54 protein-coding genes (2 of these 54 cut by a window edge) are annotated in these 57,671 nt (G+C 42.2%); 34 read left to right on the top strand and 20 right to left on the bottom strand.

Annotated features, from left to right (window positions below; genetic code table 11):
• Nucleotides 1–276: the start of an FAD-dependent oxidoreductase gene (locus tag MHH40_RS05295; protein WP_050945380.1), read on the bottom strand. It extends 1,257 nt beyond the left edge of the window; only the first 276 of its 1,533 coding nucleotides appear in the window; the start codon lies at nt 274–276; its stop codon lies off the left edge, out of view.
• Nucleotides 277–421: 145 nt separating this feature from the next.
• Between MHH40_RS05295 and MHH40_RS05290 the strand changes: the two genes are divergently transcribed.
• The gene (locus tag MHH40_RS05290; RefSeq protein WP_050945379.1) at nt 422–1,282 is read left to right on the top strand and encodes an SDR family oxidoreductase; all 861 of its coding nucleotides are present in this window, start codon (nt 422–424) and stop codon (nt 1,280–1,282) included.
• A gap of 63 nt (nt 1,283–1,345) precedes the next feature.
• Here the strand turns inward: MHH40_RS05290 and MHH40_RS05285 are convergent, their stop codons facing one another.
• Entirely contained in the window at nt 1,346–1,576 is a 231-nt protein-coding gene (locus tag MHH40_RS05285; protein ID WP_003210924.1) for an IDEAL domain-containing protein, read from the bottom strand.
• A gap of 288 nt (nt 1,577–1,864) precedes the next feature.
• Here MHH40_RS05285 and MHH40_RS05280 point away from each other — a divergent pair, with 288 nt between their 5' ends.
• From MHH40_RS05280 to MHH40_RS05270, 3 genes are all read left to right on the top strand, one after another.
• The gene (locus MHH40_RS05280) at nt 1,865–2,443 is read left to right on the top strand and encodes a competence protein ComK (RefSeq protein ID WP_003212419.1); all 579 of its coding nucleotides are present in this window, start codon (nt 1,865–1,867) and stop codon (nt 2,441–2,443) included.
• 158 nt (nt 2,444–2,601) lie between these two features.
• Nucleotides 2,602–3,708: a D-TA family PLP-dependent enzyme gene (locus MHH40_RS05275; RefSeq protein WP_050945377.1), complete on the top strand. Its 1,107-nt coding sequence runs from the start codon at nt 2,602–2,604 to the stop codon at nt 3,706–3,708.
• Between the two features lie 317 nt (nt 3,709–4,025).
• A complete protein-coding gene (locus tag MHH40_RS05270; protein ID WP_050945375.1) occupies nt 4,026–4,508 on the top strand; it encodes a hypothetical protein in 483 nt (160 codons plus the stop codon).
• 31 nt (nt 4,509–4,539) lie between these two features.
• Here the strand turns inward: MHH40_RS05270 and pdxR are convergent, their stop codons facing one another.
• On the bottom strand, nt 4,540–5,979 hold the full coding sequence (gene pdxR / locus MHH40_RS05265; protein WP_340900736.1) for a MocR-like pyridoxine biosynthesis transcription factor PdxR: 1,440 nt from the start codon (nt 5,977–5,979) through the stop codon (nt 4,540–4,542).
• A gap of 144 nt (nt 5,980–6,123) precedes the next feature.
• Here pdxR and MHH40_RS05260 point away from each other — a divergent pair, with 144 nt between their 5' ends.
• The 3 genes from MHH40_RS05260 to MHH40_RS05250 all read left to right on the top strand — a co-directional run bounded on the left by MHH40_RS05260 (nt 6,124) and on the right by MHH40_RS05250 (nt 8,847).
• Nucleotides 6,124–7,293: an MFS transporter gene (locus tag MHH40_RS05260; protein WP_340900734.1), complete on the top strand. Its 1,170-nt coding sequence runs from the start codon at nt 6,124–6,126 to the stop codon at nt 7,291–7,293.
• Between the two features lie 64 nt (nt 7,294–7,357).
• The gene (locus MHH40_RS05255; RefSeq protein WP_340900733.1) at nt 7,358–7,633 is read left to right on the top strand and encodes a barstar family protein; all 276 of its coding nucleotides are present in this window, start codon (nt 7,358–7,360) and stop codon (nt 7,631–7,633) included.
• A gap of 257 nt (nt 7,634–7,890) precedes the next feature.
• Nucleotides 7,891–8,847 carry an LCP family protein gene (locus MHH40_RS05250; RefSeq protein WP_003212446.1) on the top strand — a complete coding sequence of 319 codons (957 nt, stop codon included), beginning with the start codon at nt 7,891–7,893 and terminating at the stop codon, nt 8,845–8,847.
• A gap of 68 nt (nt 8,848–8,915) precedes the next feature.
• Here MHH40_RS05250 and MHH40_RS05245 read toward each other — a convergent pair whose 3' ends face one another.
• Complete coding sequence (locus MHH40_RS05245) at nt 8,916–9,278, bottom strand: hypothetical protein (RefSeq protein WP_003210969.1); 363 nt, start codon at nt 9,276–9,278, stop codon at nt 8,916–8,918.
• Nucleotides 9,279–9,428: 150 nt separating this feature from the next.
• On the opposite strand from MHH40_RS05245, the gene MHH40_RS05240 reads away from it, so the two are divergent.
• Together MHH40_RS05240 and lepB are read left to right on the top strand one after the other, a co-directional pair.
• On the top strand, nt 9,429–10,046 hold the full coding sequence (locus MHH40_RS05240; RefSeq protein WP_080772985.1) for a TVP38/TMEM64 family protein: 618 nt from the start codon (nt 9,429–9,431) through the stop codon (nt 10,044–10,046).
• Nucleotides 10,046–10,558, top strand: coding sequence for a signal peptidase I (lepB, locus tag MHH40_RS05235; protein WP_041815362.1), 513 nt, complete (start codon nt 10,046–10,048; stop codon nt 10,556–10,558). The genes MHH40_RS05240 and lepB overlap by 1 nt, the downstream gene beginning before the upstream one ends.
• Before the next feature lie 34 nt (nt 10,559–10,592).
• On the opposite strand, the gene MHH40_RS05230 is transcribed toward lepB, so the two are convergent.
• Nucleotides 10,593–11,738: an AbrB family transcriptional regulator gene (locus MHH40_RS05230; RefSeq protein WP_003211629.1), complete on the bottom strand. Its 1,146-nt coding sequence runs from the start codon at nt 11,736–11,738 to the stop codon at nt 10,593–10,595.
• Nucleotides 11,739–12,004: 266 nt separating this feature from the next.
• Here MHH40_RS05230 and MHH40_RS05225 point away from each other — a divergent pair, with 266 nt between their 5' ends.
• The 3 genes from MHH40_RS05225 to MHH40_RS05215 are packed head-to-tail and all read left to right on the top strand — an operon-like array spanning nt 12,005 to nt 13,726.
• Nucleotides 12,005–12,427 carry a BlaI/MecI/CopY family transcriptional regulator gene (locus MHH40_RS05225; protein ID WP_003210872.1) on the top strand — a complete coding sequence of 141 codons (423 nt, stop codon included), beginning with the start codon at nt 12,005–12,007 and terminating at the stop codon, nt 12,425–12,427.
• The gene (locus tag MHH40_RS05220; RefSeq protein WP_050945367.1) at nt 12,420–13,259 is read left to right on the top strand and encodes a M56 family metallopeptidase; all 840 of its coding nucleotides are present in this window, start codon (nt 12,420–12,422) and stop codon (nt 13,257–13,259) included. Before MHH40_RS05225 ends, MHH40_RS05220 begins: the two co-directional genes overlap by 8 nt.
• 56 nt (nt 13,260–13,315) lie before the next feature.
• Nucleotides 13,316–13,726: a DoxX family protein gene (locus MHH40_RS05215; RefSeq protein ID WP_003211332.1), complete on the top strand. Its 411-nt coding sequence runs from the start codon at nt 13,316–13,318 to the stop codon at nt 13,724–13,726.
• Between the two features lie 197 nt (nt 13,727–13,923).
• Here MHH40_RS05215 and MHH40_RS05210 read toward each other — a convergent pair whose 3' ends face one another.
• Nucleotides 13,924–14,370: a ferritin-like domain-containing protein gene (locus MHH40_RS05210; protein WP_003211961.1), complete on the bottom strand. Its 447-nt coding sequence runs from the start codon at nt 14,368–14,370 to the stop codon at nt 13,924–13,926.
• 165 nt (nt 14,371–14,535) lie between these two features.
• Here MHH40_RS05210 and addB point away from each other — a divergent pair, with 165 nt between their 5' ends.
• From addB to MHH40_RS05185, 5 genes are read left to right on the top strand one after another with little or no spacing between them, the layout of a single operon-like run.
• Nucleotides 14,536–18,045, top strand: a complete 3,510-nt coding sequence (addB, locus tag MHH40_RS05205) for a helicase-exonuclease AddAB subunit AddB (protein WP_050945366.1) — start codon at nt 14,536–14,538, stop codon at nt 18,043–18,045.
• Nucleotides 18,023–21,721: a helicase-exonuclease AddAB subunit AddA gene (gene addA / locus MHH40_RS05200; protein ID WP_340900731.1), complete on the top strand. Its 3,699-nt coding sequence runs from the start codon at nt 18,023–18,025 to the stop codon at nt 21,719–21,721. Before addB ends, addA begins: the two co-directional genes overlap by 23 nt.
• 26 nt (nt 21,722–21,747) lie before the next feature.
• A complete protein-coding gene (gene sbcD, locus MHH40_RS05195) occupies nt 21,748–22,923 on the top strand; it encodes an exonuclease subunit SbcD (RefSeq protein WP_044139868.1) in 1,176 nt (391 codons plus the stop codon).
• Nucleotides 22,920–26,315 (top strand): SMC family ATPase, encoded by a 3,396-nt coding sequence (locus tag MHH40_RS05190; protein WP_340900728.1) that lies wholly within the window; start codon nt 22,920–22,922, stop codon nt 26,313–26,315. Before sbcD ends, MHH40_RS05190 begins: the two co-directional genes overlap by 4 nt.
• Nucleotides 26,316–26,334: 19 nt before the next feature.
• Nucleotides 26,335–26,634 (top strand): hypothetical protein, encoded by a 300-nt coding sequence (locus tag MHH40_RS05185; RefSeq protein WP_050945361.1) that lies wholly within the window; start codon nt 26,335–26,337, stop codon nt 26,632–26,634.
• Nucleotides 26,635–26,679: 45 nt separating this feature from the next.
• Here MHH40_RS05185 and MHH40_RS05180 read toward each other — a convergent pair whose 3' ends face one another.
• From MHH40_RS05180 to MHH40_RS05145, 8 genes are all read right to left on the bottom strand, one after another.
• Nucleotides 26,680–26,898, bottom strand: coding sequence for a spore germination protein (locus tag MHH40_RS05180; protein ID WP_003211468.1), 219 nt, complete (start codon nt 26,896–26,898; stop codon nt 26,680–26,682).
• A 22-nt stretch (nt 26,899–26,920) separates the two neighbouring features.
• Nucleotides 26,921–27,352, bottom strand: a complete 432-nt coding sequence (locus MHH40_RS05175; RefSeq protein ID WP_050945359.1) for a spore germination protein GerPE — start codon at nt 27,350–27,352, stop codon at nt 26,921–26,923.
• The gene (locus MHH40_RS05170; RefSeq protein WP_003210893.1) at nt 27,352–27,528 is read right to left on the bottom strand and encodes a germination protein GerPD; all 177 of its coding nucleotides are present in this window, start codon (nt 27,526–27,528) and stop codon (nt 27,352–27,354) included. Before MHH40_RS05170 ends, MHH40_RS05175 begins: the two co-directional genes overlap by 1 nt.
• Nucleotides 27,525–28,139: a spore germination protein GerPC gene (locus MHH40_RS05165; protein WP_050945357.1), complete on the bottom strand. Its 615-nt coding sequence runs from the start codon at nt 28,137–28,139 to the stop codon at nt 27,525–27,527. Before MHH40_RS05165 ends, MHH40_RS05170 begins: the two co-directional genes overlap by 4 nt.
• Nucleotides 28,140–28,170: 31 nt before the next feature.
• Nucleotides 28,171–28,404: a spore germination protein GerPB gene (locus MHH40_RS05160; RefSeq protein WP_003210877.1), complete on the bottom strand. Its 234-nt coding sequence runs from the start codon at nt 28,402–28,404 to the stop codon at nt 28,171–28,173.
• Nucleotides 28,405–28,418: 14 nt separating this feature from the next.
• Nucleotides 28,419–28,640, bottom strand: coding sequence for a spore germination protein (locus MHH40_RS05155; RefSeq protein WP_003211745.1), 222 nt, complete (start codon nt 28,638–28,640; stop codon nt 28,419–28,421).
• A 127-nt stretch (nt 28,641–28,767) separates the two neighbouring features.
• A complete protein-coding gene (locus MHH40_RS05150; RefSeq protein ID WP_012009503.1) occupies nt 28,768–28,929 on the bottom strand; it encodes an aspartyl-phosphate phosphatase Spo0E family protein in 162 nt (53 codons plus the stop codon).
• A 122-nt stretch (nt 28,930–29,051) separates the two neighbouring features.
• Nucleotides 29,052–30,146 carry a CotH kinase family protein gene (locus MHH40_RS05145; RefSeq protein ID WP_050945355.1) on the bottom strand — a complete coding sequence of 365 codons (1,095 nt, stop codon included), beginning with the start codon at nt 30,144–30,146 and terminating at the stop codon, nt 29,052–29,054.
• Nucleotides 30,147–30,351: 205 nt separating this feature from the next.
• Between MHH40_RS05145 and cotG the strand changes: the two genes are divergently transcribed.
• The 3 genes from cotG (at nt 30,352) to MHH40_RS05135 (ending at nt 32,444) form a co-directional block, all read left to right on the top strand.
• On the top strand, nt 30,352–30,951 hold the full coding sequence (gene cotG, locus MHH40_RS18835) for a spore coat protein CotG (protein WP_080984795.1): 600 nt from the start codon (nt 30,352–30,354) through the stop codon (nt 30,949–30,951).
• 126 nt (nt 30,952–31,077) lie between these two features.
• On the top strand, nt 31,078–31,983 hold the full coding sequence (locus MHH40_RS05140) for a fumarylacetoacetate hydrolase family protein (protein WP_050945352.1): 906 nt from the start codon (nt 31,078–31,080) through the stop codon (nt 31,981–31,983).
• Nucleotides 31,984–32,075: 92 nt separating this feature from the next.
• Nucleotides 32,076–32,444: a YisL family protein gene (locus MHH40_RS05135; protein WP_003212021.1), complete on the top strand. Its 369-nt coding sequence runs from the start codon at nt 32,076–32,078 to the stop codon at nt 32,442–32,444.
• Between the two features lie 38 nt (nt 32,445–32,482).
• Here MHH40_RS05135 and MHH40_RS05130 read toward each other — a convergent pair whose 3' ends face one another.
• Nucleotides 32,483–33,010: a DUF2777 family protein gene (locus MHH40_RS05130; protein ID WP_050945350.1), complete on the bottom strand. Its 528-nt coding sequence runs from the start codon at nt 33,008–33,010 to the stop codon at nt 32,483–32,485.
• A 155-nt stretch (nt 33,011–33,165) separates the two neighbouring features.
• On the opposite strand from MHH40_RS05130, the gene asnB reads away from it, so the two are divergent.
• The 4 genes from asnB (at nt 33,166) to MHH40_RS05110 (ending at nt 38,977) form a co-directional block, all read left to right on the top strand.
• Nucleotides 33,166–35,007 carry an asparagine synthase (glutamine-hydrolyzing) gene (gene asnB / locus MHH40_RS05125; protein ID WP_050945348.1) on the top strand — a complete coding sequence of 614 codons (1,842 nt, stop codon included), beginning with the start codon at nt 33,166–33,168 and terminating at the stop codon, nt 35,005–35,007.
• Between the two features lie 148 nt (nt 35,008–35,155).
• Nucleotides 35,156–36,673 carry a phytoene desaturase family protein gene (locus MHH40_RS05120; RefSeq protein WP_050945346.1) on the top strand — a complete coding sequence of 506 codons (1,518 nt, stop codon included), beginning with the start codon at nt 35,156–35,158 and terminating at the stop codon, nt 36,671–36,673.
• Entirely contained in the window at nt 36,670–38,145 is a 1,476-nt protein-coding gene (locus tag MHH40_RS05115) for a phytoene desaturase family protein (protein WP_050945344.1), read from the top strand. Before MHH40_RS05120 ends, MHH40_RS05115 begins: the two co-directional genes overlap by 4 nt.
• Complete coding sequence (locus MHH40_RS05110; RefSeq protein WP_050945342.1) at nt 38,138–38,977, top strand: phytoene/squalene synthase family protein; 840 nt, start codon at nt 38,138–38,140, stop codon at nt 38,975–38,977. Before MHH40_RS05115 ends, MHH40_RS05110 begins: the two co-directional genes overlap by 8 nt.
• Nucleotides 38,978–39,002: 25 nt before the next feature.
• Here MHH40_RS05110 and MHH40_RS05105 read toward each other — a convergent pair whose 3' ends face one another.
• Nucleotides 39,003–40,379, bottom strand: coding sequence for an MATE family efflux transporter (locus MHH40_RS05105; RefSeq protein ID WP_050945341.1), 1,377 nt, complete (start codon nt 40,377–40,379; stop codon nt 39,003–39,005).
• A 113-nt stretch (nt 40,380–40,492) separates the two neighbouring features.
• Here MHH40_RS05105 and MHH40_RS05100 point away from each other — a divergent pair, with 113 nt between their 5' ends.
• From MHH40_RS05100 to MHH40_RS05085, 4 genes are all read left to right on the top strand, one after another.
• Entirely contained in the window at nt 40,493–41,359 is an 867-nt protein-coding gene (locus tag MHH40_RS05100; protein ID WP_003210875.1) for an AraC family transcriptional regulator, read from the top strand.
• 14 nt (nt 41,360–41,373) lie between these two features.
• Nucleotides 41,374–41,919: a GNAT family N-acetyltransferase gene (locus MHH40_RS05095; protein WP_137054809.1), complete on the top strand. Its 546-nt coding sequence runs from the start codon at nt 41,374–41,376 to the stop codon at nt 41,917–41,919.
• An 83-nt stretch (nt 41,920–42,002) separates the two neighbouring features.
• Nucleotides 42,003–42,269: a hypothetical protein gene (locus tag MHH40_RS05090; RefSeq protein ID WP_003212235.1), complete on the top strand. Its 267-nt coding sequence runs from the start codon at nt 42,003–42,005 to the stop codon at nt 42,267–42,269.
• Between the two features lie 36 nt (nt 42,270–42,305).
• Entirely contained in the window at nt 42,306–42,566 is a 261-nt protein-coding gene (locus MHH40_RS05085; RefSeq protein ID WP_080984794.1) for a hypothetical protein, read from the top strand.
• Here MHH40_RS05085 and MHH40_RS05080 read toward each other — a convergent pair.
• The gene (locus MHH40_RS05080; protein ID WP_034620007.1) at nt 42,561–43,097 is read right to left on the bottom strand and encodes a serine O-acetyltransferase; all 537 of its coding nucleotides are present in this window, start codon (nt 43,095–43,097) and stop codon (nt 42,561–42,563) included. The two genes, MHH40_RS05085 and MHH40_RS05080, sit on opposite strands and share 6 nt — an antisense overlap.
• Nucleotides 43,098–43,482: 385 nt before the next feature.
• On the opposite strand from MHH40_RS05080, the gene MHH40_RS05075 reads away from it, so the two are divergent.
• The 6 genes from MHH40_RS05075 to MHH40_RS05050 are packed head-to-tail and all read left to right on the top strand — an operon-like array spanning nt 43,483 to nt 51,793.
• Complete coding sequence (locus tag MHH40_RS05075) at nt 43,483–44,829, top strand: aspartate aminotransferase family protein (RefSeq protein ID WP_050945337.1); 1,347 nt, start codon at nt 43,483–43,485, stop codon at nt 44,827–44,829.
• Nucleotides 44,816–46,312: a pyridoxal phosphate-dependent decarboxylase family protein gene (locus MHH40_RS05070; RefSeq protein WP_327840147.1), complete on the top strand. Its 1,497-nt coding sequence runs from the start codon at nt 44,816–44,818 to the stop codon at nt 46,310–46,312. The genes MHH40_RS05075 and MHH40_RS05070 overlap by 14 nt, the downstream gene beginning before the upstream one ends.
• A complete protein-coding gene (locus tag MHH40_RS05065) occupies nt 46,309–48,090 on the top strand; it encodes an IucA/IucC family protein (RefSeq protein ID WP_321999167.1) in 1,782 nt (593 codons plus the stop codon). The genes MHH40_RS05070 and MHH40_RS05065 overlap by 4 nt, the downstream gene beginning before the upstream one ends.
• A complete protein-coding gene (locus MHH40_RS05060) occupies nt 48,087–48,641 on the top strand; it encodes a GNAT family N-acetyltransferase (protein ID WP_050945332.1) in 555 nt (184 codons plus the stop codon). The genes MHH40_RS05065 and MHH40_RS05060 overlap by 4 nt, the downstream gene beginning before the upstream one ends.
• Entirely contained in the window at nt 48,616–49,965 is a 1,350-nt protein-coding gene (locus MHH40_RS05055; protein ID WP_340900720.1) for a lysine N(6)-hydroxylase/L-ornithine N(5)-oxygenase family protein, read from the top strand. Before MHH40_RS05060 ends, MHH40_RS05055 begins: the two co-directional genes overlap by 26 nt.
• A gap of 13 nt (nt 49,966–49,978) precedes the next feature.
• On the top strand, nt 49,979–51,793 hold the full coding sequence (locus MHH40_RS05050) for an IucA/IucC family protein (protein ID WP_340900718.1): 1,815 nt from the start codon (nt 49,979–49,981) through the stop codon (nt 51,791–51,793).
• 42 nt (nt 51,794–51,835) lie between these two features.
• Here MHH40_RS05050 and MHH40_RS05045 read toward each other — a convergent pair whose 3' ends face one another.
• The 3 genes from MHH40_RS05045 to MHH40_RS05035 all read right to left on the bottom strand — a co-directional run.
• Nucleotides 51,836–52,693 carry a GNAT family N-acetyltransferase gene (locus MHH40_RS05045; RefSeq protein ID WP_340900716.1) on the bottom strand — a complete coding sequence of 286 codons (858 nt, stop codon included), beginning with the start codon at nt 52,691–52,693 and terminating at the stop codon, nt 51,836–51,838.
• A 125-nt stretch (nt 52,694–52,818) separates the two neighbouring features.
• Nucleotides 52,819–56,247 carry a methionine synthase gene (gene metH / locus MHH40_RS05040; protein ID WP_340900715.1) on the bottom strand — a complete coding sequence of 1,143 codons (3,429 nt, stop codon included), beginning with the start codon at nt 56,245–56,247 and terminating at the stop codon, nt 52,819–52,821.
• Nucleotides 56,231–57,671: the 3' portion of a bifunctional homocysteine S-methyltransferase/methylenetetrahydrofolate reductase gene (locus MHH40_RS05035; protein WP_137054802.1), read on the bottom strand. The gene runs 401 nt beyond the window's last position; only the last 1,441 of its 1,842 coding nucleotides appear in the window; its start codon lies off the right edge, out of view; its stop codon occupies nt 56,231–56,233. Before MHH40_RS05035 ends, metH begins: the two co-directional genes overlap by 17 nt.

Below are 57,671 nucleotides of genomic sequence, written 5' to 3'. Positions count from 1 at the left end.
TTGCTGGATCAGCTCATGGTAATAAACATCGTGCTGTGAGGTAATCTTAGCTGTCGTATGTCCGGTCGTACCTTGCAGCAGTTGATCAGCATCAATGATGATGACATCCAGCCCGCGTTCTGTCATTTCAAACGCGGTAGCGATACCGGTAATACCACCGCCTACAATGATGACATCTGCTGTGAGATCCTCATCTACTGTAGGAAAAGAATGCTTTTGACTATCCGCTATCCATAACGATTTTGCCTGTTCCAATCCTTTATGTTCTTGCTCCATACTGTCGCCTCCAGTTAGTGACTTGTTGTGTATAATTTTTCCACAATGAAGAAAATCATACATTTGAAAGGAAACTAGTCTGGCATACATAAAAAAATAGCCAACACATAAAAATAAACAAGATAAAAGGAAGGAGTGGTCAGACGTGTCAACAAAGCAGCCGAAGAAAACATTGCCGCCTCAGCATCAAAGTGAGCGTCCAGGTCTTGAATATAAAATGAATCCAAGGCCTGTTTTTGATCGAGAGGTGCCGAATAAAAAATTAGCAGGGAAAACAGCCATTGTAACAGGTGGAGACAGCGGGATCGGAAGAGCAGTCTCGGTCTTATTTGCGAAGGAAGGCGCCAATGTCGCCATTGTTTACTTGAGTGAGCACCGCGATGCAGAGGAAACGAAGGACTATATTGAAAAGGCGGGAGGTCGCGTCATTTTAATTGCAGGTGATTTAGGAGATGAGGCGTTTTCAAATGAGGTCGTCAAAAAAACGAAGGATGCTTTCGGTTCCATAGATATTTTGGTGAACAATGCCGGGGAACAGCATCCGCAAAAAAGCATTGAACAGATTACCTCACATCAGCTTCTTCGAACATTTCAAACGAATATTTTTGCCATGTTTTATTTAACAAAAGCGGTACTTCCTCATTTAAAGAAAGGGAGCAGTATCATTAATACCGCATCTGTCACAGCCTATAAAGGGCATGAAACCTTGATCGACTATTCATCTACAAAAGGGGCAGTCGTGACATTTACGAGATCATTATCTTTATCGCTCATTAAGCAAGGGATTAGAGTAAACGGGGTAGCTCCGGGACCCATTTGGACACCCCTCATTCCATCGACCTTTACGGAAAAGGAAGTCTCTGAATTTGGCGGAGATGTTCCAATGGAGCGTCCTGGTGAGCCAGTAGAGCTTGCGCCGAGCTATTTATTTTTAGCGAGCGAAGACTCCTCTTATATAAATGGACAAATCCTGCATGTCAATGGCGGAACCATTTTAAATGGATAAACAAAAAACTTGCGGTAAAGAGACGAGTTGCTGCCCTCTTTGCCGCAAGTAAAATCATCATGATTAATGTAAGCAGTGTTCTGCATATTGAGCTGACAGGTCGTTGAATCGTTTTTCATCACGCTGATCCAGTGCCTTATCAATCTCTTCTCTAAGGAAGGTTAAGCGCTGTTTATAAAGCGCCTCATCTAAAACCATTTGAATATAGATGTCTAAAATCGTCACGCCGTTTTCTTCGGTTTTTTGGGTGTTGCGGGACTTCATGAGCTCAGCATACGTTTTTTTCTCTTTCATAAAGAATCCCCCCGATGCCTTTTTTATAGTATATGGATTGGCGAAGAAAAAATCAACAAGAATTTATAATTTTTAGACAATTTATTTTTGAGCGAAATCGACACCTCTTGTCCAATCGACACGATGTGATATATCTTAAAAAAGGCTTTTCGATAGATCGAATGGACTAAATAATACGATAAAAAAATGATTTTTAATAAATTTTGAAAAAATCCTGTCGTTTCTTATATGTTGGTGATAGATTAATAGTATCTAAAATAACCAAAAATTAACACAGGAGGAAATGAAGTGTCAGGAATTAGTGAAACACCTTTAGATTCATACGTCATTAATCAAACAACAATGGCGATCCTTCCGGTTGAAGAAGGAAAAAGAGTATATTCAAAAGTCATAGAAAGAGAGACAAGCTTTTACGTTGAATTAAAACCTCTGCAAATTATTGAACGCAGCTGCCGATTCTTCGGCTCAAGCTATGCAGGCAGAAAAGCGGGAACATATGAAGTAACAGGAATATCCCACAAGCCTCCAATTGTGATTGACTCATCCAATCATCTGTATTTCTTCCCAACCTATTCATCCAACCGTCCTCAGTGCGGCTGGATCTCCCACAAATACATTCATACCTTCCAGGAATCATCCCTCGGAGACACGGTGGTCATCTTTACAAATGAGCAAACCGTCAAACTCGATGTCTCATATAAGTCATTTGAGAGTCAGGTGCACAGAACAGCGTATCTCCGAACGAAATTTCAAGATCGCCTTGATGGTGGTCTTCCTAAAAAACAAGAATTTATGCTGTATCCAAAGGAACAACAGCTCAACCTTGTATACGATTTTATATTAAGGGAGCTTCGGAACAGATATTAACTAAAACCAGCGGCAGCCCAGCCGCTGGACTCCTTATGTTTAGCATATCGTCTTACTTTCTCGAAGAAAAAAACATTGAAAATTATATAACAAATTATATAATTTAAGTACAACGTATAAAATTTTATATAATGAGCGACAGAAAAGGGGATATGATGATGACTTATGATGAACTAGATACACCGGCGCTATTAATTGATAAACAGGTGATGATGGAGAATCTAGCTGCTATGCAGCAATATGCGGACCGTCAGCAAGTCAAACTGCGTCCTCATACGAAAACACATAAAACACCTGGTCTTGCGAAGGTGCAGGAGGAGATGGGCGCATCTGGCTTTACTGTAGCGAAAGTAGGGGAAGCAGAAGTGATGGCGGCGCATGGGCTAACAGATATCTTTATCGCCAATCAAATTGTAGGTGAGACAAAGCTGAAGCGAATTCGAAAGCTGGCAGAGTCGATACACATTTCATTTGGAATAGATTGTGTAGAGCATGTGCATCAAATTGAAGATGTCTTTCGTGGAGCAGAGAAAAAAGCGGAGGTTTTAATTGAGATAGAGGTTGGAGAAGAGAGGTCTGGTGTCATTGAAGAGAGTGATTTCCGTCAAATCTTGCAGGCGATAAAAACATGTGAGTTCGTTCATTTAAAAGGGATTTTTTCTCATGATGGTCATACATACAAGGCGGAAAGTAAAGCGCATTGTCAGACATTATATGAAGACGCTGTGAATCGAACGCTTCGATTTGCACAGATTGCAAAAGAATCAGGCATGCTGCTAGAGGTAGTGAGCATAGGATCAACACCACCGTTCTTATTTCAATTTGATATTCCAAAGGGAGTGACCGAAATCCGCCCAGGCACATACATCTTCATGGATGCCTCTCAGTCCAATGTGATCGGCACTTTTTCACATTGTGCAGCAGCCGTCCTGACGACGGTGATTAGTAAGCCAACAAATACTCGTGTCATTACAGATGTTGGAGCCAAAGGGCTCACGGCTCAAACCCGTACAAAAGGGCTGACGAAAACAAAGGGACTAGGCAAGGTAAAAGACTTTGATGATGTATTTGTTTCCAGTGTATTTGATGAGCATGCCATCATTTATCACGAAGGCTTCCGTCAGACTGTCCAGATCGGTGAGAAGGTGCAAATCATTCCAAATCATATTTGTCCCGCTGTCAATCTTCATGAAAAAGCCTATCTCATCCAAGATGGTGAAGTAGTCGAAGAGCTTGACATTGCTTGTAAAGGTAAACTTCAATAAATCAACAGGACAAGGCGACTTCGTTGGGGCATCATTATGATGACACGAGAACATCCACCATGCACATGAATTTGTTGAAACCAAATCCATATATCCAGTCGTCTAAAGAGTGTATCGGTAGACTGTCCACCAAATAAATGACAGGGAAATGTGGATCCTTAGACGTATTTTCAAGCAATTACTTATAAATCACAGAAGTGACACGAGCCGTCTGTTACAATATAAGAAATCATTTCTTGTAAAGTGTTCGTATGTGGTAAAGGATCCTCCTATTTTGACCGATATGAACGAATGGGAATAGGAAATGGAGGCTCTGTATGAAAAAACAATCGCAATTGATTCTGCTGTTCACTTTGACAGTGACCTTACTAGCAGCCTGCCAGCAAGCAGGTCAATCGCCTTCAAAACAAGACACAAAAGAAGCTGCGTATGAACAATGGGTTCAGCGTTATATGGATGAGTTAAATGAAGCTTATGAGAACATGACCGACCAATTTATTTCAGATGGACAGGGAAAGATTCAAGCAAATAAAAAATTGAAAAAGGCGACGAAAGCCTTTGATCATGTGATTCAAAAAGGGCTTGCTCATCAAGAAGTTCCAGCCGCTTATCAAAAGGCAGATGAACAATTAAAGACAGGTCTTCATTCATTTGAAAAAGGAATTGGTCAGGTGGAGCAGCTATTAAAGCGCCCAGATCAAGAAAAGCTGTTTATTTCCGCTACTCATCATCTCCAAGATGGATTGCAGAGGGCTGCTGCATTTATTGAAGAAGTCGGCCGTATTCAGCAATCAACGTAAAAAGGCTTGGAAGTCCGCCTTCCAAGCTTTTTTACATATAAAGTATTTGCTTTAAGCGGCGCACACCTTCTTGGATCATGTTTTCGTCCGTACAGGCGAAGCCTAGCAGTAATCCCTTTCGATTGCTCTCAAAACAATAAGGACTTAATGGATAAATGCCAATACCTGCTACTTTTGCTGCCTCAATACTGCCTTTTTCGTCAAAGTTTGGCGCTCCTTCCAAAAAGACATGAAGACCCGTATCTGTTCCATAAATATGAAAGTGCTTGTGAAATTGTTGTGTTAAAAGGGCATCCATCATGGCAGCCTGTCTTTTTTTATATAGCTGTCTCATCCGCCTGACATATCGCGTAAATTCTCCTTCTCTGAAAAAAGAGGCGAGTGTGATCTGTTCCATAATGGGCAGCTGTCTTTGAATGAGTGATTGCAAGGAAGCGATTTCTTTTATGACCGCTTTGGAGCCGATAATGGCAGCAAGGCGGATGCCTGGTGCCAGCACTTTGGAGAAGCTTAAGATATAAATCACATAGTCGGGTGCTTCTGAAAATAAGGAAGGAAGCGGTCCGCCATGATAACGATAATCTCCATCAAAATCATCCTCTAGTATATAAGACTGATGACTGACAGCAAATTTTAGCAGCTGCTGCCTTCTGCTCACACTCATACATACACCGGTTGGACGCTGATGGGAGGGCGTCACCGCAATCAACTTTGTTTTTCGTGGTAATGTATTCACCATGATCCCTTCTTCATCGACGGGCGCGGGATAAATGTTCATTTCACGATGCATAAAGGAAAGCCTTGCTCCAGGAAAGCCTGGATCTTCAACAGCTACTGTATCGCCTTTTTTAAGCAATACCTGTGAAATCAAATCAATGGCTTGCTGCGTGCCTCCTGTTAACACGATTTGATCCTCTTCTACATCGATGCCGCGTTCTACTGATAAGTATTGGCGTATTTCTGAACGTACTTCCCATAAACCATGCGGGGAGGAATAGCCCCAATCTTTCATCTCTAATCGCTGTAATGCTTTTGTGAGCGAGCGTTTCCATATGTTTTGGAAATGTTCATCGATGGCTGGTTCCTGATGACGAAAATCAATATCAAGCTTCTCATGAAATTGATTGGCCGACAGCCAGTGGTTCATTTGTTTCTCCGCCTCTTGAAAGTGTGGTCTTACCGGAAGAGGAAAAGGCGGCTCACCTTGATGGGGAGTGGAGGCCGCATAGTGATCACTCGAAATGACCTTCGTACCGCCTCTTCTAGATGTGCTGACATATCCTCTTGCCAGCAGTTCATCATAAGCAAGCTGTATAGTTGATCTTGATACATTGAGCTCCTGTGCTAATACGCGTGTCGGTGTTAACTGATCATCGGGGTTCAGTTTTTGGGAATGAATTTGTTGAATGATCCCAGTCACGATTTGCTGCCAGAGCGGGGTAGTACTTGAGCGGTTTAAATAAATATACATCGGACACCTTCTCTCATTGTCACATATAACATGATGATGACACGGGAATATGGAGTGGTCAATAGCATCGTTTTTGGATATAGGAAGTAAGCCAAAAGGTGTGTACACTGTTCTCATATGCTTATGACTAGAGGAGAGAGTGAAATGATCCCTGCAGCTAAAGAAGAAACCGCACACCTATCCATCATTCCATTTATATTCGTTTTATTGGGTCTTTTTATGATTACAACCGCAGTGAATCTGCAGGTGCCCCTTTATACGTTGTATGCCGAACAAGCAGGGTACGGAAAGGCGGCGACAGCCCTTGTATTTGCTGCATATGTCTTCGGACTGATTCCAGTTTTACTTTTTCTTGGCGGGATATCTGACCGGGCTGGACGCAAACCGATTTTATTGGTCGCACTTAGTTTTTCGTTATGTGCTACCTTATTGATGATCGTACATCCTACCATTCAGATGCTCTTTTTGGCGCGGCTGCTGCAAGGGGTGGGGCTTGGCCTAAGTGTTGGCACATGCACTGCTTATTTGATTGCTTTATATCCAGAAAAATCAAGCTGGATTCCAACTTTTATTGCGTTATGCAGTTCGGTTGGCTTTGGGGGCGGTGCTCTTTTTACGGCACTTCTTTCTTTTCAGTATGTGACGCTTGCGCCGCTTAGTTATTGGATTGTGATGGGCTTTTTAATCCTAACGATCGTGGGTGTCTTCTTTTTCGTTCCGCCTGTACAAGGAGATGCAGATAAACCGATGATGAACATGCCAACATTTCCAAAAGGAACAATGCCAGCGAATGCAGCGATTGCTGTCGCGTGGTCAGTGTGTGGCCTTGTGATTTCGGTTTTGCCAGCACAGCTTAAATTGAATGGATATGAATTATGGGTAGGGCCGGCACTGTTTTTGATTAATATGGCAGGTGTCCTGATGCAGCCTTTTGTTCGCAAAATGAATAGCGCAGCAGCGCTCCTTGCCGGATTTATCTGTCTTCCATGTGGATACGGTCTCTTGCTATTTGGAGCAAATGGTGGGTCAATCATTCTTGTGCTTGCCGGAACGATGCTTGCGGGTACTGCCTGCTATGGATTTACTTATTTAGGCGGTCTTCAGCTTATTGTCGAGCGGGGAAAAAAGGAGGCAGCTAGAGCCGTTGCCGGGTTTTATTTGTTTGCCTATTTAGGTCTGGGTCTTCCAAGTGTTTTTGTCGGGCTCTTCGCTGATCTGTTCGGAACTCAGGTGGTGTTAACCGTCTTTTTCTTGGTCGTTTTGGCAGCTTGTCTCATCCTTTTGATGTCAAGTGTCAGACAGAAACAAAAGTGAGGAGTCTTGCTTTCTCTTTTGCCTTCCATTCGTTTAAAATAAAGGCATGAGAGGGGAAGATGACATGAAACAAGTGCAGCTGGACGGCGCGTCGTGCAGGTCGCAAGAAGAGCTTCATGACCAACTAAAAACAGTTTTACACCTTCCTGACTACTACGGGAAAAATCTCGATGCCCTATGGGACTGTTTGACAGGAGAAGTAAATCTGCCAGTAGAGCTGACGTGGGTGAATTTTGACACGAGCAAGGATGCTCTTGGCGAGTATGCAGAAAGCGTAAAGCAGTTATTTCAAGAAGCAGAAGAGGAATTGAAGGGACAATTTCAAGTGAGTTTTCAATAATGGTGAAAAAGCAGCCGACATTAGAGGCTGCTTTTTTCTGAATTTTCTCCTGCGATGATATGGATGTAGACAATGCTAATTATACGGAATCATTTAAAAAGAACACTACCGGCAGATTAAAAGATTGAGTTATCTGAGTTTTAAAAGTTTTTCATTGTGGGTTCATAAAAATATGTTGCGTGCAGGAAACTTTCGTTAAAATATGTTATAGTGGAACCTACATTGATAGACTAAGATAGAGTGAGGGTTCGGAAAGGATGAAGGAGAAAACAAGATCAAAAAGAAGGCTGAGACCTTGGGTGAAAGTCGTGCTGTTTATCATGGCATTTGTCATGGTGATGGCAATATCTGTGACAGGATATGCTTACTATAAAATTTCAAAAGCGTCGAATAAGGCGCAAGTGTCATTAGAAAGAGGAGACACCTCGCAAAAGCGTGTGAAAGCTTTTGATCCAGGAAAGGACAGCTTCTCGGTCCTGCTGCTTGGAATTGACAGCCGTCCAGGTGAAACGGTAGACGAAGCAAGAAGTGATGCGGTCTTACTGGCGGCTGTGAACCGAACAGAGAAAACCATCAAGCTCCTCAGTATTCCTCGTGATTCTTATGTAGATATTCCGGGAAGAGGATATGATAAAATCGCCCACGCCCATGCGTTTGGGAGTGCAGATTTGTCAGTCAAAACGGTCGAAAACCTGCTGAACATTCCTGTAGACTATGTGATTTCAGGGAACTTTAAGGCGTTTCAAGACATTGTAGATGAGCTAAACGGAATTGACGTAACGATTGAAGATGAAGGTATCGCAAAACAAATGGAAAAGGATTCAAAAGGAAAAGTTCATGTGCAAACAGGAACACATACGTTAAATGGTGAAGAAGCATTAGCCTTTGTGAGAACAAGAAAGGCAGACAGTGACCTTATGCGCGGGAAGCGCCAAATGGAAGCACTTCAAGCCATCTTTGAAAAATCTAAATCCATTTCTTCGATCCCATCCTATGACAACATCATTGATACACTTGGTGACAATGTTTCAACCAATCTGTCCATGAAGCAGTTTATCGGTCTTTTCCCGTTATTGAGCTCATTGACATCAGTAGATACCATTCAGCTAAAGGGCCATGATTATCAGCCTGGGAATGTGTATTACTTTGAGTTAGATGGCGCTGGATTAGAAGAAGTGAGAACAGAGCTGAGAGAACAGCTTGAATTATCATAAAGAAGCATTAGCCTGCCGCTGTGGCAGGCTTTTTGCTTTGAATGGGGAAGCGCGACAATGAAGCAAATTCAATTCGCTTGATGAAGAAAATATCGTGTCAGCAGTTCCTCTACCCGGTGACGTATACGTGGATTAAAGTATTTATGTTTTTCTTCATAGCCATCCATGATAAATAGATACGTTGTAAATCCTTCATCGTGTTCAATTTGCTGTACCTTCATTTTTTCTTTACGTAAATGCTGCTTTAGTTCATAAAGTGCTTTCTGTGCTTCCTTTAAGGCGGAGGTCACAAGCTGAATGTATGGTTCATTTAGTTTAAATGTTTGATGTTGTTTTAAGTGAGTCAAATCACGATTGAGGATGGAGACGACCATTGGAAGAAAGATGGCCTGTTCCATCATCTGAAGCTGTATTCTTGATAGTCTCGTCATGTCCAAGCCTGCTTTCTTTCTTGATGGAACACATGTTCTTATTTATTATACCGAATGAGTCAAATAATCTCAAGGGGGGGATTCATTTGTATATTTTTATGTTTTCCATGTAAAATGAAAAGTAGACAAACCTTGAAGGAGTCAAACAAGTTGACATCATTTCTTTCCCTATTTACTCACGAAAATATCACATCATTTTTTGAGAGCTACAAGGCCTTTGGACCGATTGTGGCCATATTGCTCCCTTTAATAGAAGCATTTCTTCCGTTTTTACCACTCGTTGCGTTTGCTGTAGCGAATGCAAATGCATTCGGCCTTTGGGAAGGATTTTTATTGACCTGGATTGGCGCAAGTGCAGGGTCTATTCTTGTCTTTTTACTGATCAGAAAGTTTGGACAGATGAGAATGCTCAACTTTATCAGCAGGCATCCTTCCATTAAAAAATTGATGCTTTGGGTGGAGAAGCGGGGATTTGGTCCATTATTTATTTTACTTTGCTTTCCTTTCACGCCCTCTGCTGCCGTCAATGTTGTAGCGGGTTTATCAAGAATTAGTTTTTGGCAATTCTCATTAGCTACTTTATCTGGCAAGTGTGTCATGCTCTTTATCATTAGTTTTATTGGTTATGATCTTTCTGCTTTAGTTAAGAATCCGTTAAGAAGTGTTTTTGCGGTTCTAGTTATTGCGTTATTATGGTATGTTGGAAAGAGAGTAGAAAATAGGTTAAACATTCGAATGAGCAAACGTGAGGACAAAGGAGGCTCTTAATGAAAAAGAAGCCATTGCTATGGTTGATGATTATTACAGGCATCGTCTTATTGTTCCAAGTAAAGAATTTCATGTTTGTCACGTACAAAGTAGAAGGGGTTAGTATGGACCCAACTTTTACAGATGGAACAGAATTATTAATCAATAAGTTCTCGCCAAAACTCACGAAAATTAGCCGGTTTGATTATGTGTTATTTCACGGACCTAAAAATCAAATCTTGATCAAGCGAGTCATTGGACTCCCAGGAGAAACGATCAAGTATGAAGATGATCAGTTATTTGTCGATGGTGAAAAAAAGAAGGAACCTTATTTAAAAGAGCAGAAACAACATAAAATGGGGAACGTTCTGACAGGGGATTTTCAGCTGAAAGCCATCACAGGAGACGATAAAATCAAAAACAATCATTACTTTGTGGTCGGAGATAACCGAATACATAGCTTCGACAGCCGGCATTTTGGCACCATTTCAAAGGATCAAGTTGTCGGTGTTAAAAGAAATACCAGCGAATAAAAAAAGGCGCTCTGCACATGCAAAGCGTCTCTTTTTATTTTGCGGCTTTATAATCAGGCTGCCTTTTTGCCCATACGTGATGTAAGAAGCGGAAAAACGGTGGCAGCATTGCAATGACGAGAATAATTCTGACGACTTGTACAGCCACAACAAAGGTAGAATCCTCATGCAGTGTGACCGCAGTTGTTGCCATCTCTGCAATACCGCCAGGCGAAAAAGCAAGAATGGCTGTAATGACAGAGATACCTGTGATCTCAGCGATGGCAATAGAGCTGAGGACAGTCGCAGCAATTAGCCCAGCTGAGCTGACGACAGCCACAATGAGAGTGTTTTTTAGCCCGACAAACATTTCTTTATTCATTTTTGAACCGATGGTTGCACCTAGAAATACTTGAGACGCAATGTTCGCTTGTGCCGGCCAATAAGGAATCAAATCATAACCTATGAGTGCGCCCGCACCAACTTGAAGAGCTGCGACGCCTAGCATGCTGCCGATCAGCCAAGGAGCTGGGAAATGAAGACGAACTGCTAGGCGTGACATGAGCCAGGCACCTAAAATAAGCGCAGCGGTCCAAGAGATGTTTGAAAGGGTGAAAACACCCGAAGAAAAAGCGCTCCCTTGCGTAACTACAGCCACATCCGCTTGGTTTTTTGTATTTAAATAAAACACTGTAAATGGGATAGTGAGTACAACCATTAATACACGTATCGTTTGCACAAGACTCACAACAGCTGTATTGGCTCCCACCTCTTGGGCAATGCCCGGCATAGCGGATAAACCGCCGGGGGCAGTTCCGACAAAGCTTGTCAGCATATCTGTTTTGCTTAGCTTCCATAAGACAAAGCCTGAGAGCATCGCCAGTAGAATAGAAAAGACGAGCATGAAACTCACAGGGAGCCAATTTTCAGCGAAAATGTGAAGGACCTTCATATTCATTTTCTGTCCGAGTTCTATTCCGAGAATGAATTGACCAAGGAGCAACCATCTGCTGTGAATACGTAAGGTGCTAGTTCCTTTACGCTGAAACAGGGTGGGGCGGCGCATCGCAATAAAAGCTGCGGTGATTAATGTACCTACCATCCAGCCAATGGACATACCTGTTAAAGACAAAAGAAATCCACCTAAACCGCTTATCGCAATGAGAATGAGATCGGTTCGAAGGCTGTTTCCTTGTTTCATCACATGTAAACCTTCTTCCTATATGTTTGTTCAGTAAGTGAAATGTTGTTAACTTCACTATAATACAAAAGTCTCTATAAATAAAATACGAATTTTTTCACTATTTTCATAAGATTATCTTATCACTAAATGATTAGTACATTTTTATAAAGAAAGATATCATTTTTACCAAAAACAAAGTCGATATACAACGATTTTCCCCTATTTATGTTATCAGTTGACTATCATTTTCAATTACACTACAATGCTTAGTGTGGGGTGATAACATGAAAATTCCTTCTTTTAAATATAATGAAAAGGGATTGAATCGTTTTTTTGGTCCTTTAGAGGGAAGAATTATGGAGATCCTTTATGAAGGTGAGGATATGCCGATTAAAGAGGTGCAGCAAAAGCTGTCAGATGAGAAGCCGATTAATTTCAACACCGTGATGACTGTGCTGAACCGCTTAACTGAAAAAGGAATTGTGGAGAAAAAAACAAAAGGGCGCTCATCTATTTATAATCCTATTTTAACAAAAGAAGAATTTCTAAATGAGCAAACAAAATGGATTACACAAGGATTGATGGATGATTTCGGTCCACTGGCAGTGAATCATATGGTGGATGCGATTGAAAGTGCTGATCCTGAATTACTCAAAGTACTAGAAGCACGGCTAGCATCTAAAAAAGAGGAGCAGCAAAATGAATAAAATGAAGTCGAGTCTGCTGTTTTCAGGCGGTATATTGATTGGTTTAGCCATTTTTTATCAGATGGGGTATTACGTGCTTTCAAGCTTTTTTGGCTGGAATCAAGCATATAACCTGATCCATGTATGCCAGTCTGTGCTCGAATTCTATGGATTCACTCCTTTAAAATACTTTCTGGATGCCTTAGTCCTCTACACATTGGGTTTTGCGATTTTTTATATGACGAAACAAATCAAAAAGTACATTCAATTCAAGCAAAATCTGATGCTTGCAGTCGATCACCAGTCGACCGAATCTTTATCTGAGAAATATGCTAATGACATCATCGTGTTTCATTGTCATGAACCGCTTGCTTTTGCAATGGGGATGCTTCACCCAAAGGTTTATTTATCAACAGCTCTCATGGACATGCTGGATGAAGAAGAGATTGACGCTGTAGTTCATCACGAATTGCATCACAAATACAGCTATGATCCTTTAAAGGCTTTCATGTTCTCAATGCTCACAAAAGTCATTTGGTACATTCCAGTGTTAAAGCATATGAGACAAAGCTACTCTGTTTTTCGTGAAGTGATTGCAGATGACTATGCCATTCAGAAGACAGGTACTGAGCTTGGAGTAGGGCAGGCCCTTTTGAAGCTGATTAAAAAGAGAACCCAGTTTCAAAAACAAACAAAGTTTGCGGTGTCCTTTGGGGATCGGGCATTGAATTTAAGAATACAAAAAATCTTAAATCCAACTTACAATATTCCTTTTAATGTACCAATGATTCCAATCGTCACATCAGCCATTCTGATGGTGGTCTTAATGATTATGCTCAACCTTAATTACTAATTTTTTTACTTATTAACATTACATTGTGTAGTGTAAAAACAGGAGGAAATCACTATATGAAAACAAATCAAGAAATAGGAACACTTTTTGTACGCGTTATTTTAGGTATTATTTTCTTTTTACATGGGCTTCAGGCATATCAAGGAGGGCTGGGAGGCACAGCAGCATTCTTTGGACAAATCGGTGTACCTGAATTTATGGCCTATATTGTGAAGACAATTGAGCTAGTCGGTGGTATTGCCTTGATTTTAGGTCTAGGAACACGTATTTTCGCAGCATTATTTGTACCAATTATGGCTGTAGCGATTATCACTGTTGGTTTTTCTAAAGGATTTGTTGGTGGCTATGAATTTGAACTTTCGTTGCTCGTCATGGCGCTTTATTTGACTCTTAGCGGCAGTAAGCTGTTGTCAATTGATGGGATACTCAAGCATCAGCAGCAAAGCAATGAAGCAAAATTTCATTAAAAGGTCATGAAAAAACTCCTTCTGCTATTTTGGGCAGAGGAGTTTTTTTAATGGTCAAATTCTCATTTTCTCGTTTGAAAATAAGGAAGGGATGTGAGGTTTTGCTACATTTAGCGCTTTCTTTAATAGATTGAATGAACGAAAAATCGATTTCATTTTTTGACGGAACATACGATCTCCTATTAAAATAGGACTATCTATGATACATGGTGCGTTAAAAGATATAAAAACCATACAGCATGCTGCTGCTCATCTTGAGCGATACGTTTCATTAGCTCTTTTGTTCCTTGATCCCGGACATAGTCTGATACGCTTAAGTAAAAATCGACCGTTTTTTGTTCATCTTTAAAGGCAAACATAAGTCCTTCTCTGAATTGGTCTGGACAAGGTTCTGTTACGCTTGGTTTGTGGTTTTTCCCTGTTAAAGAATAATATAGCTTTGAAAATAGTTGATAGTGTCTGACTTCATCCTGGCGTATTTCTTGAATGATCTTCTTTGCTTCAGGATTTTTTGCCTTTTGGGCAAGTTTTTCGTAGCATTGGATCGCAGAATACTCACCATTGATCGCCTTCTCAAGGTCTGAAATGATTCTTGTGTTTTGGCGCATGTCATAAGGCGAGTAGTCGTAGTAACCGTAATACATGATATTGCCAGCCTCCTTTTAGTTCATGATGGTTTATGATATGAAAAGAGTGAGGAAAGGTGCCTATGTCTTTTTTCAGAAAGGATAATGGGAACGTGATCGGAAAATAGCTATTTACCTTTATTTTCGCTAGAATATGAGTACATAAGAAAGGTGTTGTGGAACGTGGAGATTCAGTTTTTAGCAGGCAGATCGGGGAGTGGAAAAACGACTGCAATCTTAGAGGAAATCAAAGAACAGCTTCGGCTTGATCCGTTGGGTCCGCCAATCATTTTTTTAGTCCCGGATCAAATGACATTTTTAATGGAATATGAGCTTGCGAAAACGTCTGAAGCTGGTGGAATGATCAGAGCTAAAGTATTTAGTTTCACTCGTCTTGCTTGGGCGATTTTACAGCAGACTGGTGGAGCGAATCGGCAATTTGTGACAAGCACAGGAATTCAAATGCTTTTAAGAAAAGTGATTGAAGAGCAGAAAGACAAGTTTAAAGTATTCAAAAAAGCGAGTGATAAGCCGGGGTTTGTGGAGCAAATCGAAAAAACGATGGCTGAATTCAAAAGATACTGTATGCTGCCAGAGGATATTGAGAAGATTTCAGCGTCTAGCATGCATTCAGAGTATACAGAAGAAAGACGGGCAGCCGAAAAATTGCATGATCTCCATGTTCTTTATCAGCAGATGGAGCAGCATTTACAAGATGAATACGTGCACTCAGAAGACTATTTGACTCTTCTTTCCCAGCAAATTCCTTCAGCTGAAGAAATAAAAGGAGCACACATCTATATAGATGGTTTTTATCAATTTACACCGCAGCAGCTTCTTGTCATTGAACAGCTCTTGCTGCATGCAGCAAAAATAACTGCGGCTTTCACAGTAGATCGATCCTATCATGATAGGCAGCCAAATGAACTTGATTTATTTCGTATGACAGGTAAAACGTATTTCCAGCTCTATCAGCTTGCTAAAGAGTGCGGAGCTGACATTTCTGAAAATATTTTTGAAAGAAATCATCGGCACCTTTATACACCAGATCTTGCTTATTTAGAACACCAATATGAGCAGCGGCCCGTTCAGCCATATCAGGAAAACACCCCTCATCTCACAGTGTCTAAAAGTGCAAATAAACGAGCTGAAATTGAGGGAGTAGCGAGAGATATCCTTGATTTAGTGAGAGAAAAAGGACTCAGACTGCGAGATATCTCGATTGTAGCGCGGCATGTAGATGACTATAAAGATACGTTAAAAGAGGTTTTTCGAGATTACGATATTCCTTTTTTTATTGATGGAAATGAATCGATGCAGTATCATCCGCTCATTGAATTAATTCGTTCGAGCTTGGATGTCATAAAAGGAAATTGGCGGTATGAAGCGGTATTTCGCTGCGTGAAAACAGAGTTCTTATTTCCGCTTGAAATCACTAAGAACAAAGCGAGAGAGCAGGCAGATCAGCTTGAAAACTATTGCATTGCTTATGGTGTAAAAGGAGAGCGCTGGACAAACGGTTCCCGGTTTCATTACAGGCGTTTCCAATCATTAGATGAGGATTTCGGACAAACAGATCAAGAAATTGAAATGGAACAAATGCTAAATGACGTCAAAGAATGGATCGCGCCCCCGCTTTACCAGTTGCAGAAAAGGCTCAAAAAAGCGCAAAAGGTAAGGGACATGGTAGAGGCTGTCTATGTCTTTTTAGAAGAGATACAAGTACCAGATAAGCTTGAAAAGGCGAGGCTTGAGGCTGAAGAAGCAGGTCGATTAGCTGAAGCAATGCAGCACGGGCAAGTATGGGATGCGGTGATTCAATTAATGGATGAATTTGTTGACATGCTAGGTGACGAAGAGCTCTCATTTCCCTTATTCCAACAGATGATAGATACAGGGTTAGCTTCTCTAAAATTCGCTTTGATTCCGCCTTCACTCGACCAAGTATTTATTGGAAGTATGGATTTATCCAGAATGTATCAAGTGAAGTGTACGTTTATCATTGGTGTAAATGATGGCGTTATTCCCGCACGTCCCTCTGATGAGAGTGTATTGTCTGAGGATGACCGAGAATGGTTAAAACGAGCAGGAGCAGAGCTGGCAGAGACAGGAAAAGAACGGCTGCTAGATGAGCAATTTTTAATTTACCAAGCGTTATCAAGTCCATCCCATCATTTGTATCTATCCTATGCGGCTTCTGATGCAGAAGGACGTTCACTATTGCCTTCAACACTCATCAAGTATTGCCAAGAGCTTATGCCAAATCATCAGCAGGCTCTTTATGTGTTAGATCCAGAACAGCTGGAAGACGATGAGCAATTAAAATTTGTAGCGAATGAGCATGTTTCGTTGTCTTATACCGTCTCACAGCTGCAGCAATGGCTCAATCAATATCCCATCAGCGGTGTATGGTGGAGTGTCTATAACTACTTAATGACATCTCCTCATCGGGATGTATCAAAAAACATCATGTCAAGCTTGTTCTTTACAAATCGAGCGAAGCCATTAAAGCCTAATGTCACAAAAGAGCTTTACGGTGACCATATTCAGGGCAGTGTTTCAAGAATGGAGAAGTTCAATGCGTGTGCATTCTCTCACTTTGCTTCCCACGGTTTAAAACTAAAGGATCGACAATTTTACAAATTGGAAGCACCCGATATCGGCCAATTGTTTCACTCGGCTTTGAAGCATATTTCAGATACGCTAGTTGAACAAAAAAAGGATTGGAAAAACCTAACGAAGGAAGATTGTGTCACCTATTCAAGACATGCAATCGAACAGCTTGCTCCGCGTCTTCAAAAGGAAATTCTATTAAGCTCTAATCGGCATGCTTATATTAAAGAAAAGCTTCAGAAAATCTTGATTCGAGTCTCTTCTATATTAAGTGAACATGCCAAATTGAGTGGATTTTCTCCGGTAGGGCTTGAGTTAGGTTTTGGAGGTCAAGGGCCTTTGCCGCCGTTTACTTTTCAATTAAAGAATGGCTGCACGATGGAGCTTGTCGGAAGGATTGACAGGGTAGATAAGGCAGAAGGTTCAAAAGGGCTGCTTTTAAGAATCGTCGATTACAAATCCAGTGAGAAAGGTCTTGACCTAGCAGAAGTATACTATGGTCTTGCCTTGCAAATGCTCACATACTTAGACCTAACCATTACGTATTCGAAAGAGTGGCTCGGCGTAGAAGCAACGCCTGCTGGCATTTTATATTTCCATATTCATGATCCGCTCATTCAAGCACCGATTCCACTTGCAGAGGATGAAATTGAGCAGGAAATCTTCAAGAAATTTAAAATGAAGGGTTTATTGCTTGAAGATGTGGAAGCAGTAAAGCTAATGGATCAAACGCTTGATTCAGGTAGATCGCAAGTCATTCAAGCCGGTTTGAAAAAGGATGGGTCTTTCCGATCTGATTCGGCAGTTTTAAGTGAGGATCATTTCCATATACTCACACAACACGTTCGGCGCACATTTGAAGAAGCAGGCGAAAGAATTACAAATGGAGAGGTCGCAATTAATCCATACAAATTAAAGGATCAAACACCTTGCCGCTTTTGTTCATTCAAGTCTATTTGCCAATTCGATGAATCAATAGAAGATAATGATTTTAGGGTGCTCACCTCTGAAAAGGATGATGTTGTGATAGAACGGATCAAAAAAGAAGGGGATCAGTATGCAAATACCAAAACCGAATAACAGTACGTGGACGGATGACCAGTGGGAAGCCATCGTTTCAGAAGGACAAGATATCTTGGTTGCGGCGGCGGCAGGGTCAGGTAAAACAGCTGTTTTGGTTGAACGCCTGATTCGAAAAATGACCCGGCCTGAACATCCAGTTGATGTGGATCGTCTGCTCGTTGTGACTTTCACAAATGCTTCTGCGGCAGAGATGAAGCATCGGATCACAGAAGCACTTGAAAAAGAATTAGCCAAAAACCCTGGGTCTCTTCATATGAGAAGGCAGCTGTCCCTCATGAATCGAGCTAATATTTCAACCTTGCACTCCTTTTGCTTGCAGGTTTTGCGCACCTTTTACTATGAAATTGATCTTGATCCAGGCTTTCGTTTGGCTGACCAAACAGAAGGAGAACTATTAGGAGATGAAGTGTTAGACGAACTGTTTGAGGATGAATATAAGGCTGGAAAGCCATCATTCTTTGAATTGGTTGATCGTTACACATCTGACCGTCACGACTTAGATTTGCAATGGCTCGTGAAGAGAATTTATGAGTTTTCGAGATCTCATCCTTCTCCGGAGCAATGGATGTGGGCATTTCTTTCACTTTATGATGTAGATGCTCAAACAAAAGTAGAAGAATTACCGTTTTATCCATATATCAAAGAAGATCTTTCTCTCGTTCTCCGGAGCTGCCAGGAGCTGCTTGAACGAGCTCTTTCGCTATCAAAAGAGCCGGGCGGCCCAGCACCGAGAGCAGAGAATTTTATAGATGATTTAGAGCAAGTCAATGAATTAATCCGTCATCAAGATGATTTTGAGAAGCTTTATGAGCTTTTGCCGAACGTCAATTTTAAAAGGCTCAAAACGTGCAAAGGGGACGAATATGACCCTGCTCTCTTAGAAAAATCAACAGATGCACGTAATCAAGCAAAAAAACAATTAGAAAAACTAAAAGATGAATACTTCATGCGCAGTCCTGCCCAACATTTAAAAAGCTTAGCTGAAATGAAGCCAGTTGTGGAGACGCTTGTAGAGCTTGTGATCCAATTTGGTGAGCGTTTCGAAAGAGCGAAGCAGGAAAAGTCAATTGTCGACTTTTCGGATTTAGAGCACTATTGCTTACGCATTTTAGCGGAGCAGGATGCAGAAGGACATTTGATCGAAACAGAAGCTGCCAAATACTATCAACAGCAGTTTGAAGAAGTGCTCGTTGATGAATACCAGGATACAAACCTTGTACAAGAAACGATTTTAAAGCTTGTATCTAAGGGGAAACATTCTGCTGAGGGCAATCTGTTTATGGTTGGTGATGTAAAGCAGTCAATTTATCGTTTTAGGCTGGCAGAGCCTATGCTCTTTTTAAACAAATATAAACACTTTCAACCAGACGGCAAAGAAACAGGGAAGAGAATCGATTTAAATAAAAACTTCCGTAGCCGTTCAGATGTTTTAGATAGTACGAACTTTTTGTTCAAGCAGCTGATGGGGGAAACAGTGGGAGAAATTGAATATGATGAACAAGCTGAATTAAAGCTTGGAGCGAGTTATCCAGAAAGCAAAGATACAACGACAGAAATGCTTCTTGTCCACTTAGATCAGCAGGAAGCAGAAACCGGCGAAGAGCGAGAAGAGCTCGAGACCGTCCAATTTGAAGCGAGAATCATTGCTGAAAAAATAAAAGAATTAGTGGAGCAGCCATTTCAAGTGTACGATGCAAAGCAGCAAATGACCCGTAATTTGCAGTATCGTGACATTGTCATTTTGCTTCGGTCTATGCCTTGGGCTCCGCAAATGATGGAGGAATTAAAGAAGCAGGGAATCCCTGTATATGCGAATCTTTCCTCTGGTTATTTTGAAGCAACAGAGGTGTCTGTCATTCTTTCATTGTTAAAAGTCATCGATAATCCATATCAGGATATCCCGCTTGCTGCTGTTTTAAGATCACCTATTGTTCATTTAGACGAAAATGAATTGGCTCTGATTCGAACGAGTGATAAAAAAGGCACGTATTATGATGCTGTAAAGGCATTCATGAGTGTGACGCATTCTGATCACCCTACATGCAAAATACTAGAGCGATTTTTCCAATTACTGCGCAAGTGGCGTGATTTTTCTATCAATCATTCGGTGGCAGAATTAATTTGGGAAGTCTACCGTGATACGCAGTATCTTGATTATGTTGGCGGAATGCCTGGAGGTAAGCAGCGACAGGCAAATCTTCGTGCCCTTTATGACCGGGCTAAGCAATACGAAAAAGCTGCCTTTAGAGGGCTATTCCGATTCCTTCGTTTTATTGAAAGAATGCAGGAGCGTGGGGATGATCTTGGTGCAGCAAAAACGTTCAGTGAAACAGAGGACGTTGTGCGTATGATGACGATCCATAGCAGTAAAGGATTAGAATTTCCAGTCGTCTTTACCGCAGGGCTCGGCAGAAACTTTAATATGATGGACTTAAACCAGCCCTATTTACTTGATAAAGAACTAGGCTTTGGAAGCAAGTACATCCATCCTGAGCTGAGAATTAGTTATGCGACATTACCGCTTGTGGCGATGAAAAAAAAGATGAGAAAAGAGTTATTATCTGAAGAATTAAGGGTCCTATATGTAGCGCTCACAAGGGCTAAAGAAAAATTATTTCTGGTCGGCTCTGTCAAAAATCAGGTGAAAGCATTAAGCAAATGGCAAAATGCCGCAACCGGAGAAGAGTGGCTGCTCCCTGATTTTGAACGGTATCAATCGAAAACATACTTAGATTTCATTGGCCCTGCCCTTATCCGTCATCAAGCGATGTCATCTGTTTTAGAAGAAACAGGAGATATTGTTCTTTCGCATCCGTCTACATTCACTATCTCATTTACGCAAGCTTCTGATCTTTTAAAGGAAGATATGTCACTTGAAAAAAAGGAGCAAGACGAGATTGTACAAGCATTGATCGATGGTCTACCTGTTGAAGGATATGGTGATGCTGATGAGAAGGTGGCAGAGAGACTCTCATGGAAATATCCGTATCTAGCGGCCTCGCAAGTCGGCACAAAGCAGTCTGTTTCCGAGATAAAAAGAATGAAAGAAATACAGGATGAGTACAGTGTTCCTTCTTCTATTCGAAAAGCTCGTGCAACATTGTATGACCGGCCAGCTTTCATGAAGAAAAAAACACTCACTGCCGCAGAACAAGGCACCGCAATGCATACAGTGATGCAGCATATCCCGCTTCCTTCTGAGGAGCCCTATGATGAATCACGTATAGGACACCTGCTCGAATCCTTACAGCAGCGAGACTTGCTAACAGATGAGCAGATCCAATCAATTAATCAAGAAGGAATTGCTTCTTTCTTCTCTACTTCAATTGGTCAAAAACTGCTAAAAGCGGACTGGGTAAAACGAGAGGTGTCATTTAGTATGGTGTTACCTGTTAAAGAGGTATACAGTCATATTGATACTGAGGGAGAGCCTGTTCTGATTCAAGGGATGATTGACTGTTTATTTGAAACAGATGGAAAGCTATATTTACTAGATTATAAAACTGATAGAGTACAAGGCAGATATACAGTTGACGCTGCTGAACCGATCTTGAAAAAGCGTTATGAAACCCAAATAGCCTTATATGCAAAAGCTGTAGAGCGTTTGACAAACAGAACATTAGAGGAGAAAATTCTCTATTTCTTCGATGGAAATTTAGAAATTTCTTTATAAATGTATCGGAATGAGAGGTGAATCACATGAGGATTCTGCATACAGCGGATTGGCATTTAGGGAAAACCCTTGAAGGTCGAAGCCGGCTTGATGAGCAAGCACAGTTTTTAGATGAACTGTATCAAATCGTGAAAGACGAACACATTGATGTCATTGTGATGGCTGGTGATGCCTTTGATACTGTGAATCCGCCTGCTAGAGCAGAGCAGCTTTTTTATGAAAGTCTATCTGCTTTATCTGATAAAGGAAAACGCCAGGTAGTGGTCATTTCAGGCAACCACGATAATCCGGATCGTTTATCAGCCGCATCACCTTTAACAAATGATCAAGGGATTCATTTAATTGGATATCCGACAAATGACATCATCCGTGTCGATGTTCCTTCTGCGGATGAACGTTTATCCATTGCAGCACTCGCTTATCCGTCTGAGGCGAGACTAAATGAGGTGCTAGCTGAAACATTTGAAGAGAAATTGCTTCGTGATCATTACAATTTAAAGATTCAACAAGCGTTTCAACATTTAAGTAATCAATTTCAACCGGATACGGTCAATATGGCAACAAGCCACATTTATGTGGCAGGGGGGAGTCAAACAGATTCAGAAAGACCGATTGAAGTAGGCGGCGCATATACTGTTGCGGCTGAAAGCCTGCCAGAATCCGCTTGCTATGTTGCACTTGGTCATTTGCACAGGCCGCAAACGATCAAACGTGCCAAAACGATTGCTCGTTATTCTGGATCACCTCTTGCTTATAGCTTTTCTGAATCAGGTTACGCCAAATCAGTCACAATTGTAGAGGCAAAACCGAATGAAAAAGCGAGCTGGAAAGAAGTGTTTCTATCAAGCGGAAAACCACTTATGAAATGGAAGGCGACTGAGGGACTGAGTCAAGTGTACGAGTGGCTGGATGAAAAACGGGATCTTCAGGCATGGATTGATCTAGAGATTCATTTAACAGATCAGCTCTCTATTGAAGAGATTCATCAGCTCCGAAAGCAGCATAGTGGGTTTGTTCACATTCGTCCAAAGTTCAAAGAACTACAGCAAATAGAAGAGCAAAAGCAAGTGGAAAAACTCTCGATCGAAGAGAGGTTCGTGAAGTTTTATGAGCGCCAGACAGGTGGCGGTCTGCCTGATGAAAAAACAGTCAAACTGTTTTTAGAGCTAGCCAATGATATGCAAGAGGAGGAAGCGACTTGAAGCCGATTACGCTGACCATTAAAGGACTTCATAGCTTCAGAGAAGAACAAATAATTGACTTTAGCTCATTATGTGATGCGGGTGTGTTTGGCATATTTGGACCGACAGGAAGTGGAAAGTCTTCCATATTAGACGCCATGACACTGGCACTCTATGGCAAAGTGGAGCGTGCGTTAAATAATACACACGGTATTTTGAACCAAGCGGAAGAAAAGCTGTCGGTTTCCTTTACATTTGCTTTGCAAAAGGAACACCACATTTCTTATAAAGTTGAACGTGCTTTCAAACGAGCGGATGAAATGAAAGTCAGAACGACATTATGCCGCCTAATTGAAATCGGTGATACGCAGACAGTTCTCGCAGATAAAGCGAGTGAGGTGAATCGTAAAGTAGAAGAACTACTCGGATTAACCATTGATGACTTTACCCGTGCGGTTGTCTTACCTCAAGGGAAGTTTGCAGAATTTCTCTCCCTCAAAGGGGCAGACAGACGTCAAATGCTTCAGCGGTTGTTTAACTTGGAGAAATATGGAGATCAACTCGTCAAGCGATTGCGTGCAAAGGCTCAAAAGCATTATGGGCAAAAAAATGAACTGCTAGCTGAACTGAATGGTTTAGGAGAAGCTGGTCCAGAGGCGCTGGCAAAAGCAAAGGAAGCAGCTGAGCAGGCAAAGGCTATTTTTCATGAGAAAAAACAAGCGCGGGACGAAGCGTTCACTGCTTTTACAAAGGCGCAAGCGATCTGGCAGTATCAAAAGGAACAAGAAGCTTACGAGACTGAACAAAACAAGCTGAATTTACTGGCACCATCAATAGAAGAGAAAAAGACGAAGCTCCATATCGCAGAGCAGGCAGAGACGCTAAAGCCCTATGCGGATGCATTGACAAAGGCTGAAAAACAGCTTTCTCAAGCATCGAAAGAGAAAGAGGAAGCAGAAAAGCAGCTGCTGCATCAACGAACGATCTATGATCAAATGGCGCGGGAGTATGAGCAAGCCCGGCAAAAGAAAATAGAGACAGAGCCAGACCTTCTCCAAAAGAAAGAACAGCTGATTCAGCTAAAAGAAATTGAACGTAAAAAAGAGGCAGCTTTTCAGGAAAAGACGAGCATAGAGCGCCAAAAAAATGAAAAAGCGCAGCAGCTCCTCCAAAAGAAGAAAGAAGCGGAGAATCTCCAATCTCTATTAGAGCGTGCACTAACGAAACAAACACAGCTGAAAAATGAGCTGGAGCAGTTACAAGTTTCAGTGAAAGAACGCAAAAGTGTACAGGATGCTTTACGTTTAAGTGAAAATGTTGAAAGAATAAACCTTAGTATTCAAAAGGAAAAGCAAAAGCTGGAGGAGCTCAACAAGCGAGCCTCACAGACTTCAGAAGCATATGAAAAGCTTCAAAAGCAGCAAAACGACCATTATGAAAAAATAGACCAATCGTTTCAAGCAATTGAACACCTTTATTTTTATGTATGTGAACTCGAACGAGCTCTGACAGAATGGAGTCAAAAAGAACAACAACAGAAACTCGAAAAATTAAAGCAGCGAGATGCGGTAAGGGCGGCAGAATTAAGAAAAGAATTAGCGGCAGAGCTAGTAGATGGTGAGCCATGTCCGGTTTGTGGGTCGATTCATCATGATCCAAAGGCTTTGCAATCCAATGACCATGAAGAAACCGTGGCACAAGTCGATGAAGTCATTCAACGGATGGACAAAGAGCTCAAGCAGGCAGAGGATTATGGGAGAGACATGTATGCCGCAAAGCAGCTTCTCGAAACGCATGCCAATCAATTAGTAAAGCAATTCGCTTTCTTATCTCAGAAAGCCCCTGGAGCGGAAGTCGCTGCAGCAGTAGAAACGGTACAAAATTCGCAGTCTTTGCAGGGTCTGGTGCAAGAATGGAAAGGCATAAAACAGGATACTCAAGAAGTTGAACATAAACGAGCTCGTTTAATGGATGAAACGCATGATCAAGTAGCAGAGATGAGCAAGATAAAAGAGCAAATGACTTTTGAACAGCAGCGCATCGAAGAATTAGAGGTGCTGATCAAAGAGTTTGATGCTGAGCTTTCAGAGCAAACGACTCAATTTGAACAGACCTTCCCGCATCTTACATTGAATCAAGTACAAGAAATGCAAAAGCAAATCGATGAAAAGGACCAACAAGCGGAAGGCTATAAAGAACGTATTGAGAAAAGCATTACGTTTTTGGAAGAAAAACAGCTAGCAAAAGAGCAGCTGCAGACAGTGATATACAATGTCGAGAAAGAACTTGATAAACTAGCGCATCAGTTAGAAAGTCAGCAGCAGCTTATCCAACAATATGAAACAGATTTAGGCCGATATCCATTAAAAGCTGCCTCTATTTCTGATGAACTTATAGAGGTTGAACACACCCTTTCTCTTCTTAATGAAAAAGAGCAGCAATCGTACAAGCAATTGCAGCACGCGCAGCAGTTGTTTAGTGAAGCGCAAAGTCATTTTTCAAGCAGTGAGCGTCAGCTTCAAGAGGCGAACAGGCGAAAACATGAAGCAGAAGCAGCATGGGAAAAACAAGCAGAATCTTCTCCTTTTCATATGCCGCAGGAAATTGAGTCTGTTTCAATGGAACAGCCAGTACGTCAATCGGTCAAACAGGAAATTGAGGAGTTTGAGGATAAAAGAAAGGAATGTGCCGCAAACTTAAAGCGAATTTCTGAATTACTGAAAGAAGAGTCACTGGATGAAAAGCAGTGGACGGACATTCAGCACAGAAAAGCTGCAGCTGAAAAAGCATTGGAAGAAGCGACAGCAATGAGTGGGTCCGCACATGAACACCTGCGTGTGATTGAAGAGAATCATCAGCGCTTTGCAAGTATTCACGAACGATTGGAAGCACTGCAGGAAGAAATTGATCGCCTTGATAAACTGCAAACTGTTTTTAAAGGGAATACGTTTGTTGAATTTTTAGCAGAAGAACAGCTGGAAAGTGTCAGTCGTGATGCATCCGCCCGCTTAGGTATGTTGACGAGACAAAGATATGCGATTGAGGTCGACTCAGAAGGCGGCTTTGTTATGCGAGATGATGCAAATGGCGGTGTTAGGCGTCCTGTGTCCAGCTTGTCCGGCGGGGAAACCTTCTTGACTTCACTGGCGCTTGCCCTTGCTCTTTCTGCACAAATTCAGCTGAGAGGTGAATTCCCACTGCAATTCTTTTTCCTTGATGAAGGATTCGGTACGCTCGATCAAGACTTGCTTGATACGGTCATTACCGCATTAGAAAAGCTACAGTCTCACAATTTAGCAGTTGGTGTTATTAGCCACGTGGAAGAATTGAAAATGAGACTACCGAAGAAACTGATTGTCCATCCAGCAGATCCAAGCGGGAAAGGGACAACGGTCTCAATGGAATTAATGTAAATGTTGAGGTGATGACAGGGTGGCAAAGCAAACCATTGGATTATGTGAGCTGTGCGGAAGACAACATGTCCTGCTCACAGAACACCACTTAACACCAAGAGAAGAAGGTGGGGCTTTTTTACCGACTGCCTTCCTGTGTATCCCCTGCCATAAACAAGTGCATGCCCTCTTTACAAACCAGGAGCTTGCCTTGCGCTTGAACACACTTGATGCACTAAGGCAGGATGAAAAGCTTGCTTCGTACATCAAATGGATTCGAAAACAGCCGGCAAGCAAGCTGGTTAAAACAAAAAAATCGAGACAACGCAGAAAAAAATAAGCATAAAAAGCGCTCCTCTCATGAAATGACTGTAGAGGAGCTGCTTTATGCATTGCCTACCATATTCTGATCATTTAAGTCAGGATCCACATAGTTGGTGGCGCTAATGCCATTATTTAATATCAAGAAATCTCCGGTATTCCCCGCTCCAGAGCCTAAAGCAGATTTTGACGAACTTTTAGGTGAAAGGTAAAATGAGTCACCGACGTTTACGACGCCTCCAGAAATAGAGTTAATGTAAATGGGTCCGACAATTGCTGGCATAATCGACATCCTTTATTCGAAGTCATATCACCATCATATGCGCAGGTAGGTCCACTTGTGAGTTTGGCGGACTTTCGTCGTTGCTAAATAACTCTCGAATATGCTTCACTCGCGCAACGGCATTCATTCTACAAGTAGAGCCGATTTGATAGACAGAGGACGATGATACCCCTTCTACATGTATCGAAGAAACTTTAATCACAGGCTTTTCATGGTAAAAAGCCGTTCTAACTGATCGTTCTGGCAGCATCAATGGAATCGGCTCAAAATATACTTCAAATTCTTTCGCATTTAAGTTTTCTGCTTCATAGCCATAAAACAAACTAAGCGTCCGTTGAACAGCTAACACCTTGACCTTCGGGCATAGCTCCTGTGTATCACCAATTTGAACGACACTCGAAATCCCGACAGAATTCACCTTCGAGAACTTCACTTGAGATGTGCGCTTAATCATTATCGAGGTGCCAGAGGAACAAACGGGCCAATGATCAAAGATTCTGGCGGTGTATCAAAAATGGAGGATAATTGTACATGATCTGTGTCCCCGATGATAAATAGGGAAGAGGACGAAACCCCAACTACTTTAATGCTTCCGGTCTCGATGTTGCGGTTGACGACTGTGAAATTCATCCGTTTTCCTCTCCTTTCGTTTCATTTGGAATATGGGCTAAGAAGTGCTCAATCGCTCGTTTAACATCATGCTTCACATATTCAGCAATTTGCTCTGAACGCTGCAGCGGAGTCATATTTTCCCGGTGCGGGAGCTGTCCTGCATAGTATTTGATTCTGCTGTCAATTTGCTTTCGGATGTCCTCAATGATGTGGTGTTTGTTGCTTTCATCCAGGGACCCTTCATATCGCTGCTCCAGCTCTTCAAGAAGTTCTGGCGCTTCTTCATTTAAGAATGCGTCGACAAGCTGGCGTGTTTGATTGAAAAATTGATCAGCCGTTTCTTGCTGCATCATTCCAATGCCCGGGGTTGTTGTTTGGCCCACTTCAAAGTTTTGAACACTGTTTGGATCAGATGGATTGAGGCCGATATTCAGCGTACCTTCCAGCCGCTCGATTTTCAGTTGATCAAATTGATAATCAATCCGTTCAATCGTCGTTGTCGGTTTATCCTTGATCATTTGCATTTCCTGCTGAAGTTCGTTAAGCCTTTTTTCAAGCATCATGATTTGTTGTGTTTGTTTTTGAATGATGCCATACACTTGTGAAGCGTTGCTTTGATAGTCATACATTGACATACACCTCCGGGGATTGCAGATGAACTTAAGTTGTTGGTGACTGAAGCGGTACAAAAGGTGCTGTGCTTGCGCCTTGGGATTCTTCAATTCCTTGTGTGCCTGCTGCGGCAGGTGCTGCTTCTACGTAGCTGCCCGTGTTATACAGATTAGAAAGAGCTTTAATTGAACCAGCGCTCCCAATTTGCAGCACAGAGGAGTTACTGACAGACTCTACACGCAAATAATTAATTTGTATCGCTTGATTAATATAGAAGTTCAACGGATTCTCACTCCTTACAAGTTACCAACAAGCGGTTGATCAATGACATCACTGTCGTACGTATTGGTCACACTTTTATAGTTGCTAATGCGCAATTGATCACCAGTGTTAAAACTGCCTGCGCCAGCAAACGTTTTAACCTGACTATTTGGAGAAATGGTGATGCAGTCTCCAACATGAACGACTCCGCTCGTTCCGACGGCATTTACTTTAAAGGCTCCAACAATAGCCGGCATAGCGGTGCACATCCTTTATAAAAATAAGGCACTTTGTTTTTGGGCGTTTCACCATAGCTTATGATGGGTCTTTTAATGTGTGATTGTCTTTTTGAAAGCTTTTGATGAGAGGAATGAGGTGTATGGTTTACCCTTTTTTAGAGCATTCATTCGAGGTATATTTGATGCCTTTATTTAAAAGTGTGTCAAGCTCTTGACTGCACCTGATGGTTTCTTCGGCATTCATCCCGAATTTTTTTGCGGTCTCAATTAAATGTAATCTTTTTTGTTCAATTTCATAATTGATCATAACGGACGCCAACTCTCACATTTTTTATCAAATAGAAGGATATGGTTAGTATACCCTATTTTTCTATAAAAAAAGTTGTTTCGTCAATATGAGTAATAAAGTGACAAAATTCGAAAGCGTCCTTACGTGCGATCTCTCTCTTTTCTTATTTCAGCCTGTAAATAACGTCGTCTTTTGTTGATATACTGCCGGATGACCTCTCGCTCTGATCTTAGAATGTCTTTGCGGTCTCTTGTATAAGGATCATCTCCGATTCGGTTTTCAATAGAAGCATGCCATGTTTCAATAATTGGACAAAGCCGGTCTTCTAAAAATTGTGTATCGAGTACGTGCTGGAAAAGCGTGTAATAGGCTCTCTTAAACGAAGGGATATCTAGTAATCTAGCAGTTAAAGTATTAAAGCCGCTTACTGGAATATAATCAAACGCCATTTCTTCTCCATGAATGTCACGGCCCCATGTCGCATCATAATCCCAAGGAAGCACTTGGAACCTGCCTTGTTCATTCACATAAAGAGCGTAGTTATGGACAAAGCCGTCAAAGTTTTGTGTGCACACAACACCAATGAGCCAGCGGAAATACTGGGTCACATCTAGGTAATGCTCAATCTTTTCGGCAAATATGTCATCTTTCGCTGTGTTGAGAAAGTAAATAAATTCACTCAGCTGTTGATCATGTTGAGAACTCCCTGTTTTTTTCTCGTACCCGAGGAGAAGGTGTTTTTTTGGCTTTTTATCAAATGAACTCAAAAGGGAAAAGTTGGCGTCGTCATCGACTGCATAATAAATGCCGCCTCCTGAAAGCTGTCTTTTCTGAAAAAAGTGCTCATCGACGGATTCTATTTTTAAATAAATGCCTTCTTTTCTTCCGTTTATAGTGAGAAACACATGAGACGCAGCAGGGCTTAGCACGCCCATTTGCTCAAAGAAATAAAAGGACAGCCTGTTTCGGATAAACGAAGGGTCATTGTACTCCGCATTTAAATGAAAGATGGATTCGCCTTGTCTTTGCTTTGGCTTTCGATATTCAATTTGATAGGACTTTTTCTTAAGTTTCCTAATATGAGACCCTCGGTATGAAGCATAAATGTGCGATTTGATCTGGCCGGTTTTCAAAATGGCCTCAACAGGTTCGTCGTTCCATATGTCTTTTCTTAATTCAATCAGGTCCTTTGGATGAATCCAAATATCCATTTGCTTTAAAGGTTCTGTAGTCATGCGTTCATCCTCCTCCTATGCTCTTCTTTACGATATGAAAATGAAGGAATGTCCTGTACCCGTTTGTTAGGTATTCATGGAGTTTTAAAAGAAAGGGGCATCCGCCAAGAACACTTGTCTACCAAGTCTCGTAACATAAAGCAGAGAAGATAAACAGTTTGATCTGTTTGTTTTGTCAAAGTATAGACTGGGAGGGGAATCGTTCGTGAGCACATTTGATCATTCACATATTGAACATGCAGTGGATTCACTTCGAAGTGAAGGACGTGATCATCACTTAGATCGTGAGCCAGAATCGAGACGATCACATAAGTCAGCTCGTTCTCGTCATTCAAATCGCGGTCATTGGTTCTTTGGCGGTGGTGGACGCCGTAAATCATGTCGCAGTAAAAAAAGCTACAGAAGCCATCGTTCAAAGAAAAGTTATCGCTCGAAGAAAAGCATGAAGAGTAAAAAGTCATATAAAAGCAAGAAATCTTGCAGAAGCAAAAAGAGCGAACCGAAAAAGTCATGTCGCAGCAAACACAGATCCCATCATAAGAAAAGCTGCCGCAAGTCACACCGCAGCAAATGCAGATCGCATCATAAGAAGAGCTGCCGCAAGTCACATCGCAGCAAGCACAGATCGCATCATAAGAAGAGCCGCAAGTCGCGCCGCAGCCATCGATCTAAGCGATCTCATCACCATAGAAGCAGTCGCTCTTGCAAAAGATGTGGAAAGAAAAAGCATCATTCCCGCAGCAGAGGAAATGTTGATCGTAAATGGGATCAAGGGAACATGTGGGAGTATCGCCGCTACCGCTAAACATCAGATCATCTTTTTTGAAACCCTTTTTAAAAGAGAGTATGATAAAAAAGGGTTTTTTTTATTTCATAGAGAAATAAAATGAGACATCATCACTTAGCGAAATGAAGATTGTGAGGGGAAAACATGAAGTTTTTTACAGGTGAGATACATAGCAGGATGTTTATCGGGGTAGTCATTGATGATGAATGGGTCATGGACGTCAAAAAGGCAGAAGCCAAATTATTTGAGCTTGAGACACTGCCAAACTCTTTAGCTGAATGTATTCATATGGGGGACAAGTTTGTTGAGCATGTCAAACAGCTCCTTGACTGGGCTGAGAAAAAAGAAGAGGATCGCGGTTCTTATGTTTATCCGCTGTCGGACGTGAAACTCCATGCGCCGATTCCAAAGCCAGCTAAAAACATTATGTGTGTTGGAAAGAATTATCAAGATCATGTCATGGAGATGGGAAGTGTAGCGGATATTCCTAAAGATGTGATGATCTTTACAAAGGCACCTACTTCAGTCGTTGGACATGAAGCGGATATCCTCCTTCATGAAGATGTGACGAGTGAACTGGATTATGAAGGAGAGCTTGCGATCGTGATGGGCAAATCAGGGAAGAATATTGCACCTGAAGAAGTCCATGATTATCTATTTGGTTACACCATTTTAAATGACGTAACGGCAAGAGATTTACAGAAAAAACACAAACAATTTTTTATAGGGAAAAGCTTAGATACAACCTGCCCGATAGGACCTTATATTGTACATAAGTCAGTGATCGAGGATCACGGCGCGCTCCATGTGGAAACAAAGGTTAACGGAGAGGTTCGCCAGTCTGCAAGTACAGAATTAATGATTTTCTCCATCGAGAACATTGTGTCTACTCTTTCAAAAGGGATGACACTAGAAGCTGGTGACATCATTGCAACGGGAACACCTTCTGGGGTTGGCAAAGGCTTTGAACCGCCTAAATTTTTAGCTTCAGGGGATCGAATCGACATCACGATTGAACCGATTGGGACGCTATCAAATCGCGTCAAATAAAGAGTGAGATGACACAGGATTGTCGCTTTGTGTTCGACTTATTTCGTGGTACGATGAGAAGGTAATTGTTCTGATAAAGGGGGAAATAACAGATGGGAACGCATTTACATATTACAGCATGGGTGCTAGGAATTATTTTATTCTTCGTGGCCTTTGCTCTAGCAGGTAAAAACGACAAAGGTGCTAAAATTGTGCACATGATTGTCAGACTATTGTACTTGATCATTATCGCCACAGGCGTAGAGCTGTATGTTCGCACAGGAATGAAGATTCCAGGTTTCGGTGGCGAGTATATCGGTAAAATGATTTTCGGTATCCTTGTGATCGGCTTCATGGAAATGGTTCTTGTACGCAAGAAAAAAGGAAAATCGGTGACTGGTGTATTGATTGGTTTTATCGTACTCGCGATTGTGACCATTCTTCTCGGGTTACGTCTGCCAATCGGTTTCCATATCTTTTAACATAAAAAGGACATTGCTTATACGAAGCAGTGTCCTTTTTATATGCCTTCAAATTGCGAAACTGACCGGTGACCGTCAGAAGTGGTCCATTCAAAACGAATTTGACCTGCGGCGGAGTCGTGGTGACATTGAAGGGCAAGTGATTGTGTATCTGTCGAAAACTGAAAGAAAGAAACTCGTTGAAAAGAATGAAAGGACGAGAAAACACAATCGTAGACGGAAAAGCCAAGCTGTTCTATCTGTGCAGTGATTTCATAAAAGACGTTTTCAGGAACGAACATCAGGAGGTCAAGCCATCCTTTGGCAAGTGATGCTGTATATTGTATCACTTCACCGCCTCGTACTTCTAACAGCTGTCCACTTTCATGAAGGATCATGGAGCCGAGCAGTTCCCCTTTTGTCCACCTGTCATTATCCTTCAAACAGATCATCGTGCTTTGAAGACTTTCTGGTAGCATGATTTCTCCTTCTTCATCTTCAATCAGACAATGCCCGTTTTCAATGAGTAAATACCCGCTACACCATCTTCGGCTGCAGCGTTCAAGCTGCCTCATACGTTTTTCCATTTGCAGACGCTCCTTTCCTCTTTCTTTTCTTACCAAATCATGCTTGTCCTATACGCCCGAGAAAAAAGGACAAATCAACTATCAAGGAGACGATGCATAAACTAAGAAAGGCTGAATGAGAACACTTGAGGAAAAACGGATGGGAGCTGATGATGATGTGTGGAATAACAGGCTGGGCAGACTTTAAAAAGCAGCTCATCCAACAGGACCATGTAATCAATCAAATGACAGATACATTATCTAAAAGAGGGCCAGACGATACAAATACGTGGAAAAGTGAGCACGTTCTATTTGGGCATAAAAGATTAGCGGTTGTAGATGTAGAAGGCGGAAAACAGCCGATGACATATACACATCAAAACCATGCTTATACCGTTGTATACAATGGAGAGCTTTATAACACAGAGGATATAAGAAAAGAATTGTTAAAAAGGGGCCACCGCTTTCTTGGGCATTCTGATACAGAGGTACTTCTTCACGCCTACACAGAATGGAAGGAAGAGTGTGTGACCCATTTTAATGGTATTTTTGCATTTGCGATTTGGGATAGTGAGCGTGAATTATTATTTGCAGGGAGAGACCGGCTCGGCGTCAAGCCATTTTTCTATACAGAACGTCATCATTCCTTTTTATTTGGTTCAGAAATCAAAGCGCTTCTTACTCACCCTGATATGAAAGCAAAAGTCGATCATGAGGGATTATCGGAGATTTTTGGTTTAGGACCGTCTAGAACACCAGGGCAAGGAGTGTTTAAAGGGGTAAAAGAGCTGAGACCTGCTCATGCCTTGACCTTTTCAAAAAACGGATTGCGTGTGTGGAGATACTGGAATGTCAAAAGCAAGGCGCATACGGACTCGCTCGATGACACAGCACAGCACGTCAAGGATCTCTTTACAGATGCCGTCACAAGGCAGCTCGTCTCTGATGTGCCTGTTTGTACATTTTTATCGGGGGGCGTTGATTCGAGTGCCATTACCGCCATTGCCGCTAAGCACTTTGAGAAAATAGGGAAAGCACCGCTTCATACGTATTCGGTTGACTACGAAGGGAATGATCAATTCTTTGAAGCAAGTCAATTCCAGCCAAATGCGGACGGTCCATGGATTGACCACATGACCAAGGCGTTTCAAACGAATCATCACAGCTGCATCATTGGACAAAAGGAGCTGGCTGCTTATTTAAAGGAAGCAGTTGAGGTCCGAGACTTACCGGGTATGGCAGATATTGATTCTTCCTTGCTTTGGTTCTGCCGAGAAATTAAAAAGGACTTTGTTGTTGGTTTGTCAGGTGAATGTGCGGATGAAATTTTTGGAGGCTATCCTTGGTTTCATTCGGCAAATGAAACGAATGGTTTTCCTTGGATGAGATCGACGGAAGCTAGAACGCAGCTCTTACAAGACTCGTGGCAAAAGAAGCTGTCACTAAAAGAATATGCACAAAGCAAATATGAAGAAACCGTGGCTGAAACGCCTCTTTTAGATGGAGAAACTGGAGTAGATAAAGCCCGGAGAGAACTTTTTTACTTAAATATGGTCTGGTTTATGACAACGCTGCTAGATCGAAAAGACCGAATGAGTATGGGGGCGAGTCTTGAGGTACGTGTACCATTTGCGGACCATCGTCTTGTCGAATATGTATGGAATATTCCTTGGGAAATGAAAATGCATGGAAATCGTGAAAAAGGGGTTTTACGTAAAGCATTAGAGGGAATTTTACCGAATGAAGTGCTTTATCGCAAGAAGAGTCCTTACCCGAAAACACATCATCCAGCCTATACCCAGGCTGTAAAAGAGATGTTAATAGACTGCCTTGCGCAAAAAGATTCTGTCCTTCACGAATTTCTAGATCCGAATCAATTAAAGCAGCTGATTGAAACGGAAGGAGCTTCCTTTCAAGTGCCTTGGTATGGCCAGCTCATGAAGGGCCCGCAATTAATCGCTCATCTGGCGCAAATTCATCATTGGTTTGAAACGTATCGAATTGATATAGAAGCGTAATAAAGGGTCGGCTTTCTTACATTTGTTGAAGGGAAGCCGGCTTTTTTTGATACATAACATGAGACGAATAGAGCACATCGAAAGTTGATCTAATCTTTCTAATTTGTATAATTAACTTAAAGTGAATTAATTTGGAGGAAAAAGGATAATGAAAATCATTGTGATCGGAGCAGGACCAGGGGGACTTGCGGCAGCTATGATGCTTCAAAGCAAAGGACATGACGTTCATGTATACGAAAAGCAGCCCTTTATCGGCGGACGAAACGCTAAGTTTCAACTGGGTGATTTCACGTTTGATACGGGTCCTACCTTTCTCAGCATGATTCATATTGCAGAGGAGCTGTTTACCTTTGCTGGTAAAAATCTTTATGACTATATTGATGTGATCGAATTAAAAGAAATGTATAGATTGATTTTCCAAGACGATCAGCTAGATATGATACGAGATCGTGATGAAATGTATAGACGGTTAGAAGCCTTTGCACCTGGAGAGGGCGAAGGGTATATACGATTTATGAACGATACGAAGCGCAAAATGGATCGGCTTACACCTATTTTACAAAGTAAAATGGATCGTTTTCATCATTATTTGCGTCCAAAGGTGCTCAAAGCACTTCCGCAGCTTTCATTGAATAAGAGTTTATATGATGTGCTGTCAGATTATTTCTCAAATGAATCAGTGAAATATGCGTTTACATTTCAATCAAAGTATTTAGGCATGTCACCGTGGGAGTGCCCTGGTGCGTTTTCCATTCTTTCGTTTATGGAGCATGACACAGGTGTGTTCCATCCGAAGGGCGGGGTCAATCAGCTGTCAGAAGCGATGGCAAAAGCGGCGGTTGAAGCTGGAGCAACGATTCATCTGTCAGCCGGCGTCGAAAAACTGCTGACAGAAGGCAGGAAGGTAAAAGGCATTCGCTTAGAATCTGGGGAAGAAATACAGGCAGATGAGGTTGTCGTAAATGGAGACTTTGCACATGTGATGACAAAGCTTGTAGAGCCAGGACTTTTAAAGAAATATAGCGAGAAAAAATTAAAAAAGAAAAAATTTTCATGCTCCACCTTTATGCTTTATTTAGGATTAGATACCATATATGATGAGCCGCATCATACCATCGTTTTTTCTGATGATTATGCGCAATTTGTCAAAGGCATTACGAAAACATATGAGCTGCCAGATGATCCATCTATTTATATTCAAAATGCTAGTGTCACAGATGACTCACTTGCGCCAAAAGGAAAGTCAGCTCTTTATGTATTGGCACCCGTTGCCAACAATCAAAGCGGCATTGACTGGGAAGCGCATCAAGATGAATTTAGAGAACTTGTACTGAATACACTGGAGCGAAAAACCGGTTTTAAGAATGTAAGGCAGCATATAGAAGTCGAGCGGATGATTACACCGAAGCAATGGGAGGAAGACCTTTACGTATACGAAGGAGCCACATTTAACCTTGGCCACCAGCTGACGCAGATGATGGTCCTAAGGCCGCACAACGAATTTGATGAATTGGATCATTGCTGGCTCGTAGGAGGAGGAACGCACCCAGGAAGCGGACTGCCGACCATTTTAGAATCAGCACGCATCACGACAAATGCGATTCTTTCAAAAGAGAAACATACGCACAAAACATTGCCGCAACAAGAAAAGGGGAGCGCCTCATGACAAAACATATATTGATTGCAGGTGGCGGTATTGGCGGGATGATCTCAGCACTTTATTTAAAAAAAGCGGGACATGATGTCACGCTTGTCGAAAAAAATGAGCGACTTGGCGGAAGGCTTGCTTTTGTACGTGAGAAAGGATATAAAGTAGATGAAGGTCCGACCATTGTCCTACTTCCAGATATGTTAAAAGGTATTTTACATGAGGTAGGAATTGACGAAGCATCTCTTGATCTTTTGCAGCTTGATCCGCTGTATACGATTCAATTTCAAGATGGAACCTCCTACACGAAGTACTCTGATGCACTTCGTCAGCTAGAGGAAATCAGACGTGTATTTCCAAAGGAAGATCAAGGATTCCTAAGGTTTATGGAAGAAATGACAGACCGGTTTCAAGAAGGACAACAAGCTTTTCTAGAGAAATCATTTCATGAAAAGCGTACATTTTTTACAAAAGCAAACATGAAAATTTTAATGAAATTAAAGGCGTATCGCACGGTTCAAAGTGCCCTGAAAAAGTATTTCTCAGACGAACGCCTGCGAGATGCATATGCACTTCAAACCCTCTATGTCGGAGGAAATCCATATGAAGCATCTGCTATATATTCGCTTGTTTCATATAGTGAGCACGCACATGGAATCTACTATTTAAAAGGCGGTTATGCGAGTTTAGTAGATATATTGGAAGGGCAGCTCATGAAAATGGGTGTGCATGTGAGAAAAAATGTCGAAGTCACGGAGCTAGAGTTTGATGGGAAGCGCGTGGTTAAAGCAAAAGTCAGTGACGCCCATATAGCAGCTGATGCCTTTGTCATCAACGGAGATTATCCAGCTGCGTTAAAACAGCTTGGTTTAGACGAACAAGATCGGCGAAAATACGTGCCGTCCTCTGGCTGTGTAATGGTGTATCTCGGGTTAAACAAAATGTACCATGATGCGCCTGTACATCAATTCTTTATGGGCGAACACTTTGATCAGCATATGAAAGAGGTTTTTCAAACGAAGACGATCCCTCAAGATCCGTCGTTTTATACATTTAATCCATCGATCATTGATCCATCTCTTGCCCCGGAAGGCTGTAGTGTTTTATATATGCTGATTCCCGTTCCCTCAGGAGATCATATCAACTGGGAAGAGGAGACAGATTTTGTAGAGAAAATGGTCGATCGTCTTGAGAAAAGAGGCTTTCCAAGATTGCGAGAGTCGATTGTCTGGAAAAAAATCAGAACACCAAATGATTCCTTGCGAGAAGGATTGTTTGAAGGTGGCAGCTTTGGACTTGCGCCTAACTTATTTCAATCAGGTGTGTTCCGCCCGCAAGTGAAGGCAGCTGAGACCGATAATCTTTATGCAGTAGGTGCTTCCATCCATCCTGGGGGCGGAGTGCCGATCGTGATGCAAAGTGCGAAGCTGATGGCGTCTGTGCTGTTGAAAGATTTGAATGACAGAAAGGAAGTGAAGCTAAGTGGTTGATGTACAAACAGCATTGAAATTGTGTGAGGAGACGATTCAAACCCATTCTAAAACGTTTTACCGTGCCTTTTCCATGCTGCCTAAAAAGAAAAGACAGGCCGTCTGGGCCGTGTATTCCTTTTGCCGGAGAGCAGATGATATTGTAGATGAGTCCCCCTCGCCAAAAGAGGAGCTTGCCTCCTTTCGAGAGACGTTTGATCGATTTTTACAAGGTGAGGTAGATCGGAATGATCCGATGTGGGTGGCGCTAGCACATACATTTCAAGAGTTTCGTATGGATGAAGCCCCGTTCCGTGACTTGCTCCAAGGTCAGGAGATGGATTTAGAGCAGCACCGATATGAAACGTTAGATGAACTGCTCATTTATTCCTACCATGTTGCTAGTACCGTTGGACTTATGCTGCTTCCTATTATTGCACCGCGTAAAAAAGAACAGCTAAAAGAAGCAGCGATTTCATTAGGGATTGCCATGCAGCTGACCAATATTCTTCGTGACATTGGCGAGGATAAGGCTGAAAGAGACCGCATTTATTTGCCAAAGCAAGTCATGGATCAATTCGGATATACAGAGCAAGAATTGCAAGAAGGCATTATCAATCAAGCATTTCAGCACGTATGGGAGTACATTGCCTTTGAGGCAGAGGCATACTACGAGGAGTTTTTTGACCATCTTCATGAATTCCCGCTCTATTCACGTATACCAGTGAAAGCAGCTGCTCACTTTTATAAAGCCATTTTAGATAAAACAAGAGAAAATGAATACCGCGTGTTTACACAGCGATCATTTATTTCGAACCAAGAAAAAGAACTTATTTTAGAAGATATTACGTAAAAAAGGACTGCACCCGCAGTCCTTTTTATGTGGAAGAAAAGCGATGCTCTGTCCAAACTCTTGAACGCCACCGCCTATACATAAAGATGCCTCTTACCCATTCATCCACGATAAAAGAAATCCAAATCCCAATGAGGCCCATTTCAAGCTGAATGCCTAACAAGTAAGCGATCGGAAGCCCGATGCCCCACATTGAAATCATCGCCATATACACTGGAAACTTCGCGTCGCCAGCAGCCCGCAAGGAATTAATAATGACCATATTAAAAGAACGGCCCGGTTCTAAAATAATGGTCAAAAGGAGGAGGGTGGCGGCGGTTTGAATGATCTCGCTGTTGCTAGTAAAGAAAGCAAGCAAATGCGTCGATGATAAAGATAAAGCAGTGGAAGAAAGAAGGGAGATGCCAATGGCCCAGTATAAGCTTTTCATGCATCTGTGATAGGCAGCATCGAATTCCTTCGCCCCAATATGGCGCCCAATTAAAATTTGTGTCCCTTGGCTAATGGCTGCACCAAATAGCATAATGAACATCATGACATTTTGAGTATAAACCTTTGCAGCTAATGCCTGCGTCCCCATAAATGTAATAAACAGTGTAATGATCATTTGAGAGCCGTTATAAGAAAGCTGCTCTCCAGCAGAAGGAATGCCGATTTTCAGCAATTTTTTTAAATATGTCCGCTGGATGTGAAACATCTTCTTTAGTGAAAAGCGTAATCCAATTCGGCGGCGTACAATGAGGATCATGGCCATTAATCCGATCAATCGAGCGAGTGAGGTCGAAAAAGCGACCCCCATGACACCTAATACAGGGAAACCAAACGGACCAAAAATCACCAAATAGTTACCAGCAACGTTTAACAAGTTCATTCCGATAGTGACATACATCGTATCTCTTGTATATCCGTAGCTTTTTAAAATAGCACTATACGTCATAATGAGCGCTTGAATAAAAGAAAGCAGCCCGACAATTTGTAAAAATATAGTCGCATCCGGCATGAGCTCACTTGATAGGCCCATCAGGTGTAAGATGGGAACAGCTAATCCAAACATGAGAAGGCTAATGACAAAGCTAATCAAGAAATTGGTTCCTAGTGAGACATAGGCGACTTGAGTCGCTTCCTGCTTGCGGCTCGCTCCTAAAAGCTGCGCAATCACAATCGTCGTTCCAGTTGTAATGAAGCTGAACATGACAATCAATAAATTCAGGAGCTGATTGCTTACACCAACTGCTGCAACACTATTATCGGAATATTGGCTGAGCATGAGGGTATCCGCGCTTCCCATCAGCATATATAAAGAGATTTCAATAAAAATAGGCCAAGTTAATGCAAATAATGAAGGGTGGTTTTTCTTCCCCCTAGCTTGAATCTTTTGAATTGGCAGTGATTGAGGTTTCATCAATCAACCTCCTTTCGTATAAATCCGATTTATAGTGTACCTTGCATCGACTATAATAAGAAGAGATGAAACCGAAACTTATTGGAGAAATCCGACTTCATAAGGGGATGAATATGAATCGATTTATTACATTTACTGTACCGCCGTTCCCGGTTTATATCGCTTCAGGCAAAGGCGTATTTCATCAAGGAGAAAGACATATCTCTAGAACCTTCACCGTGTTTGATCTTCTTTATGTCACAAGAGGGCAGCTATGGATCACAGAGGACAGAAAGGCTCATCACGTAAAAGAAGGAGAATATATCATTCTCTCACCTGGCTTGTCGCATGGCGGACACCTGCCATGCGAAGAAGATACGCACTATGAGTGGCTGCATTTCTCAATTGATCCATATGAGCTGACGAATCGGCCGAGAGAACACTGGTTTGATATGAAACAAAATCAAGCCACCTTTGAAAAGCCGGCAACATATGAATTTAGCCTGCCCCGTAAAGGAAAAGTGAAAGGAAGAAATGTATTAGAAAAGCACCTTGCACAGATGCGGGCCCTAAACGATGACGCGTCTGAACTGCCGCTGAAAAAACAGCTTCAGTTTGAAGAACTGCTCATTCATTTACAAAAAGAAGCATTTCATATTCCAAGTGCAAAGGAGAATGTCGCCTCAGAAGTGGTTCATTATCTTGAGCGTCACTTTATGAAGAAACTGCAAATGGAGGAGCTTGCAGAGAAGCTGCACTATCACCCTGATTACATGACAAGGTGTATGCAGACGGTGTATGGACTCACGCCAAACCAATATATCAATCGTCTCAAGGTCGAAAAAGCCAAAAGCATGCTTGCCTCAACGAATGATAAAATCGCAGCGATTGCTGATCACGTAGGCATTGATGATCCTACTTATTTTTCTAAGCTGTTTCGGCAAAACGAAGGCATGACGCCTATCGAGTACCGTCATCTTGCAAAAAGAACGACAAAGTAAAGGAACGTGAACAGATGAAAAGGGAAAAACAAAAGCTTGTGAACATACGACCATTAAACGAAGCTGATTTAGAGTTGGTATGGCATTTAAGATTCAAAGCACCAGACCAGTCCTATCGAGAGTGGAACGCCCCATATTTTCATGAACACGAAATCCCGCTTGCTGCTTTTAAAAAACGATACTTACAGGATACATCCATTCCGCCAAAGCTATATGGTATTGAAATAGACGGCGAAATCAAAGGCACCGTGTCATATTATTGGGAGAATGAACGTACACGGTGGCTTGAATGCGGCATTCTCATTTATGATTCGCGCTTTTGGAGCGGTGGCGTTGGGACAAAGGCATTAAGTCTATGGACTGATAAGTTATTTACACACATTGATATTCCTCGAATTGGTCTTACTACATGGTCGGGAAATGAACGGATGATGCGGTGCGCAGAGAAATGCGGGTTTATCCTTGAGGGAAGACTGCGAAAGGTCCGTTACTACCAAGGAGAGTATTATGATTCGATGCGTTACGGGATGCTGAGAGAGGAATGGCAAAGCCTTCTGTAACATTCAACTGAATAATTCCTTTTCTTTTTAGTACAAAAGTAGCGTATGATTGAATAAACTAAAAAAGAAGGGTGACGAATGAGTTGCGCTGGATTACCGGATGGTTTGTGTCGATTATAGTGGCCGTTTACCTATTTGTAGATGCGCCTAAACATGGGAAGAATAAATGGCTGTGGGCGATTTTAGGCCTTTTATTCGGGCTCTTTACATTTGGAATATACCTGATCAAAACAGGAAGAAAAGGATTGGGCTGGACGGTTCTGATCGTGTCCATTATCATCTATTCTATTTTCATTCTAGTCTATGTCTTTTACTTCTTATTGCTGATGATCGGATACTCAAACGCATAATAGAAAGCACGCGTGTACATAAGGAGGAGTTTGAACGTGAGACTTACAGGGTTATTCGTTTCACTTGCTGTTGCCATTTATTTATGGTTTGATGCGCCAAAGCATGATAAAGACAAATGGCTGTGGGCCATTTTAGGTGTCTTATTTAGTACGATCGTTCTCGGTATTTATTTGATCAAGACAGAGAGGAAGGGACTTGGCTGGACCATTCTTATTTTAACGATTTTGTTTTACCTCATGCTGCTCATCTCTGTTTTGATCGGTATCATTCTTTTTTATCAGGTGGGTCCTTCATGATGAAGGGCTTTTTTCTTTTACCTTTTGCGCTGGCACACCTGCAATAACAATTTTCTCCTCGTGAAAGGAACGGTTTACCACAGCATTTGCTCCGATGGAAATATGATCTGCAATATAGATATCCCCAAACAGCTTAGCACCTGGGCCAATCCATACATGATCCCCAATGGTTGGTACATCTTTTTCATGATGATTCTGACCAATATTCACCCCTTGATGAATATCACAAAATGCCCCGATTTTTGCATGTTTGTTCACAATTAAGAGACCCGTATGATTGATTCTAAGACCGGGACCGAAGACACCAATCGGAATATCAAAGCCAAGCTGCATGCCTTTCTTTTTATGTAAATAGCGATAGAACCATTTGCGAAGTTCAGCACCGCTATTAGAATAGTATTCATATTTTCGTAAAATCCTTTGATATTTCCATATATCATCCCCAAACCACTTAGGTCGTTTGCGCTTAATGGCTAATGCTTTCTTGTCCTGAGCTAAGTAGTGGTGGAGATCATGCTTTGTTAAAATCATCAGATCCCTCTCCATTCCCTTTTGTTTCAGAGAAATTATACCATTATAACCATTTATATCAATATAGAATGACGTTTCTTTTTTTCCTTTTTTACATCACTTTCATCCACTTTCCCATATAAAATAAGTGCTTTGTCATGAATAGAACAAAAGAACCAGGAAGAATGATTTGTAATTTTTTCTACATTATTTCGTCTCACGCGTTTATTCTCCCTATAGCAGTAGAGGTTTGTCAAAATGACACGAAATTACTCGTTAAATAGAGAATATAGCATTCATATGCTTTTAGAATCATCTTTTTGAATACAATTGACTTTCATATCTCACATCCTCTAGGCTAGTAAATGAAAATGATAATCTTTATCAATTGGAGGAGTGTTTTATTATGTCCATCAAAACCGTTTCTAAAAATCAGCAATTTTTAGAGCAGCAAAGTCAAAGAGAATCGAATGCAAGGTCTTATCCGAGACGGTTCCCATTAGCCATGCAAAAAGCCGAGGGTATGATCGTGACAGATGCGGATGGCAGAGAGTTTTATGACTGCCTGGCAGGCGCAGGAACACTTGCACTTGGTCACAATCATCCAGTTGTTATAGATGCAATTGAACGTATGCTTCATGAAAAAAGACCGTTGCATACGCTGGACATAACCTCAGAAATTAAAGAAGAATTTGTGAATGAAATTTTTTCTCACTTGCCAGAAGAGTTTGCAAAAAGAGCCAAAATTCAATTTTGTGGACCAACTGGTGGTGACGCCATAGAAGCAGCAATTAAATTAGTCAAAACAGCGACAGGGAATCGAAGCATTCTATCTTTCCATGGTGCGTATCACGGTGCGACACATGCCACGATGTCATTAAGCGGGAATTTATCTCCAAAGGAAAGAGTGCAAGGGTTAATACCTGATGTTCATTTTATGCCTTACCCATATGAATATCGCTGCCCATTTGGAATTGGTGGGAAGAATTCGCACCGCATTTCAAGTTCGTATATTGAGCGCGTATTAAATGATCCTGAAAGTGGTATTCTTCCGCCAGCAGGTATGATCTTTGAAGCAGTGCAGGGCGAGGGGGGCTCCATTCCAGCATCGATTGAATGGATGAAAGAAATGAGAAGAATCACAAAAGAAAAAGGGATTCCGCTCATTATTGATGAGGTTCAATCAGGCATCGGCCGAACAGGGAAGATGTTTGCCTTTGAACATGCAGGAATTGTACCTGACGTTATTGTGCTGTCAAAAGCCATTGGTGGAAGCCTGCCGCTTTCAGTTGTGATTTATGATCAAGATTTAGATCAATGGAATCCAGGTGCACACATCGGGACATTTAGAGGGAATCAAATGGCGATGGCTGCTGGAACTGCTACGCTTAAATTTATCAAAGAAACCAACCTGCTTGATCATGTAGAACGGTTAGGAGATCGTATGCAGGCGCATCTAAAAGACATCCAAAAACAAGTCCCTGCTCTCGGTGATGTTCGAGGGAGAGGCTTAATGATTGGCGTTGAAGTAGTCAATTCAAATGAGAAACAGGATGTGGACGGAAGCTATCCAGCGAATCCAGAGCTGGCCAGTCTTATTCAAAAGAATTGCTTCGACAAAGGCTTAATTGTGGAGACAGGAGGCCGTTTCGGAAGTGTTATTCGATTCTTGCCACCACTCATTATGACAGAAGAACAGCTTGAAAAAGTCATCGCTATTTTTAAAGAGGCCGTGTACGATGCAATCAACTAAGGCTTCAGTGGATTCATTATTTATCAATCAAAGCCAGCTTGGAAGAGAGTCCTTCCAAGCGGCTCTTCATACATCTATCGACAGCTTACTGGATCAATGGCAAAAAGACACAGGACCATACAGTGGAATATTGCCTGGGAAATTAGCGGATAGTGTCGAATCGCTATTCCGATTTCAACCGTCTGGTGAATCCATTGAATCCGTCTTTCAAGATATAAAAGAACATCTTTTGCCGCATTTGATTGATGTATCGCATCCTAAATGCTTGGCACATCTGCATTGTCCACCGCTTATTCCTGCACTTGCCGCAGAGGTGATGGTAAGTTCCTTTAACCAATCAATGGATTCCTTTGATCAAAGCGGTATTGCTTCTTTGGTTGAGGAAGAAATTCTCAAGTGGCTATGTGCGAAGTTTTCTTATGGCGGCCTAGCAGATGGGACATTTACAAGCGGTGGAACCCAATCTAACTACATGGGGCTGCTTCTAGCGAGAGATGCCTTTTGTGAAAACACATGGCAGTGGAATGTTCAGCAGAAAGGCTTACCAAGTGAATCTCACCGCATGAGAATCCTTTGCTCGAATAATGCTCACTTCACTGTGAAAAAATCTGCCTCCCAGTTAGGTTTAGGAGAGCAGGCAGTCGTACTAGTCGAGACAGATGAGCATCATCGAATGGACCTCAATGATTTGAAAAAGAAGCTGGCTGAGTTGAAGGAGCAGAACTTGCTGCCTTTTGCGGTAGTAGCCACTTGCGGGACAACGGATTTTGGCAGTATTGACCCAGTTCGAGAGGTATATGACCTCGTCAAGCCATACGGTCTTTGGATTCACGCAGATGCTGCCTACGGCGGAGCACTTGTATTAAGCGAAACCTACCGTAAGAAGTTAGACGGTATTGAGCTTGCTGATTCAATCACGATTGACTTTCACAAACAATTTTATCAGCCGATATCCTGCGGGGCATTTTTGCTAAAGGATAAAAGACATTTTGGTTTGATCAATTATCATGCCGATTATCTTAATCCAAAGGAAGACGAGCTCGATGGTATTCTACATCTCGTCAATAAATCTGTCCAAACGACGCGCCGGTTTGATGCTCTGAAATTACTTCTTTCTCTTCGTTTAATTGGAGAAGAAGGCTTTGGAGAAATCATTGACCATACCATTCATTTTGCAAAGGATGTGGTCGCGCTTATTGAGAGAAATGATGACCTTGAAGTGATCAATCCTGAGCCAGAAATCAATGCAGTTGTGTTCCGATTTAAGGATGACGATCAAACAGATGACATCAATAAAATCATTCATCGGACATTATTCAAAACAGGAACTGCTGTCATTGCGAAAACAGTGGTGAATGACCGAACATGCTTAAAATTCACTTTGTTAAATCCGAGAACGACAATCACACATATTGAGGAAATCCTTTCTGACATCGTTGATATCGGGATTGCTCATATTCAATCCGGGAGGGTACTACGTTGAGTCAATATAAACAAATGGCTGAAAATGCAACCATGCAAAGCTTTTTAAACTGTTTTTTACGCGAAACAGGAATCGATCGATCTGCAAAAAAAGAGACGAGAGCAGATGGCTCACTTGTCTTCATCGCAAAACTAGCAAAGCAAGATCTAGAGCTTGTGATTCCGATCCGATATGTTTCATCTGTTGGCCGCCATCTCTTTGATTTTCCGATTCGCTTTCGCCCGCAAGGCAGTGAACAAGAGGGCGCAATCGTCGATTACACGACACTTGTTGCTTTATGTTCAAAGGAGCTTCTCATTGAATATGGCCGTACAGATGCAGAGGATGAATTCATGCTTCGCATCATTTTAAGCTGCCGAAATATTGAACGGTTCTTAAAGGAGCGAGAAAGTGATCGAGCCGCTCTTTCTGAAGCCGATTTTGAGTATATCGAGGCTGAGCAGTCACTTCTCCTTGGTCATTTAACGCATCCTACCCCAAAAAGCAGACAAGGAATGACAGAGGAGGAGGAAGCGATCTATTCTCCTGAGCTGAAAGGGGCTTTCCAGCTTCATTACTTTAAAGCGCATCATTCGATTGTGCTTCAGGATTCGTCAATTACACAGTCTGCGGCAAGCCTCATGCTAGAGGAGCTCTTGCGCCAGGTACCAGCAGAAAAAGAGAGACTGAATACGTTAGTAGAAAACGGAGAATATGTGCTCATTCCGATTCACCCGCTTCAAGTGAAGGTGGTTATGGAGAAAGCGTTCGTGAACCGTTATATAGAGGAAGGGAAACTCACTTATTTAGGACCGATCGGTTCTGAATACACAGCGACCTCATCCTTCAGAACCGTCTATCAAAAGGATTCTGCTTACATGCTCAAATTCTCTGTTCCTGTGAAAATTACAAACTCCTTACGTGTTAATAAACAAAAGGAACTGGATCGCGGAGTAGAGATGTCGCGCATTTTAAAAACAGAATTAGGCGTTTCTCTATACGACAAATTCTCTGGATTCCGGGTCATTGAAGATCCTGCCTATTTATCTATTCAAGGAGAAGAGGCGGAATCTGGCTTTGAAGTAGTCATTCGCCAAAATCCATTTTTACATCGTGAAAAAGGGGCAAGCTTAATTGCTGGATTATGTCAGGATCATGCGTATGGTGGAAAATCGCGATTAGCAGGGATCATTCATGACCTTGCAGACGCAGAAGGCCGATCACTGGAGGCTGTGAGCCAAGATTGGTTTAAGCAATATTTAACCATTTCGTTAGAACCGATGCTCTGGCTGTTTGAAACGTATGGTCTTGCACTGGAAGCCCATCAGCAAAACGCTGTTGTGCAAATGAAGGGTGGTTACCCGCACACCTTCTATTATCGTGACAACCAAGGCTACTACTATAGTGAATCGAAAAAGGATAAACTCGCAAATCTTGTCCAAAACCTGAGCGTGAGAAGTGAAACGATTTGTGCAGATGAGGTAGCTGTTGAGAGACTGCGTTATTATTTCTTCTTTAATCATTTATTTGGTCTCATTAACGGTTTTGGTACAGAAGGTCTGGCGAAAGAAGAAGACTTGCTCGCCCTTGTGAGAGACACATTGCTCGCTCATGAGGAAACATACGGTGCATCTGAGCTGACAAACAGCCTTCTGCGCTCAAAAGAACTGCCTTCAAAAGCGAATTTGCTGACACGGTTTGAAGATATGGATGAACTGACAGGATCTCTGGAAACACAGTCTCGTTACACAGCTGTCTTGAATCCGCTCTTTTTACATAAGGAGGCGCTGATTGGATGAGGGATCGTATTAAGTTTATTCGCGCTGAATATGAAAGAGATGTCCGGCTTGTCCACAAGTGGATGCAAGAGGAGTATGTTCACCCATTTTGGCATTTGAATATTCCGTTTCCTGCTTTTGAAAAGCATTTTTATCAGGCGATTCATGATCCGCATCAAACCCTTTATTTAGGTACAATTGATGGGACACCCATGAGTTATTTTGAGGCGTACAACGTCAAAGGTGATGTCATTGAATCTTACTATCAGCCTTCTCCGCATGACCAAGGAATCCATCTATTAATAGGGGAACCGGATTATGTGGGAAAAGGTTTTGCAGCCCCTCTGCTTCAGGCCATGACAGCATTTCAATTTGAGCAGAATAAACGAACAGAAAAAGTCGTCGCTGAGCCGGATATTCGCAATGAAAAAATGATCCATGTATTTGAAAAATGCGGATTTGAACGTGTAAAACCAGTCAATTTACCCGATAAAACAGGTCTTTTAATGTTTTGTGATCGAGAAAGATTCGAAAGGAAGTATAACCATGACGCGGTTCAACAAGCAAAATAATGTAGTGGATGTAATAGGGATCGGCATTGGTCCGTTTAACTTAGGACTTGCCGCATTATCTGAAGAGGTAAATGAAATTGACGCTTTGTTTTTTGAAAGAAGTGAAGCCTTTCATTGGCACCCAGGGATGCTCATTGAGGGGACGACACTGCAAGTTCCCTTTTTAGCGGACCTTGTCAGTATGGCAGATGTGAAAAGTAAATATAGCTTTCTCAACTATTTACAGGAACAAAACCGTTTGTATTCATTTTACTTTCTAGAGGATTTTCATATCCCGCGCAAGGAATATAGTCATTATTGCCGCTGGGTCGCAGACCAGTTAGACTCTTGCCGATTTGGCATGGACGTCGAATCTGTCTCATTGATCGAGAAAGCAGGAGAAAAGCGATATGAAGTGCATGTGCGTCATGTGAAAGACCAAACGGTAGAGGTGTTTGAAAGTAAGCATCTTGTCTTAGGAATTGGTACACAGCCGGCGATACCAGCATCGATCCAGCCAGCTTTAGGAGAGAAAGTTTTTCATTCTGCTGACTATTTAAAACGAAAGAAAGAAGGCTGTTTCAAAGGGAAATCTGTGACAGTGATCGGCTCTGGTCAAAGTGCGGCAGAAGTGTTCTATGATATTTTATCAGATGATGAGGCAAAGGATATTCACTGGTTCACACGCTCTAAAGGATTTTTCCCAATGGAATATTCAAACCTTGGCCTTGAATATTTCTCTCCAGATTATATTGATTTCTTTTATGAGCTTCCGCAAACAAAAAAGGATGCGTTGTTAAAGCAGCAAGATTTGCTGTATAAGGGCATCAGCTCTGCAATGATCCATGATATTTATCATTTGCTTTATGAACGTTCTGCCTGCGGAGAGCAGTTGAACACAGTGCTTCAAGCAATGACGGAGGTCAACTTGATTGAGGAAACAGCTCGCGGCTTGTCCCTTTCATGCACGCAATGGGTCAAAGAGGACACCTTTACCCACGAGACAGATATTGTCGTACTGGCGACGGGCTATCAATCGGTACTGCCCCCGTTTATCAATCCAATTTCTCATCACATTCAATGGGACGATCAAGGACGGTTCCAAGTCGAACGTGAATATCGCTTAAAAACGAATACAATGGGTGAAAATGATATTTTTGTCCAAAATGCAGAGCTTCATACACATGGCGTTGGCGCTCCAGATTTAGGACTTGGCGCTTACCGAAACAGTGTGATTATCAATGAACTTGCTCGTCAAACCGTGTATCCACTTTATCAAAAACACGTCTTCCAGACATTTGGTACACATAAGAACGTCAACACATTTGAAGAAATCAAAGGTTAAGGAGGATGAAGCGATGAGTGTACAAGATGAATTGAAAAAAGCGGTGAATCCGGCTGCTTGGAAAAAGGCAAACCAGCGAATGGTGGCAAAAATGCTGTCTGAATACATGTATGAGGATATGCTTCATCCCGTGCAGCTAGATCAAAAGGATAGCATTGCTCAGTATGAATTAATCATTCACGAACATAAGAAATATCGCTATCTTGCAAAACCTCGTTTGTTTGATAGTTTTGATACAATTGCTGAATCAATCGAGTGCTGTCAAGACGGAAAATGGTCAAAGGATGTCAGTGCCATTGTGTTTTTACTAGACATTCAGCCGCTCATTCCAATGTCTTCTGACACAACAGGACACCTTATAAAAGAGCTTCATCACACCCTGTTAGCAGATGTACATTTGCTGTCGAAAAAAGCACTTCGTGCGGATGAACTGACAGATACTGATTATGCATGGATTGAAGGAGAAATGACAGGCCATCCTTGGATTGTGTATAACAAAGGACGCATTGGGTTCAGTTATGATGACTACCTAGCCTATGCACCTGAAAGGCAAGAAAGTGTGCAGCTGTCTTGGATTGCTGTTCACCGGGACCTTGCGACATTCCATGCAGTCGATCATGAAAACTATGAGCAGGTAATTGCCAAAGAGTTAGATGAAGTCACGATCCGTCAATTTCACCGCGTGCTAAAGGATGAAGGATTGATTGCAGCTGATTATTATTTGATGCCTGTTCATAAATGGCAGTGGACACATATGATTATTCAGCATTTCCCAGAAGATTTGGCGTTGCGCCGGATTGTGTATGTAGGAGAGGGACTGGATCAATATATCCCGCAGCAGTCGATCAGAACCTTTACGAACATCTCAAATAAAGGCAAGCATCATATTAAACTGCCAATGAGCATTTTAAATACACTCGTGTACCGAGGACTTCCGTCAGAACGGACAGTCATTGCCCCTCGCATTACAGCGCATATTAAAGGGATCGCGGATCAAGATTCATTTTTATCTGATGTCTGCCGCGTGATATTACCTGGTGAGAATGCAAGTATTAATGTCGATCATCCTTACTATAGCAAACTGCCTGGTGCCCCGTATCAATATCTTGAAATGCTCGGTGTGATTTTTAGAGAAAGCATTTACTCGTACTTAGATGAAGGAGAGAACCCTGTTACACTTGCGGCACTCACTTATGAGGATCATGAAGGTGAGCCATATGTGAAACAGCTGATTGAAAAATCAGGTCTCTCAGCAAAAGAGTGGATGGCGAAATTTTTCCATGTGGTGATGCCGCCGCTATTGCACTTTATGTATCAATACGGCACCGTCTTTTCACCGCACGGACAAAATACGATTCTTGTGTTAAAAGATCATCAGCCTCACCGTTTGGCGATCAAAGATTTCGTCGATGATGTGAATATTAGTGATCAGCCGCTGCCTGAATTGGCTTCTCTAGGAGACGATTTAAAAGAAGTGCTGCGGAGTGAACCGCCGGAAGGCTTAGTGCAGTTTATCTTTACAGGATTGTTTATTTGCAACCTGCGTTACGTATCAAACGTGTTAGAGAACCATCAGCTATTAGATGAAGTGACACTTTGGAGCTTGCTTGCCGAAGAAATTCAGCAGTATCAAAAGCAATTCCCACAGCTGAAGGACCGTTTTGAACTATTTGATCTATTCCAGCCGAAGCTGACAAAGCTGTGCTTAAATCGTAATCGAATGATTGATTATGGGTATGGAGACGGAGATGACCGCCCGCATGCATCAGAGCATGGAAAGGTCACAAATGCACTCGCGCATGTTCTTTCGTCCATCGGCGAGAAATAATAGAAAAGCTGTAGACATCAAGTGTCTACAGCTTTTTATATATTACGAAAATGCTTGAGAGGCAAGGAAATAAAGAAGAGCGGGATCGTTCAGCTTTTCTTTTCCGCGAATCATCATAAAATGCGCTTTGTTTGTTTTCGTAAAACCTGCTTCAACAAGTGATTCATGGAGGCGCTCAGCTGTTTCCTCCTGCATATCTAAACGAATTGGACCCGAATAAGACGAAATGAGCGAACGGATCAGCGAGAGAGCTGTAAGTTCATCATTTGCAGCAAGCGGACCAATCATTAAATTGGCAGGTGTTTCAACGCCAAACGCAAAGCCAGTTGTGTCGTGATGTTCATTTTGTGCAATGATACGCCGTGCTGCTCGGTTCATCCGGTTTTTTATAAAGCTTGATCGATTTGTGCCTGCGCCTTTTTCATCTAGTGCTTCAATACACGGAAGGTGCGATTCATCGGCAGGAGACAGGTGGATGTCATCTGACACACGAAGCGCTTCTGGGTTTCGGTTTTGCGCTTTGTAAGTCGTAATGTAACCAGCCGTGTGAAACCCGATTTTTTCGTAAACTGGCCGCCCTTGGACAGTAGCGGTTAAAACGACAGGAATGCTTTGATCACATTGATCTAGCAGGGTGTCAATCATTTTCCTTGCAAGACCTAAGCCGCGATGTGTCTCAGATACAATGACAGCACCAATTGACGCCATTCGATCATATTGGAAAAGTCCTGCACATGAGATGACTTGTCCATCCGCTGTTGAAAAACCTGTGAAATATCCATTTGTTAAAAGAGATGTGAGCTCTTCCGCATTGTAATCAGGCCAGTCTACCTCTTGAGACAATGCGATAAGATCTGGTATGTCATCGAGTGTTAATGCTCGTTGAACAACGTTTGTCATGACGCGCAACTCCTTCTTAGCTGAATTCATCTATGTGTATCGTACCATAAGAAGGTATAGTGTAAAAATTGAAGTTTATCTAATTTTCCCAGCAAAAAAGAACCTCCAGTTTCGGAGGTTCTGCATTAATGAACATTAAAATATCGAGCTTCAGGATGAGAAACGACGATCGCTGAAACAGATGCTTCAGGTTCCATCATAAATCCTTCTGTTAGCTGGATGCCGATTTTTTCTGGCTGAAGCAGCTTGAACAGCTTTTCTTGGTCTTCAAGATTTGGACAGGCGGGATAACCAAAGGAATAGCGCTGCCCTTGATATTTCGCTTGGAATCGTTTTTCCATTGTGAAATCGACTGGGTCAGGGAAGCCCCATTTGTCACGAATCACTTGGTGGGTTCTTTCGGCTAATCCTTCTGCAAGCTCAAGCGCAAGAGCTTGAACTGCATGCATTTTTAAATAATCTCCTTCTTGCTTAAAGTGCTGCGCGACTTCACGTATACGCGCTCCGGCTGTGACGGCAAATAAGGCAATATAATCTTTCTCCTTTTCACCGCTTCCCCGCACATAATCAGAAATGGAGCGGTACGGAAGCTTCTCCTGTCTTGGAAATTGGAATGTTTCAATGATACGGTCAGGCGCTTTGGGATCATAAATATGCAGATCATTTCCGTTTGAACTGGCAGGATAAAATTGATAGACAAATGCAGGCGCAAACCAGTTTTTCTCTCTGCCTTCGTTTAGAAGATCTGTGACAAGCTGCTTTAATTCCAATGCTTTTGGATGCTGTTCGGCCAACAGCTTTTTCACCTTTCCTTTTAATCCAAGGTGGTGGCCAATGAGCATTTGTTCATTTACATAAGGCATAATATGATGCAGGTCGATGTCCCTTACATAATGACGTGCCGTATTTTCTGGCGTGAAAATAGGTGCCTCAGGGAGTGCCGCACGTTTTTCTAGTAATTCAATGACAGCTTGTGGCTGCTTTGTTTCTTTCTTTTTGAAAGGTGCCACAGGCTCTTCGTCGGGCTTAATTTGAAACTGAAGAGGATTTGCTTTTAACTCATTGGCTAAAGATAAGCCGTCCATCGCATCTTTTGCGTAAAGAACCGGTCCGTCATAATGAGGCGAAATCTTCATTTTCGTAAATTTCCGAGAAAGTGCAGCGCCACCGACCAAAATGGGCACGGAAATATTCGCCTTTTGTAAATCCTGAGCGGTGAGTACCATTTGCTGGGCTGACTTCACAAGCAATCCTGATAACCCAATCATATCTGGTTTTTCCTTTTGCACAGCTTCGATCAATGTTTGCGGTGTCACCTTGATGCCAAGGTCGACCACTTGAAAGCCGTTATTACTCAAAATGATGTCGACAAGGTTTTTTCCAATATCATGGACATCTCCTTTTACAGTGGCAAGTAGAATCTTACCTTTTCCGTTTGCATGCTGCTTTTCCATATATTGCTCGAGATACGATACAGATGCCTTCATGACCTCTGCTGATTGAAGCACTTCCGCCACAATCAGTTCGTTTTGATTGAAAAGACGTCCAACCTCAGCCATTCCCTGCATTAACGGACCATTGATGATATGAAGTGGTGATTCAAATTGCTCTAGAGCCAGGGATAAATCATCGATAAGTCCTTCTTTTGTTCCTTCGACGACGTAGAGTGCTAGCCTTTCATCAAGTGATAAGGAGACCTTTGGTTTTTTCTCCGTTTTCTTTTTGCCTCGGTAAAATTGGGTAAATTCAGCAAGGGTTTGATCATTTGTTTCATAGAGCAGTGTTTCAGCCAGCTTGATTTCTTCCTTTGGAATAGAAGCGAAGCGTTCAAGCTTTTCTGTATTCACGATGGCGTAATCAAGTCCTGCTTGGACGCAGTGATACAAGTAGACGGCATTCAAGATTTCTCTCCCAAGAGGCGGGAGTCCAAAAGACACGTTGCTGATGCCTAAAATCGTCAAGCACTCAGGCAGGTTTTCCTTGATCATTTTGATGCCTTTGATCGTTTCTTCGGCAGCGCCAATATACTGCTCGTCTCCAGTGCCTACTGGAAAGACAAGTGGATCAAAAATGATGTCACTTGCGGGAATGCCATATTTCTTCGTTAATAGATCATGAGAGCGTACCGCAATCTCCAGCTTTCGTTCTGCTGTTACAGCCATCCCTGTTTCATCGATCGTGCCGACAACAAGTGCACCGCCGTATAGCTTCACAAGTGGAAGAATTTCTTCGAAGCGTTCTTCGCCATCCTCAAGGTTAATGGAATTGATGATGGCTTTCCCTTGGGAATATGTGAGCGCCTTTTCGATCACGTGTTTATCCGTTGAATCAATGACAAAAGGGGCTTTGACTTTTTTCATAGCCTCTTGTAAAAAGCCTTCCATGTCAGCCGCCTCCTCGCGATCTGGATCAGCGAGACACACATCAATCACGTGAGCGCCGTTTTTTACCTGTGCACGAGCAATTTCTGATGCTTCTTCAAACTTTTGTTCCGCAATGAGTCGTTTGAATTTGCGTGAACCAATCACGTTGGTTCGTTCTCCTACAAAAAGAGGGCGCATTGACTCCTCATATATCAGGGGCTCAATTCCTGATACGGTATGCTGAGACGATTCATGCGCAATGTGACGCGGCTGAATCGTTCGTACTTCATCTGACAATGCCTGTATATGTGCAGGTGTTGTTCCGCAGCAGCCGCCAACAATATTTAACCAGCCTTCCTTGGCAAAGGCGGAAATTTTTTTAGCAAGTGAAGCAGGGGATTCATGATATTGACCTTCTTCATCTGGTAGACCAGCATTTGGATAGCAGCTAACCGCTGACTTGGCGATGGAGGAGAGCGTGCGGATATGGTCTGTCATGAATTCAGGACCCGTCGCACAGTTCAGGCCGACACTCATTGGTTTCATATGCTCAAGAGAGATATAAAAGGCTTCAATATCCTGACCAGCGAGGGTAGTGCCCATCGGTTCAATCGTACCTGATACCATGAGTGGCAACTCAACACCTGTCTGCTGGAAGGCTTCCTGAATGCCTTTGAACCCAGCCTTTACATTCAGCATGTCTTGACTTGTTTCTAAAAGAAGGGCATCACATTTGCCATCAATCAAGGCGCGGGCCTGCTCTTCATAGTTTTTGACGAGCTCATCGAAGGTTGTGCCGCCTGTCACAGATAATGTTTTCGTAGTGGGACCCATCGCGCCAACAACAAATCGAGGCTGCTCCGGCGTGGAGAAACGGTCAGCTTCGTCCTTTGCCAGCTGGGCAGCCCGTACATTGAGTTCATAGGCAAGGTGGCCAAGCCCGTATTCGTCAAGGACGAGCTTTGTAGCCCCGAACGTATTCGTTTCAATGAGGTCGGCGCTTGCCTCAAGGTATTCTCTATGAATCGCGCGGATGATGTGAGGGGCTGTCACATTCAAATACTCGTTACAGCCCTCATACTCTTCTCCGCCAAAGTCTTCTGCTGTGAGATTGGCATTTTGAATCATGGTCCCCATTGCACCATCAAGGACGAGGATGCGTTTCTTAAGCTGTTCAGTGATAGTTGACATGGGTGTTTGACTCCTTTTCTTTCTGATGAATGTAGGTGGTTAGTTCTGCTGTTAAGTCTGATCGAAGGAAAGGGGTAATTAAATAAATGCCGTTAAACAATTCGCAGGCTGTATCTAATAAAGAGCGGGCAATCGCTAAGCCTTCTGCTCGCTGCTTTTCTTTATCCTCACCAGCCTTGGCCATAATGTCACGAATGGAATCAGATAATTTGATGCCTGGAATTTCATGATGAATAAACTCCGCATTTCGGCTGCTTGTTAACGGCATAACGCCAATATAAATCGGCTTATCTAAATGACGGCTCTCCTCATGAATTTTCACAAGCTGTTCCTCAGAATAAACAGGCTGTGAAATAAAATAATCAGCACCGTATTCGATTTTTTTCTCAAGACGTTTGACCGCTTTATCAATGTGGCGAACATTCGGATTAAACGCGCCAGCTACTGAAAAATTGGTCTTTTTGCCAAGCGGCTTCCCTGAGAAAGAAAGGCCTTCGTTAAACTGCTTAATCAGCCGAATCAAATCAAAGGAGGTTAAATCATAAACCGACGTTGCACCCGGGAAATCTCCAATCTTAGAAGGGTCGCCTGTAATGGCTAAAATATCAGTTAAACCAAGGGTGTCGAGACCCATCAAATGGGACTGAAGCCCAATCAAATTACGATCACGGCACGTGATATGGACGAGTGAACGCATATCAAGCTGCTGTTTCAATAATGCCCCGCAAGCCACATTGCTAATGCGCGGGGTCGCAAGAGAATTATCGGCTAATGTCAATGCATCAATGCCTGCATTCTTTAACTCATTTGCCGCGACGAGGAATTTTTCGAAGTTCAGCTTCTTCGGCGGATCAAGCTCTACAATAATCGTCCGTTTTTTCGTAGCGAGCTCATCAAGACCTGGTTCAGTCCGCTGATCTTGAATCGAAATGACTTCTTCTTTTAATACTTTCACTTCTTTTTCAGTGATCGGGGCTAAATCCTTGACCGCTTCAGCCATTGCGTGAATATGCTGAGGCGTTGTTCCGCAGCAACCGCCGATAATACGTGCGCCTTGATTTCTAAATTCAAGTGCACTTTTTCGAAAATAATCGTTATCTGTATCATAGACGAGTCTGCCTTCTTCAAGAGAGGGGAGACTGCTGTTGGGATAGACTGATAAATGAGAATTTTCTAAAATTGGAACGCCTTCGAGTGCCTGAATCATATGATAAGGGCCAAGCCGGCAGTTGATGCCAACGACGTCTGCGCCAAGAGAGGACAATTCAGATAAACCATCCTTGAGCGGTGTTCCATCCTGCAACACACCTTGTTCATGCATGGAGACGTTCATGACAATCGGGAGAGTCGTTTCTTTTCGTGCAATTTGGAGAACGGCCTTCGCTTCTTCCATGTCATAATACGTTTCTAGCAATAATCCATCG

Source organism: Bacillus sp. FSL K6-2431 (genome assembly GCF_038005165.1).
Lineage (GTDB): Bacteria > Bacillota > Bacilli > Bacillales > Bacillaceae > Bacillus > Bacillus pumilus.
This window is presented reverse-complemented; position numbering and strand designations above follow the sequence as displayed.

What these genes read in the sequence shown, in the direction of transcription:
- MHH40_RS05210 (WP_003211961.1), bottom strand. Translation starts at nt 14,370, where the DNA reads ATGTATTACGGTTACTACGACTACTCGCCTTATGACATGCGCCAAAAC.
- MHH40_RS05230 (WP_003211629.1), bottom strand. Translation starts at nt 11,738, where the DNA reads ATGAAACAAGGAAACAGCCTTCGAACCGATCTCATTCTCATTGCGATA.
- MHH40_RS05180 (WP_003211468.1), bottom strand. Translation starts at nt 26,898, where the DNA reads ATGCCAGCAATTGTCGGACCCATTTACATTAACTCTATTTCTGGAGGC.
- pdxR (WP_340900736.1), bottom strand. Translation starts at nt 5,979, where the DNA reads ATGTATATTTATTTAAACCGCTCAAGTACTACCCCGCTCTGGCAGCAA.
- MHH40_RS05285 (WP_003210924.1), bottom strand. Translation starts at nt 1,576, where the DNA reads ATGAAAGAGAAAAAAACGTATGCTGAGCTCATGAAGTCCCGCAACACC.
- MHH40_RS05245 (WP_003210969.1), bottom strand. Translation starts at nt 9,278, where the DNA reads ATGACGAGACTATCAAGAATACAGCTTCAGATGATGGAACAGGCCATC.
- MHH40_RS05215 (WP_003211332.1), top strand. Translation starts at nt 13,316, where the DNA reads ATGAAAACAAATCAAGAAATAGGAACACTTTTTGTACGCGTTATTTTA.
- asnB (WP_050945348.1), top strand. Translation starts at nt 33,166, where the DNA reads ATGTGTGGAATAACAGGCTGGGCAGACTTTAAAAAGCAGCTCATCCAA.
- MHH40_RS05105 (WP_050945341.1), bottom strand. Translation starts at nt 40,379, where the DNA reads ATGAAACCTCAATCACTGCCAATTCAAAAGATTCAAGCTAGGGGGAAG.
- MHH40_RS05255 (WP_340900733.1), top strand. Translation starts at nt 7,358, where the DNA reads ATGAAACAAGTGCAGCTGGACGGCGCGTCGTGCAGGTCGCAAGAAGAG.
- MHH40_RS05075 (WP_050945337.1), top strand. Translation starts at nt 43,483, where the DNA reads ATGTCCATCAAAACCGTTTCTAAAAATCAGCAATTTTTAGAGCAGCAA.
- sbcD (WP_044139868.1), top strand. Translation starts at nt 21,748, where the DNA reads ATGAGGATTCTGCATACAGCGGATTGGCATTTAGGGAAAACCCTTGAA.
- metH (WP_340900715.1), bottom strand. Translation starts at nt 56,247, where the DNA reads ATGTCAACTATCACTGAACAGCTTAAGAAACGCATCCTCGTCCTTGAT.
- MHH40_RS05095 (WP_137054809.1), top strand. Translation starts at nt 41,374, where the DNA reads ATGAAAAGGGAAAAACAAAAGCTTGTGAACATACGACCATTAAACGAA.
- MHH40_RS05100 (WP_003210875.1), top strand. Translation starts at nt 40,493, where the DNA reads ATGAATCGATTTATTACATTTACTGTACCGCCGTTCCCGGTTTATATC.
- MHH40_RS05145 (WP_050945355.1), bottom strand. Translation starts at nt 30,146, where the DNA reads ATGACTACAGAACCTTTAAAGCAAATGGATATTTGGATTCATCCAAAG.
- MHH40_RS05150 (WP_012009503.1), bottom strand. Translation starts at nt 28,929, where the DNA reads ATGATCAATTATGAAATTGAACAAAAAAGATTACATTTAATTGAGACC.
- MHH40_RS05045 (WP_340900716.1), bottom strand. Translation starts at nt 52,693, where the DNA reads ATGACAAACGTTGTTCAACGAGCATTAACACTCGATGACATACCAGAT.
- MHH40_RS05060 (WP_050945332.1), top strand. Translation starts at nt 48,087, where the DNA reads ATGAGGGATCGTATTAAGTTTATTCGCGCTGAATATGAAAGAGATGTC.
- MHH40_RS05130 (WP_050945350.1), bottom strand. Translation starts at nt 33,010, where the DNA reads ATGGAAAAACGTATGAGGCAGCTTGAACGCTGCAGCCGAAGATGGTGT.
- MHH40_RS05260 (WP_340900734.1), top strand. Translation starts at nt 6,124, where the DNA reads ATGATCCCTGCAGCTAAAGAAGAAACCGCACACCTATCCATCATTCCA.
- addA (WP_340900731.1), top strand. Translation starts at nt 18,023, where the DNA reads ATGCAAATACCAAAACCGAATAACAGTACGTGGACGGATGACCAGTGG.
- MHH40_RS05250 (WP_003212446.1), top strand. Translation starts at nt 7,891, where the DNA reads ATGAAGGAGAAAACAAGATCAAAAAGAAGGCTGAGACCTTGGGTGAAA.
- MHH40_RS05135 (WP_003212021.1), top strand. Translation starts at nt 32,076, where the DNA reads ATGGGAACGCATTTACATATTACAGCATGGGTGCTAGGAATTATTTTA.
- MHH40_RS05080 (WP_034620007.1), bottom strand. Translation starts at nt 43,097, where the DNA reads ATGATTTTAACAAAGCATGATCTCCACCACTACTTAGCTCAGGACAAG.
- MHH40_RS05175 (WP_050945359.1), bottom strand. Translation starts at nt 27,352, where the DNA reads ATGATTAAGCGCACATCTCAAGTGAAGTTCTCGAAGGTGAATTCTGTC.
- MHH40_RS05155 (WP_003211745.1), bottom strand. Translation starts at nt 28,640, where the DNA reads ATGCCGGCTATTGTTGGAGCCTTTAAAGTAAATGCCGTCGGAACGAGC.
- MHH40_RS05170 (WP_003210893.1), bottom strand. Translation starts at nt 27,528, where the DNA reads ATGAATTTCACAGTCGTCAACCGCAACATCGAGACCGGAAGCATTAAA.
- MHH40_RS05275 (WP_050945377.1), top strand. Translation starts at nt 2,602, where the DNA reads ATGACTTATGATGAACTAGATACACCGGCGCTATTAATTGATAAACAG.
- MHH40_RS05050 (WP_340900718.1), top strand. Translation starts at nt 49,979, where the DNA reads ATGAGTGTACAAGATGAATTGAAAAAAGCGGTGAATCCGGCTGCTTGG.
- MHH40_RS05140 (WP_050945352.1), top strand. Translation starts at nt 31,078, where the DNA reads ATGAAGTTTTTTACAGGTGAGATACATAGCAGGATGTTTATCGGGGTA.
- MHH40_RS05270 (WP_050945375.1), top strand. Translation starts at nt 4,026, where the DNA reads ATGAAAAAACAATCGCAATTGATTCTGCTGTTCACTTTGACAGTGACC.
- MHH40_RS05115 (WP_050945344.1), top strand. Translation starts at nt 36,670, where the DNA reads ATGACAAAACATATATTGATTGCAGGTGGCGGTATTGGCGGGATGATC.
- MHH40_RS05055 (WP_340900720.1), top strand. Translation starts at nt 48,616, where the DNA reads ATGACGCGGTTCAACAAGCAAAATAATGTAGTGGATGTAATAGGGATC.
- MHH40_RS05070 (WP_327840147.1), top strand. Translation starts at nt 44,816, where the DNA reads ATGCAATCAACTAAGGCTTCAGTGGATTCATTATTTATCAATCAAAGC.
- MHH40_RS05165 (WP_050945357.1), bottom strand. Translation starts at nt 28,139, where the DNA reads ATGTATGACTATCAAAGCAACGCTTCACAAGTGTATGGCATCATTCAA.
- lepB (WP_041815362.1), top strand. Translation starts at nt 10,046, where the DNA reads ATGAAAAAGAAGCCATTGCTATGGTTGATGATTATTACAGGCATCGTC.
- MHH40_RS05220 (WP_050945367.1), top strand. Translation starts at nt 12,420, where the DNA reads ATGAATAAAATGAAGTCGAGTCTGCTGTTTTCAGGCGGTATATTGATT.
- MHH40_RS05120 (WP_050945346.1), top strand. Translation starts at nt 35,156, where the DNA reads ATGAAAATCATTGTGATCGGAGCAGGACCAGGGGGACTTGCGGCAGCT.
- MHH40_RS05225 (WP_003210872.1), top strand. Translation starts at nt 12,005, where the DNA reads ATGAAAATTCCTTCTTTTAAATATAATGAAAAGGGATTGAATCGTTTT.